The organism is Pantoea sp. AS-PWVM4 (assembly GCF_000468095.1).
Taxonomy (GTDB): Bacteria; Pseudomonadota; Gammaproteobacteria; order Enterobacterales; family Enterobacteriaceae; genus Pantoea; species Pantoea phytobeneficialis.
In genome coordinates this window covers 56516-99391 of sequence record NZ_ASZC01000008.1, presented here as the reverse complement: position 1 = coordinate 99391, position 42876 = coordinate 56516, and the positions used below count along the sequence as shown (strand labels likewise).

Here is a 42876-nt window from a genome sequence, read left to right as displayed (position 1 = left end):
AACGTTTGATTAGGTAAGGCATCATAGCCTTGTTGAGAGATATAATAGGCGGGAAATTGATCAACAAAAAGCGGAGAGATTTGCGGATATCATTCAAATAAACTGAATGTAAAAAGCACGATATGATTAGCTTTTATGCAGAGTGTTAATAATCTGCCTTTTGGTTAAAAGGCAGGATTTATCGCTGTGATTGGTGAAGGTTAACGTGCGCGATACATCGTGCCGCTACAGACAGGTGCAGTTTGTAGCGACGCGATGTATCGCGTGGTTTTCATTACCTAACCGTGATGGCGCACGCGGGTGAAAATGGTGATCGCCGCCAGCAGCATCAGTACACCGCTGGAGAGGAACACGCCGCCAGCTCCCTGTAAATCAAACATCCAGCCACCGGCGGCAGCACCGACGGTAATCGCCAGTTGGATGGTGGCGACCAGTAATCCGCCCCCGGATTCGGCATCATCCGGCACAGCGCGTGAAATCCAGGTGGACCAGCCGGTCGGCATCGAGCCAAACGCCAGGCCCCAGAGCGCGACACCCGCCCCCACCAGCCAGGACACGCCGCCAAAACTCACCAGCACCAACGCGGTGACACTCATCACCAGCGCCATGCCACTCAACGTCAACGACACGCTGCGCGTCACCAGATAACCCGCCAGCGATGTGCCAAAAAAGTTTGCTACGCCAAACGCCAGCAACACCAGCGACAGTTGGTTGACGTTGAGCTGGGCCGCGCTTTCGAGGAACGGACGCAGATAGGTAAAGAAGGCGAAGTGACCGGTAAACATCATGATCACCGCCAACATGCCCCAGCGCATCACGCTACGACGCAGCAGGTCGAGCACGCCACCGCTACGCGCCTTGTTCTCCGGCGGCATAGCAGGCAGGGTAAAGAACTGCCAGAATAGCGCCAGTACCCCCAACGCTCCGGTCAGCAGGAAGATATTACGCCAGCCAATCAGCCCACCCAGGTAGCTACCCAACGGGGCCGCGATAATGGTCGCCAGTGAAATTCCGCTAAACACAATCGACAATGCACGCGGCACCTGCTCACCTGGCACCAGACGCATGGTGATGGCGGTTGATAACGTCCAGAAGCCGCCAATCGCCATCCCCAACAGCACGCGTGCCAGCAGGATCATGGTAAGGTCCTGAGCAAACGCCACCAGCAACGCCGAGGCAATCAGCAGCAGGGTAAACGCCAGCATCACCATCCGGCGATCGAGACGGCGGGTGATATTGCCGATCACCAGGCTGGTCAGCAGCGCCACCAGCGCAGTGACCGTCACCGTCTGTCCGGCCTGCCCTTCGCTGACCTGCAATGCATCGGCAATCGGCGTGAGCAGGCTTACCGGCAAAAATTCGGCGGTAATCAGGCCGAATACGCCGAAAGCCATGGCAAATACCGCCCCCCAGGCCGGTTTCTCTACCGGCAAACTCTGTTCGACGACATCACTATTCAGGCTCATCTGCGATCCCCATCACAAAAAATTAAAATGTGAGCATAGTGAGCAACAGCAAGACGATCTATGATACAAAAACTTTGTTTTTTGATAATTCGTCTGGAATCGTATGAGCCGCTATGAAGATCTGACCAGCGAACTGCTGATGGGCATGCGCCTGTATGGCGTCAAATACCAACGTATCGCCCTTAACGCCCCGTTTGGTCTGCGTTATGACGACGCGCCGGGTCGGGCGCAACTGCATTTTGTCGGGCGTGGATCGCTGTTGATCCGTTCTGCCTCCGGGACGATCTATCCCCTTCAGGCGGGTGACGCTTTGCTGATCCCACATGGCCGACCGCATGCGCTGATCTCCAGCGAAGAGGTAGAGTGCGAACCGATCAGTACCTTTAACAGTAAACCGATCTGCGCCAGCGTGTGTGCCATTGACGGCGCTGAAGGGGAGTGCGTGGACAACACCGATGTCGTGCTGTTCAGTGCCTGCATGGCGTTTGAGTTGGGCGGCATGCAGCCACTGGTCCACACCATGCCGGATGTGATGCTGGTCAGCACGCTGTTGGCGCAATACCCGGAAATCCAGCCCATTCTCGACGCGATGGAGCGGGAAACGCGCCAGCGCCAGGCGGGTTTTGCCGGGATTTTGTCCCGGCTGGCGGATGTGGTGGCGGCGCAGATTGTGCGTGGTTGGGTGGAGAATGGCTGTGGTAAGGGCAGCGGCCTGGTGCAGGCGTTGCGCGATCCACGTCTCAGCCTGGCGATGGCCGCCATGCATCGTGCGCCGGGGGAAAACTGGACTGTCGAACGACTGGCGCGTGAATCCGGCAGTTCACGCTCGGTGTTTGCTGCACGCTTTCAGTCGGCGACCGGAATGACGCCCCTGCGCTACCTCACCGAACTGCGTATGCGGCTGGCGGTGCAGCGCATCGTCAACGAGGGCGAGGCGATGGAAAGCGTCGCCTTTCATCTGGGTTACGGTTCGCTGGCGGCCTTCAGCCGGGCATTTAAACGGATTGTCGGACAACCGCCAGGCGCTTTGCGCGCCCGACGGGAGATGCTGCCCGATGTCTAACGGAACACGCTAATCGCTTCCACCAGGCGGTTCGCCTGACGTGCCATACGGCCCGAGGCTTCCGCCCCCTCCTGCACCCGCGCTGCGTTCTGATGGGTAATATCGTCAAGATCTTCTACCGCCCCGCTCACTTCACTCAGCGCGGTGGATTGCTCTGCGGTGGCGGCACTGATTTGCGCGATAAGCGTGGTAACGTGCTGCACCTGTTCGACGATGTCCTGCATGGTGCGCCCGGCAGCATCAGCGTGCGCACTTCCCGACTGCACGCGGCTGGCGCTGGTTTCCACCAGATTTTTAATCTCACTGGCTGCGGTGGCACTACGCTGTGCCAGATTACGCACCTCACCGGCTACCACGGCAAACCCTTTCCCCTGTTCACCGGCACGGGCCGCTTCCACTGCGGCGTTCAGGGCGAGGATGTTGGTCTGGAAGGCAATGCTATCAATCACGCTGGTGATATTGGCGATACGCTTCGAACTGTCCGCTATTTCAGCCATCATCCCCACCATCTCCTGAACCACCTGGCCGCCCTTCACCGCCGACTGGCTGGTGTTGACGGAGAGGTTATTCACCTCGCTGGCAGTCTCGGTATTACTTTTTACCGTCGCAGTCATCTCGTTCATGGTGGCGGCAGTTTGCTGCACGTTAGCCGCAGCCTGTTCGGTGCGACGGCTCAATTCATCGTTACTGCGCGCAATGGCGTCGCTGGCGCTCAGTACATTAATCGCCTGACCGCTGACATCATCCACTAACCAGCGGAACATCAACCCCAATTGGCCGATGGCACGCAACGTGACGCCGATTTCATCTACCCGATCCATCTGCTCCACTTTATGACTGGCACCGGTCGCCACGCTCAATGCCTGACGGCACATGCGTTCTATCGGGCGGGAAATCTGTTGTTCCAGCCACAAACAAGCCAGCAGCAGCAACACTGCCATGCCGCCGGTAAAACAACCGATGGCCAGCGGGGCCATCCCGAGTAGCCAGACACTCAACGCCGATAGCGGCAACAACGCCGCGAGGGTGGAACGAATCCGCCAACGCAGTGGCAGGGTTTTCAGCACCGTACTGAACCGGCTCACAATCAAACCCTTATGGAAGCGCCGCCCTTTGGCACGCCCTTCGCGGAAATCACGATACAGCGCTTCTGTCTGGCGGATCTCCTCGGATGTCGGTTTGGTACGTACCGACATATAACCCTGAACCTGCCCCTCACGCACCACCGGAATGGCATTGGCACGCACCCAATAATGATCGCCATTTTTGCGGCGGTTTTTCACCAGCGCAGTCCAGGGTTCTCCCTGCTTTAACGTTGCCCACATATCCGCAAAGGCTTCCGGCGGCATATCCGGGTGGCGCACCATATTATGTGGCTGACCATTGACCTCTTCCGGGCTAAACCCGCTGACTTCAATAAAAGCGTCGTTGGCGTAGGTGATATAGCTGTTGAGATCGGTGGTGGACATCAATGTGGCATGATCGTCGAAGACGTATTCGCGCTGAGTGATGGGCTGGTTGTTACGCATGAGTCAGTCCTTGCAAGGCCCGCAGAGGGTGAAGTATTGATAACGCTTTTTTATATTTTCGGCAGGCAATGGTCCTTACTTTAGCGTGGCTTTATAATTTTAAAGCCAGACCCCACGGGGGAGAAACGCTGCGGTGCGCTTTAGCAGAGGGATAAATCAATAAAATTTCATTTAGAGTAAATAAAATCAATGTTTTACCATAAAAATCAGCTTCCCCTTCTGGCCACGCGCTGATATCGACAGCCACCCTCGCCAGAAAGACGGACGATAAATCGCGTAGTTCCAGTGCCACTCCCCTTTATGTTTTTCTGCTCCCGGCAAAAAACATTATTTTCCGGTCCAGTCAGGAATAGCGAATAACCCTGAACCCGATAAACAGACTCAGTCGTCAGGTTAATCATTCAGGTTCAGATCACTGGTTATAGCTGGTCATGTTACCTGGCCTCTGCCACCCCTGGCTTTAAGTTCCTGTTAAAACACGGCCTAACACCTCTGCATCACAATTTCTATAAGATAATTACTGAACTCCCAACAAACGAAACCGCCGTGCGGAGTGCAATACTGCCGTGGGAAAGTGCTTTTAATGCCTTCCGACCAAATGGCTAAAATCCTAAGACCACGCACGCAGGAAAAAAATCATCTCAATAAAAACGGCAGCTTATTAATTTAACTATATCGCCTGGTAATATTTTTATTCTTTAGCAGAAATAATATGCCAATCTAAAATGAATAGCCAAAATCTTAGATGAGATTGTCATTCAATCTAAGCCACGCGCATTTTAGGAAATTAGCTATATTCCTTTGCCCCCAATTGGAAGATATTACTAAGCATGACAAAGATGTTTTCTTGTAAGAAACTCACCCGGGCAGCAGCTGTTTTTTAACTGCTTAAAGACCAAATTAAGATTTACATTCATCAAAAAAATAATAACGACGCATCACATTTTTACGTTAAGTTAGCGATTTATGGCTACAGACACACACCATAGGCCATTTTTATGTAACATGATGGATATTAAGGGATTATTATTAAATAATATTCTGTTCGCTTAGCGTCATTCAGGGCCATTAATAAATAGAGAAAAAGCGAGCAATTAAAATTTATTTATTTAACCACTGCAACAACAGCATGGTTCTCCAACAGGGACGTACCACTGGCAGATAAGACGAAATTGAAAATATCCATACCGTACTGGCAGTAATGATGTACTGCTATCGCGGAGCTTTTGATGCTGTTTATCAATTTATTGCTCAGGCCGGTAATTGTTGGGCTGCAAGGCCCACTGGTGGATTTCACGGGAATCATGGCATGACAACCACTATCAAACATAAAATCGTCACCGCCAAATCAGAAGAGATCGATTTGGGGCGCATTTACGGTGGGCTGCTGGATCATCGTAAATTGATTATCGCGGTGACCAGTGCCGTTACCCTGTTTGCGATTGTTTATGCACTGTTCGTCACGCCGGTTTATCAGGCGAATGCGATGATTCAGATTGAGCAAAAGCAGGGGAATGCGTTGCTGAATAACATCAGCCCAATGCTGCCGGATACCGAGCCCGTCTCCGCGCCCGAGATCGCATTGCTGCAATCGCGCATGATCCTCGGCAAGACCGTTAATGATTTGAACTTACAGGCTGTCATTAGCCAGCAATATTTTCCGCTGTTTGGCCGTGGATGGGCAAGGTTGACGGGAGAGGTGCCGGGAAAACTCAGCATCAGTCAGTTGTATCTGCCACGTACAGATGAAACCCCGCCGCGCATTACCTTAACCGTTGTGGATAACGAGCGTTTCCTTGTCGAGAACGGCAATGTCCAGTTCTATGGCAACGTCGGTAGCCCGATCACCCGCGATGGCATGTTACTGAATGTCGATAGCATGCATGCCCAACCGGGGACGAAATTCACCGTGAAATATATTTCACGCCAGGCGGCTATTGCCAGTCTGCTGGATAACTTTGATGTCGAGGATCAGGGCAAGAAAACCGGGATCCTGCTGCTGACATTGAGCAGTGATGACAAAGTCAGAGCCGCATCGATCCTGAATGTAATCAGTGAGAACTATTTAGAACAGAACGTTGCCCGGCAACGGGCTGAGGATACTAACAGTCTCGATTTTCTGCATCAGCAATTACCACAGGTACGCAGTGATCTCGATGCAGCAGAAGACAAAATGAATCTTTACCGTCGCCAGGTAGACTCGGTGGATTTGTCTCTGGAGGCGAAAGCCGTGCTTGATCAAGTGGTGAATGTGGATAGTCAGCTGAATGAACTGACGTTTCGTGAATCTGAAATTTCACAGTTATATACCAAAGATCACCCGACCTATAAAACGTTGCTGGACAAGCGCCAGACGTTATTACAGGAGCGCGACGATCTGAACAAGCGTATTTCCACGATGCCGGCCACCCAGCAGCAAGTTGAACGTCTGAGCCGCGATGTGGACTCCGGACGTGCTATTTACATGCAGCTACTTAACCGTAAGCAAGAGCTGGGCGTGGCGAGATCCAGCATCATCGGCAATGTGCATATTATTGACACCGCGGTGACGCAGCCGTCTCCTGTTCTGCCGCAAAGAACAAATATGGTGGTGACGGCCCTGGTCGCCGGATTTATTTTCTCGCTGATACTGGTTGCCGGGAAGATGTTATTGCGTCGGACAATTGCATCAGCTGAGCAACTGGAGCACATCGGGGTGAGTGTGTATGCCAATGTGCCGGTGTCCGAATGGTTGAATAAGCAGAATCAAGGCGTGAAACGCTTCGGTAGCAAAAAGTCGGTTGTGGGGAGCAAATTCCTGGCAATTGAAAACCCTGCTGACCTGGCGATTGAGGCATTGCGCAGTCTGCGCACCAGCCTTTACTTTGCGATGCTGCAAGCCAGAAACAACGTGTTAATGATCTCTGGCGCCACGCAAAACGTCGGTAAGACATTTATTGCCAGCAACTTAGCGGCGGTGGTCGCTCAGTCAGGTCAGAGGGTGTTATTTATTGACGCCGATATGCGTAAAGGCTATGCCCATAAGCTGTTTAATCATCGTGGGAATAAAGGGTTGTCAGACATTATCTCTGGTCAGGTCAACGTGGTTGACTTAGATAAGAAAGTCCCTGGAATTGGCTTCGATTTTATATCACACGGAAGCATTCCACCGAACCCGGCAGAATTGCTCTCGCATAAGAGATTTGAAGCTTTATTAACCTGGGCATCGAATAATTATGATCTGGTGATTGTTGATACTGCGCCGATTCTGGCAGTCACCGATGCCGCAATCATTGGACGCTATGCAGGCACGTCCATGCTGGTTGCGCGATTTGAGGTCAACACCATCAAAGAAGTGCAGGTCAGTATCAAACGCTTCGAACATGTGGGGGTGGAAATCAAAGGATGCATTCTTAATAGCGTGCTCAATAAGGCAAGCAATTATTATGTCTATGGATATAGTCAATATAATTACGCCTATGCAGATGAAAAAAAGGATAACAAGACTGAGTCAATGAAAATGCCCACTGTGTAATCAGGGTGTTTTTAAACGCTAAACTCAATGGTTAAAGGTTTTCCTATGCGTAAAACAATCTTCGTTGTAATTTTAAGCGGTAAAAATTATAAAGACTCACGCGTTCTTAATGGCATGATGAATAAATCTTGTGCCGATACCGATCTCCTGATCATCAATCGGGGACCGAATCCGCTGCGATTTGATAAAGACTTCATTCATACCCTGGGCTTTTGTGTCAATAATATCGACATTAAAGAGTCAATTGGTGATCTGCCATTGGGCGAAGTCTGCAACAATGTTATCAGCAAAAATGCAAGCTATGACCGCTTTATCTTTTGCGATGATGACAGTGTTCTGAACAAAGAATATATAAAACGTCTGGATCGCTACCATAAGCAAGGGGTGGACTTACAAATCCCGAGTATTCGTGGGCGTGTCGATGGCCGGGTTTATTATCCAATTATTAATGAAGCGGTGTGTAAAGCCGCCGACGGTTTCAACATCAACACCGAGAGCACGGTTAAATCATTGGGGTTAGGTCTGGTGATCTATCGCTCATTAATCGAGAAATTTTCAGCAAGAAATATGGGCGTATTCGACAGCCAGTTTGCATTAAACGGTTGTGATACGGGATTTTTTAGTCGACTCGACTTGTTGAAAACGGAGAAAATCAATATTGCCATACAGGTTGTTAACTCACTTAATTATGCCCTGGTGCAGTCGCAAGGGATAACCAGTAAATGGCGCGCGCTGGACAAACTGCGCGATAGTTTCTTATCGGTAAAAATGAGTCGTTTTCGCTATTGATATGGATGAAAGAAAACAATAACACTTACGACAGAAAATTTTCCGGGACATTTTTAATTTTTAAAATCCTTGTATCAAGAACGTAAAACCAATAGCCCATTTTTTATTTTTTTGGATTTATTTTATATGACTACTTTACAGCAGCGCATACACATTCAATCTGAGTGTCGTCTCTCTCCGTCGATCATCTGGCGCGGGCTATGCCTGTAACTTCTGTACAAAGATAACAGGATAAAAACCATGGCCATGAAACCGGTTGTAAACATGCTAATGGATGACGAAGAGGGGGTCGATACCAGTCGACTCTTCGCGGAACTGCTCGACTCCCGCTATTTGATACTGGTTATCACCGTCAGTTTTATGCTGATGGCGTGGGTCTATACGTTGTTGACGCCCGTCATCTATCAGGCCAATGCACTGATTCAGTTAGAGCCGCAACGCGCCAACGCTATTCTGGCTAATCAGAACAGTACGCCGCTGCCTGATGGCAAACCGGTGTCAGCTATCGATGTGAAATTACTGCAATCACGCCATATCCTCGGTGCAACGGTGGACGACCTTAATTTGCAGGTGGTGGTTGAGCCGAAGCACATGCCGATTATTGGTTCAGCGTTGGCAACGTTGACAGGAAAATCTTCGGGTGAAATTGACGTCAGCCAACTTTTTTTACCCGGCACCACTGACGACAACAGCGAGCAGGTGACATTAACGGTGCTGGATAGCCGCCATTATCAGATTAACTGGGGCAATGCCTCCTTTGTGGCTGAAACCGGCAAAGTTTTTGCGCACGCAGGCATGCAAATCCTGGTTGCCAGCATCAACGCGCTGCCGGGGACGCAATTCACTGCGACTTATCTCTCCAGACTGAACGCAATCAACAAGCTTCAACATCAGCTGAGCGCGCAGGACCCGGATATCAATAGCAGCATGATCAGACTGACATTGACCGGAGAAGATCAACACGAAACCATGCGGGTGCTGGATAATATCGCCTCACATTATCTTCACCAGAATATTAGCGAGCAGGTTGCGCAGGATAGTCGCAGCCTGGTGTATTTGAACCAGCAGCTCCCCGAAGTGCGCAGTGAGTTAGACCGTAATGAAGATAAGCTGAATGCTGCCAGAGAAAAAAACGGCACCGTCGATCTGCCGCTGGAAGCGCAATCGGTGCTTGACCAGTCGGTAGATATTGATAATCAACTCAATGAGTTGACCATCAACGAAGCTGACATCTCACAGCTCTATACCAAAGATCATCCGATGTATAAAACGCTGCTGGATAAACGCCAGACGCTGCTGGCAGCAAGAGATGGGTTGAAAGAGAAGATAGCGGCGATGCCCGCCGTGCAGCAGGAAATATTACGCCTGACCCGTGATGTTGATTCCGGACAAGCACTTTATATGCACTTGCTGAGCAGACAACAGGAACTGAACATCGCCGTATCCAGTGCGATAGGTAATGCGCGCGTGCTTGACCATCCGCTTGATGATCCTGAACCGGTTTCACCGAATAAATACCTCATCATTATTCAAGGCTTGTTGCTTGGCCTTTTAGTGTCGATAAATGTGATTTTTATCCGATTTGTACTGGATAAAGCGGTGGAAACATCAGAGGAATTAGAAGAACAGGGAATGACCGTTTATTCCAGCATTCCGTTTTCACCCTGGCTGGAAAAAAGTAATAAGAAGAACATCTACAAAATGGCAAAAGCCTTTCTTCTGCGGGAAAACCCCACGGATCTGGCGATTGAAGCGTTGCGTAGTTTGAGAACCAATATACATTTTTCCATGCTGGAAGCACGTAACAACATTCTGATGATTTCAGGCGCCAGCGCCAGTGTGGGGAAAACCTTCATCAGCACCAATTTCAGTGCGGTGATGGCGCAAACAGGGAAGAAAGTGCTGCTGATTGATGCCGATTTAAGAAGAGGTACCGCGCATCATATTTTCAATGTTAAGGCAAAAGCAGGATTATCAAATATTCTGGCGGCGAAGTACCCCATTGAATCAATCCAGCCAATAACCATCAGCGATGATCTGCACTTTATTGGTCGTGGCACCCTTGACCAGGGTTTTACCGAACTCCTGATGAGCCGACGGTTTGGTGATCTGATGCGCTGGGCTGAGAAAAATTACGATTTAGTGGTGGTAGACACGCCCCCGGTGCTGGCCGTTACGGACGCGGAGATTATTGGTGCCTACGCCGGAACGACCATGCTGGTAGTACGCTGCGAAAAAAATACCCTCAAGGAAGTTGAAATCAGTCAGCGTCGTTTTGAACGCAACGGTATTCATATTAATGGATGTATTCTGAATGGGACCAAACTTCGTTCCTATGGATATTACCGTTACAGCAATATCCAATATACTTATGAGTCCGCCAGGCAAGGATAAAATAATTATTCACGCGTAGCTACGCACTTAATTAACTTTAACATTTCACACGAAGTGGAATGTCCATTATATTCCCCAGGAGATCAGCATTATGAATGCTAAGTACGCAGCACAACCTTTAGTGACGATTTATATTCCAACCCACAATCGCTCGTCACTGGTTAAACGTGCCATAGCATCGGTTCAAAACCAGACCTATACGAACCTGGAAATTATTATTTGTGATGATGGTTCGTCTGATAATACCCAAATGGTGATTGCGGAGATGAAAAAACGGGATGGCCGCATTATCTATCTTAGAAATGATGTCCCGATGGGAGCCTGTTATGCGCGTAATCGTTGCATTGCCATCGCCAAAGGTGAATTTATTACTGGCCTGGATGATGACGACTATTTTCTGCATAGCAGAATCGCGAATTTTGTCACTGCCAGCCAGAGACTGAATAAATCATTTCTTTGCGCCAACATGATCTTCAAAAATCGTCACATTGAGAAAAAATGGAAGAGTTATGTCGGTGACATCACACTAAATATGATGGGATTTAAAAATTGGGTGGGTAACCAGGTATTCATCGAAACCCGCATGATGAAAAACATTGGTGGCTTTGATATCAACTTTCCTGCCTGGCAAGATTATGACCTCTGGTATCGCATGATCATGCAGTATGGTTCATGTTACAGAATTGATGACGCCAGCTATGTCGTTAATATTGAAGATGATCGCCCACGTATTACCACTGGCAGCAAGGCATGGCAGGGTTATCAAAAATTTATTACGACACATAAACCTTCTCTGAGCCGTCAGCACCTGAACTCGCTCTATTTTCAGGACAAGCTGAACAGAAAGGATGAAATTAATCTCAGAGAATTCTTCTACCACCCCAGCATTGATAATTTTCTGATCCTTGCCAGACATAAAATCAGAAAGCTTATTAGCATTCAGAAACAATCACTAAAGGTCCGCTTATGATGATGAGAATGAATAAGCTAATGCCGCTGAGCTTAGCAATGAGCATGACCATTCCAATAGGTGGGTTGATACTTTCCTTTTTATCTCTGGATAAAAAAGGGATGAACCGACTGCCCTTTCTGGTGATGTCGATGTTCTATTTCTTTCTGCTGATCAAGATACCGCCATTAGGGGATCTCTACAGGCGCTATCTGGAAATCCATGCTTATGGTCCAGGTACGCATTTTTCTGATATTGCCAGTGCCCATACCGATATCCTGCTTTATGTTAATGGCTGGATTTTCCAGCTGCTGAATATTCCGTTCTTTTTTATCCCGGCATTTTACGGTGGCGTGATGTGTTACTTGTTACTCGCTGCATTCCGTAATGTGACATTGATAGACAGTTCGGGAAGAGAAAACAGAGAGGTTTCATCAACCAGATTGGCCCTCACCTATTTTACGGTTTTTTCGGCGCTGAATATTTTGAACCTCGTGCTGGGTATCCGCTACGGTACGGCACTGGTGTTTATGATTTATGCCGTTACCTGTTACTTCAGCAGAAGCAAACTGCGCTGCGGTGTATTTGTGCTGCTTGCATTGCTGATGCACTTTTCGATGGTGTTTGTCTCTCTTGTCTTCGTGGCAAGCCTGTTCTTTAAAGTTGAAAAGAAATTTGTCTTACCGTTAAGCATCTTCTTCTGGCTGCTGAGTTCTGTGGCACTGCGTTCAATTCTGCCCAGCATCGGGTTTATGGGCATTGGTGACTATGCTATGGGGGGTTATGTTGATGGTAGCTTTAGCGCAACGCCCAATGACAGCAACACCATTATGGTCGCCATTATTACCCGTTCACTCGGATTGGCTTCTTTCGTTTTCTATCTTTTCAGCAAAGGAGAGGTGAAAGGTTTTGATCGGTTTTTAAACCTCTTCATTCCCTGCTGTTTCATCATGTCTGTCTCATATACCGCAATGGGGCGTTATCTCAACATTGCACAATACTTGCTGGCGATCCGCATTTGTTATGTTTATTTGTTCTCAACCGGAGTTGACTCGGCAAAATTTCGCCTGCTACTCAGAAACTATCTTGTCGTATTTGCGTTACTTAGCTTGCTGATTATCAATATTTATACCCAACGCAGAACGTTAACGATGGGAGGACTCTGGTCATATGCCTGGACCAGCCCGGTTTTCCTTCTTAATTACAGTGAACAGGACTTTGAGAAATATCTCAATGATATTGATTATGACGGCTACTGGATAAAACACAGATAACCTTACTACCCTATTAAAAGACCCAAAAAATGAAAAATAAAATCCTTTTTATTGTCCCAAGTTTGAAAAATGCGGGACCGGTTAACGTATGCCTTAACATCATCAAAAACCTGCCTGCGTTTTATGATATTGAAGTTCTGGCGCTGAATGGCGGTGAAAGGGAAGAGGAATTCGCCACGCGGGCTAAAATCACCGTCTTCAAACGTACCGCCATAGTACAGATACTGAGATTTATCCGTAAAGGTGGCTTTTCGGTTATTCATAGCCACTGTACCGTCTCGGATATATTTAACTATTTATCGTTCCCCTCTGTACCACAAGTCACCACGATACATAACTATTTCGAAGTGGATTTTGTCCAGACCAAGGGATTCGTTAAAGGCATGCTCGAAGGCCTGGTCGGGCGTTATATGATTCGCCACTTTCATAAAGTCGCCTGTTCTTATGCGGTGATGAAACATTGCGTCAATTACCATGCGATGCATAACGTCACCGCCATTCCCAATGGGGTTGAGCAGCCGCGCCCACCACAACATCAGAATCATGACAATGAGGTCCACTATTTTTATCTAGGTGTACTAAACAAAAGAAAGAATGTTCAGCAAATTCTTGAAGCCTTCAGTGGCTGGTGCCAGGGAAAAATGGCAAAGCTGCATATTATTGGAGAAGGTAGCGATGAAACGTTTCTGCGCCAAAAATTCAACAATGAGAAAATCATTTTTCATGGCAGTACCGACCAGCCGCATGCGGTGTATAAAGATTTTGATTGTTTTATCTCAGCGTCTCATGCCGAAGGGCTGCCATTAGCACTGATTGAGGCGATGGCTTCAGGAAAGACCTTTATCTGTTCAGATATCGAACCTCATCAAGAGGTACATAACGCCTTTGAACAAAAAAGCGGATATTTATTTAACAAAACCACGCATGGTTTGATCTGCTGCCTCAACGAGTACTACCTGTCCGATGAAAAAGCCAGTCTGGCGGATAACGCCAAAAATAATTATTTAAAAAATTACTCAGCCAAAAAAATGGCACTTAGCTACAGCGAACTTTACCAAAAAATCTAAATTATTCTACACACAGCAAAAGGTGACTTATGTTACAACAACATTTTTCCGTGTTGATGTCCCTATATTACAAAGAAAGTGCTGAAAACCTGGATAGTTGTTTTCGTAGTCTGGAACAGCAAACTCTTCAGCCAACCGAAATAATTCTGGTTATGGATGGACCTGTTGGACCCTTACTGGAAAAGGTGGTTTCACGTTGGGAAGATAAACTCCCCATCCACCGGGTGCAACTGGAAACAAATATTGGCCTGGGATTAGCACTGGCTGAAGGGATGAAACATTGCTCATATGAATATATTGCCCGAATGGATACCGACGATATATGCCTGCCGCACCGTTTCCAGCGCCAAATGACGTTTATGTCCGAAAACAATGATGTGGCCTTGTTGGGTTCCGCAGTGATTGAATTTGATGAAGAAGGTCAACATCGACTTAAACGCTTACCTGAACTGCATGCTGACATTAAACATTTCTCACGGTTCAAAAATCCGTTTAATCATATGAGTGTCGTGTTTAGAAAATCCGTAGTAGATCACGTTGGAGGTTATCAACATCATCTATTTATGGAGGATTACAATCTGTGGTTAAGAATAATCGCAGAAAATTACACAACACATAATTTAACAGATATTCTGTTGAACGTGCGGGCAGGCTCTGGCATGTTAAAGAAACGCAGGGGTTTGAACTACATCAAAAGTGAAGTCTCTCTTTTTAATTTGAAACGCAAATTGAAAACGGCTTCGGTAGTTAACAACCTTGCGGCTTTTCTTGTTAGGGTATCTACCCGCGTCGCACCAGAAAAATTTCTTGAGCTTCTGTATCGTGTAGACAGAGCCAAAATTTAATTTTTTACTTTTCATCCCATCATACTTATTTTTAAATAATAAAATTTTGTTCTTACAGGATATCGCTGTGAACAGGATTAATGACTATCCGGCGTAAGGTGAATCATGACGAACATCATTCGTAGCCTCAAACTGACATTATCTGAAATTAAAATGAATCCTGGCATCAAATCCAAGCTGGTTGTACTGCTGTACCGCCTGGCTTCTTTACATGCTAAACGGGTGCGGGTGTTTTATCCCATCACGCTGGCTTTTGTTATTCTGCATAAGTTCTTTAACGAGTTTATGTTTGGCGTGGAGATCTCCTATCGGACCAGGATCGGTCATGGATTTGTTATCTGGCATGCTTACTCCGTCATCATTAACAGCGGTTGCGTGATTGGAAAAAACTTCAATATTCGACAATGCTGCACCGTCGGAGGGAATAGGTTGCCGTACCCTAAACATTTTATCATTGGTGATAATGTTTCTATGGGCGTTAACTCCTGCATCCTCGGTGATGATATTGAAATTGGCCACAATGTCATGATCGGCGCAGGGGCCATTGTCATGACCAATATTGCTGATGACCACTACGTGGTCGCACAGAAACCTTTTATTAAAACTCGTAAGTTTCAATCAGACGCGGTGCGTGTAGCCTGAAAGGTATCCCAGAATGAAGTTTATCTATGTTGATCCTTCAGCGACGGTTCCGGGTAACGGGAGCCTGGAAAAACCTTATCGCACGATGGATGAGGTAATTTCATCCGGAGTTAGCCATCCTGTCACCGTATCAATTAAACGTGGCACACATTTCTACTGGTCCTATATCAGCCAGAATGTAATGGCTTTTTTCTTAAATCGTTCTGGCACGCAGAGTGTTCTGACATCCTATGGTGAGGGTGCTTACCCGATTTGGTATCCTAAAGACGCTGCCACACGTCACACTGATACCCTTTTCCAGAACTTTAATATCAACTCGTTACAGCTTTCCTCTCCCCCTGGTGAACAACATACCGGTGGCTATTTGTATGGTACGCTCAGAGGGGATGCCAATGGGATTTGCAATCTGGAAATTCACCATATTAACTTTATTGGTGATCCGGCCGCGATAGCAGGTTCCGCTCCCGCCAAAGAAGTGGCATGTATCCACCTGACCGTTAAAGACAAAACAAACATCGCCCACAAAGTTTTTATTCATGATATCTATGGCGATAACATTAATTGCGGCATATTCATTCGTGGCAACCCCCATCTTTCAGAGCCTGATACCTATTATGGTGATCAAAGAAAAAGCTATGGGGTACGTATTCTTGATGTTTCTTTCACCAACATTGTTAATTACGGTGTCTTATTGTCTGGTGCGGCCAGTAAAAATAAAAACCGTGATGTTCGTGGAGATGAATGGGAATCTGGCTGGGATAATATTTATTACTCGTCCTACCGTACCAATGTGTATAACCCGATAAAAGATCCCCATGCATGGACCACCGCCCGTGCGGATGTCCCGCTGTGGATGACCATGTGCGCTTACGCCACCGGGCAGAATTTTGAGGTGCATGGGTCCGGACCAGCCGCGCCCGATCGCTATGCGTTAGATTTGGATTATCACTGCAATCATTGCCTGTTACGTTGGGGTTATCTGACCAATAATGCCAAACCGTTTATGTTCGTTCAGGGTCCCTTCTCCAACAGTTGGTATCATGCTAACGGTTATAAGCCGCTCAATGATGACATCTATACGCTCTACCATACCCTGGGCCTGGGTTGTGTGAATAACGTGATTGAATACATTGTTTCCTATAACGATGGCGTCGCGCGAACACAACGCAGCGAGGATATTTACTGGAAGAAAGCCTGTTGTTTTTGGTATTGCTATAACAATGTCGTGCGAAATTGCCTGTTTATTGACACCGTTTCTCAGGCCAATGACCATGTTCTTTTCTGCAACCCACGCAAAGAGGACAATCCAGCCGCCCTTGCCATGACGCTGGAGAATTGTATTTTTTACTGGAAACACCGTGACAATTCCAATCTGATCAGCCCTGCGGAAGTGTCCGAATTTGGCACGTTGCTGACCAAATACGCCTTCAAAAACTGCATCTTTTACTCTGAAGCCTGGTCATCCGCCGCTCCCGCCGCCCTGGCGGGTGTTTCCACCAGCGAGCTGCGATATGTCGATCCTAAATTCCGCTTTACCCTCCCCCTCGTGCCGCCGGCGGGTATGAAAGAAGCAAAAAATATCCTGCAACTCGCCAGCGATTCACCCGCCCTTAAAACCGGGACAACCAATACCGGCCTGGATATATGGGGAAACGCTGGCAACAACATTGGCTGGCAGCAGCACCCGACGGCGTTGTAATAATAAACAGACGGTGAGACATCATGACTCTATCAAGAAGACGTCTTTTGAACTGGATTGTGCCTTCGACATTACTGGCGTTGTTCTCAAACCGCAGTTCTGCATCCAACTCCAGTGATGTCAGGATAAATCCCCCTCCCTTACCCGCGACGGCAGCGCCAGACACATTACGTACTGAGATTGGCAAAGAGAATGGATTCGAACTGGTTGGCGGTTTCTTTACCGGCGAAGGCAAGCAAGTGGCGGGCAGTGGAACAACGTCGGTGTTTGACCGGGTCAGGCAACGCGGGCAGTTTGATATCGTACAAGGCGTGTCGGACCCTAAAGGGATCGCTGGCTTAACGTTTGGCGGGCCAGATAACCGGGGGGCGTTAATTATTGATGAACGTGGGCGTCTCCAGACGTATGCCACGAAAGAGGGAAAACCCACGGCGGCCAGAGTGGCCATCCCGTTCAGTGAACCCTATGGACAAGGTATCGCTGGCTGGAATGGCAGCATATTGCGCTTACCCTTCTCCGGTGCCGAAGATGACACGCTGCATTCCTCGTTAATCTTTCTGCCCAAAGCCGACGGTTCAGCTGACATGTATATTGCCGGACCGGGGCAATATACCGACTACGGCACTCCCTATGCGGGATCGGGCGTGGTTGCTCCGCGTGCCTTAACGGATAAGGATTTAATCGCGCCGTTGAGGAAGGGAAATGTGCAGTCCACAACCTGGCTCAGCCAACCCAGTTGGGTAACGTTATTCACCCTGAAAACCGGTGTAAGAAATTCAGGCCCGAACTTCACCGGATTTTTTATCTCCGGGGGAACCCTGGCAGAGTCAATCTATACCTATCTGATTCAATGCAATGATATTTTTGTCTCATCGCTCAATGCCGCGACGGTGAAGCATGTCTTGCGTATCACTAACTTACGCGATCCCTCGGACTACCGACACGACACCGCAAACCTGACGCAATTTGGCTACGTCTACAACAAGTCGGACAATACGTTAACGGTCTACGCCAAAATTGCCGCCCGTAACGAAGGTGCGACCTTCATTCCACTTCGCTATGCCGAGGCAGGAAATTCAGGGGAAGAGAAAGTCGTTCTTCATCAAGCGGGCGATGGACCGCTGAACAGAGAGCCTGAAGGTATTGTGTATGTTGAGGAAGAAAATTCTTTAACCTCAAATACCTACATCCCCCTTAATGATGGCCGTGTGGTGAAAACATCCGGGGCAGTGATCCGCATCTCTGACTCCATAGCCGCCGCGACCCGATCACCGGTGCAGGATGCGTTTAAACAGAACGATGACTTTAGCGCGGTTAATCGAGGTTACGCGCAGTCCGGCAAGTTGACCGCGACAAAAGAAGCGACGGGAAAATATAAGATCATCGGCACATCAATCGTCACGAAAAAATCTTTATGGAAAATCAGTAATCCGGTGATTGCAGGCGGAGCAGGCATCCAGAACCTGGCGGCGACTATCGAGTCTGATTCTTACAACACGATTGTGATTGGTGTCAGGGCGCTGAAATACACCCTGAACGGTTCTGAGGACACCATAACCGCCGCCCTCGGTGACTACACCGACATTCCGGCTGACAGCTGGGTCGATATCCACACCACGTTGCAATGATCGGGTGCCAGCATAGTAACGCTGGCCCCCTTCCATTAACGCAACGGCACCTCGCGCAATGCCTGGCGAATAAAGCCATTGTTGTGGCTGAGCAGCGCTTGTGCTTCTGCCGCCGGCAACCCGGCGAGTACCATCACAATCGCAGTTTTGCAGTGTCCCTGACAGGCCGCCAGCGCCTGCTGCGCAGTTGCGTCATCGCATTCGGTTGCCTGTTTAACGATATTAATCTGCCGCTGTACCAGCTTCTGGTTAGTCGCTTCGACATCCACCATCAGGTTGCCGTACACCTTGCCGCTACGGATCATCGCGCCGGTGGTCAACATATTCAGTACCAGCTTTTGCGCTGTGCCCGCTTTCATACGCGAAGAACCGGTGACCACTTCCGGCCCCACCACTGGGGTCAGCGCCACATCGGCCACCTGCGCCATCGCGCTGTTCGGGTTGCAGGTTAAGGCGGCGCTAAAGGCTCCCACCTGTTTGGCGTAATCGAGGGCACCCAGCACGTAAGGCGTGCGACCGCTGGCGGCGATGCCTACCAACACATCTTTGCTGCTGAACTGGATATCACGCAGATCCTGCGCACCTTGCTCATAATTATCCTCGGCATTTTCCACCGCCTGCAAAATTGCGGTGTGACCTCCGGCGATCAGCCCTACCACCTGGCTGCGCGGGGTGCCAAAGGTAGGTGGGCATTCACTGGCATCGAGGATCCCGAGACGACCTGAGGTACCCGCTCCGCAATAGATGAGACGACCACCCTGACTGAAGGCGGCGGTGATGGCATCCACCACCTCGGCAATCTGCGGCACAATCGCTTCTACCGCCAGCGCCACTTTCTTATCTTCGTCATTGATAACGCGCAGCATCGCTTCCGTCGACAGCTCATCAATCTGTTGGCTGGCCGGGTTACGCCCCTCAGTAATCATCTGGCTGAGATCGATTTTCATACAGGTTCCGCTAAGAGAATAATTTATTCTTGAAACTATATATCAAACTGAATTGTTAATTCACCTGGTGGAAAGGGAAATTTTTCCGTTTTGCCCGGCGCAGGAATAAAAAAACCCGCCAGATGGCGGGTTTATGAGAGGCAGGTTACGCAGCGTTTTGCGTACGTAACTTAAGCTCGTAAGCGGCGGCTTGTTCGGTGTCGAACTGGTTTTCCCAACGGGCGATCACCAGTACCGCCAGCGCGTTACCGATCACGTTCAACGCGGTACGCGCCATATCCATAATACGGTCAACACCGGCAATAAACGCCAGACCTTCCAACGGAATCCCGACACTCCCCAGCGTTGCCAGCAGCACCACGAAAGAGACACCCGGGACGCCTGCAATCCCTTTCGAGGTCACCATCAACGTCAGCACCAGGATGATTTCATCGGTCAGCGACAGGTCAATGCCATACAACTGAGCAATGAAGATCGCCGCAATGCTCTGGTACAGCGTTGAGCCGTCAAGGTTGAACGAATAACCGGTTGGCACCACAAAGCTGGTGATAGCCTTCGGCGCGCCATAGGCTTCCATCTTCTGCATGATGCGTGGCAACACGGTTTCTGAGCTGGAGGTGGAGTAAGCCAGAATCAGTTCATCTTTCAGAATGCGCATCAGGGTGGTGATACGCAGTTTGCAGAAGCGCGCCACCGCCCCCAGCACCACAAAGGCGAAAAACAAAATCGCCACATACACCAGCAACACCAGCTTAGCGAGCGGCCACAGTGAGGCGAAGCCGAAGTTAGCAATGGTGACGGCAATCAACGCAAATACGCCGACCGGTGCGTAACGCATGATCATATGCGTCACTTTAAACATGGTTTCAGACACCGAACGGAACAGCCCCACCAGCGGATCGCGATGTTCCGCAGGCAGAGACGACAGCCCCAGACCAAACAGCACCGAGAAGAAGATAATCGGCAGCATGTCACCCTTCACCAGCGAGGCAAAAATGTTCTGCGGGATCAGTGACAAAATGGTGGTGACCAGGCTGTGCGGTGCACCCTGCACCGCCTGCGTTGTGGCTTCGTATTTAGAGATGTCCACCGTTGCCAGCGTTGACATATCAATGCCGCTGCCGGGTTGGAATACGTTGGCCAGCGTGATGCCGACCACAATGGCAATGGTGGTGATCACTTCAAAATAGACAATGGTTTTGACGCCAATACGTCCGAGTTTTTTCGCATCGCCCACGCCAGCAATGCCGACAATCAATGACGAAACCACAATCGGCACCACAATCATCTTAATCAGATGAATGAAGATGTCGCCCGCCGGGCTGAGAATATTGGTGATTAACCATTCACGATCGTCCGGTTGATTATGCAACACCGTACCGACCACGACGCCCAGAATCAGCGCAATCAATATCTGCCAGGCGAGGCTGAGTTTAAAACCTTTCATAACGCGTTACTTTCCTCAGTTAAAACCCCTTTGCTCTGCTGCGAAGGAGCAGAAGACGAAACACACAGGGAAGTGAGCAAAAGCCCGATAAAATAGAGGGTTATTATGGACTGCATCCGATACTACCTTGCGCACATTTTGCACGCGTCCTGTGATGCAGCCTGAGTGGATACTGGCTTGCCAGGGGCGAGATAAGTACCATTTTCACTACGGTAAATGCAACCCCTGGCGGGTTCGCTTAATTCTTATCCTGCGCTGTAGCATAAAATGCTGATCCGGGGAGAAAACCATAACCCGCTGTTATGAAAAGTTTTAATTCGATAATTTTCCGCATAGCTATGCAAAATCGCGTAAAAAGCAGTCGGGCGCGTTTGCTGATATTTTGTTCAGAAATTTCTCAGAGTTAGCACCTGCTGCGCCTGATGATTCCATGATATTTGCCAAACGAATACCCACAGGCTTAGGCCGTGATCCAGTCTGCAAAACCGAAACAAAGCCGCAGGGCCGGGCTTCAATTAACCATTGATTGACATATGATTAACATCTTCAAGGAGGTCAGCCATGAGCCAAATTCACAAGCATCCCGTTCCAGCTGCGATTGCCGAGAACGCCCTGATTAATGCAGAGCAATATGCAGCGATGTACCAACAGTCGGTTGACGATCCCGAAACCTTTTGGGGCGAGCAAGGCAAAATTCTCGACTGGATTACTCCCTATAGCAAAGTGAAGAACACCTCCTTTGCGCCGGGTAATATCGCCATTCGCTGGTATGAAGATGGCACGCTCAACCTCGCGGCCAACTGCCTTGATCGTCACCTGCAAACCCGTGGCGACCATCCTGCCATCATCTGGGAAGGTGATGACGCCAACGAAAGCAAGACCCTGACTTTCCGTCAGTTGCACGCTGAGGTGTGTCGTTTTGCCAACGTGCTCAGCAGCCTGGGTGTGAAGAAAGGCGATGTGGTCGCCATCTATATGCCAATGGTGCCGGAAGCCGCGATTGCCATGCTGGCCTGCGCGCGCATCGGAGCGGTGCATTCGGTGATTTTTGGCGGTTTCTCACCAGAGGCCGTCGCCGGACGCATCATCGATTCAAACGCCAAATTGGTGATTACCTCCGATGAAGGCATTCGCGCCGGACGCAGCATTGCGCTGAAGAAAAACGTGGATGATGCCCTGAATAACCCGAATGTCACCAGCGTGAAGAACGTGGTGGTATTCCAACGCACCGGTAAAGATACCGGCTGGCGTGAAGGCCGTGACCTGTGGTGGCATGACCTGATGGCAGGTGCCAGCGACCAGCATCAAGCGGTAGCGATGAATGCCGAAGATCCGCTGTTTATTCTCTATACCTCCGGCTCTACCGGTAAGCCAAAAGGTGTGCTGCATACCACCGGGGGCTACCTGGTGTATGCCGCTACCACCTTTAAGTATGTTTTTGATTATCATCCGGAAGACGTTTACTGGTGCACCGCCGATGTCGGCTGGGTTACCGGACACAGCTATCTGATTTATGGTCCACTGGCGTGTGGTGCTACCACGCTGATGTTTGAAGGTGTGCCGAACTGGCCGAAGCCGAGCCGCATGGCGGAAGTGGTCGATAAACACAAAGTGACCCTGCTCTACACCGCCCCCACCGCGATTCGCGCGCTGATGGCCGAAGGCGACAAGGCGATTGAAGGGACTAACCGCAGCAGCCTGCGCATTATGGGTTCGGTGGGTGAGCCGATTAACCCGGAAGCCTGGGAGTGGTACTACAACAAGATTGGTGATGGCCGCTGCCCGATTGTCGATACCTGGTGGCAGACCGAAACCGGTGGTTTCATGATCACCCCACTGCCGGGCGCTATCGAGTTGAAAGCAGGTTCCGCCACTAAACCGTTCTTCGGTGTGCAACCGGCGCTGGTCGATAACGAAGGTAATACCCTGGAAGGCGCGACGGAAGGCAACCTGGTAATTGTTGATTCATGGCCGGGCCAGGCACGTACCTTGTTTGGCGATCATGAACGTTTCGAGCAGACCTACTTCTCCACCTTCAAGCACCGTTACTTCAGCGGTGACGGCGCACGCCGGGATGAAGATGGTTACTACTGGATCACCGGGCGTGTTGATGACGTGCTGAACGTCTCCGGTCACCGCCTCGGCACCGCAGAAATTGAATCAGCGCTGGTGTCACATCCGAAGATTGCTGAAGCGGCGGTGGTGGGGATTCCACACAGCATTAAAGGTCAGGCGATCTATGCTTACATTACGCTGAATCACGGCGAGGAGCCGTCGCCAGAGCTCTACACCGAAGTACGTAACTGGGTGCGTAAAGAGATTGGCCCGATTGCCACCCCGGACGTGCTGCACTGGACCGACTCGCTGCCGAAAACCCGCTCCGGCAAAATCATGCGCCGTATCCTGCGTAAGATTGCCACCGGTGATACCAGTAATCTGGGCGATACTTCGACGCTGGCCGATCCAGGCGTGGTAGAAAAATTACTGGAAGAGAAACAGTCGATAAAAATGCCGTAAATAGTCATCTGATAAATACGTAGCGGCGCAATTTATCGCGCACTGTACTGATTAAAAGCGCGATAAATCGCGCCGCTACGAATATAACCCGGCAATGCGGTTCAGCCTGTCCCCACAGGCTCCGCATCGTCAACCCTGCCCTCCGTCGTACTCGTCAACATCGCATTTACTAAATAATTATAACATTCAGTCAGTTAACATCACTTTTCGGTGAGGTTACTGCCTGCCTTGCCTCTGGAGAAACTGTGATGAACGAAGCCGTAAACCAACAGGAAGCTGTGTGGCAACAAATCGAGAGCAATCCGCGCTTTCAGGAGCTGGTGCATAAACGCCAGTCCTTTGCGCTGGTGCTCAGCCTGATCATGCTGGTGTTATATGTCGGTTTTATCCTGCTGATCGCCTTCGCCCCCGCCTGGCTCGGTACGCCGCTCCATCCCGGCACTAACGTCACGCGAGGTATCCCCATCGGCGTCGGCCTGATTGTGATCTCTTTTGTGCTGACGGGAATTTATGTCTGGCGTGCCAACGGTGAATTTGATCGTCTGACCCAACAGATTCTGCGCGAGGTGAAATCATGAAGCGTCTGCTCCCACTGTTCCTCGCCGCCGCCCCCATCAGCGCCTTTGCCGCCGATGCCATTACCGGTGCGGTGCAGAAACAACCCATCAATTACGGCGCCATTATTATGTTTGTGGTGTTCGTCGCCGCGACCCTCGGGATTACGTATTGGGCTTCCAAACGTACCCGTTCTCGCAGCGATTACTACACCGCAGGCGGCAATATCACCGGTTTTCAGAACGGGCTGGCGATGGCAGGCGATTATATGTCCGCAGCCTCGTTTCTCGGCATCTCCGCCCTGGTTTACACCTCCGGCTATGACGGACTGATCTATTCGCTCGGCTTTCTGGTGGGCTGGCCGATGATCCTGTTTCTGATTGCCGAGCGTTTACGCAACCTTGGTCGCTATACCTTTGCTGACGTGGCCTCCTATCGTCTGGAGCAAAAACCCATTCGCACCCTCTCCGCCTGTGGTTCACTGGTGGTGGTGGCGCTGTATCTGATTGCGCAGATGGTTGGTGCCGGTAAGCTGATTCAGCTCCTGTTCGGCCTCAATTACCATGTCGCGGTCATTCTGGTGGGCATCCTGATGGTGATGTATGTGCTGTTCGGCGGCATGCTGGCGACCACCTGGGTGCAGATTATCAAAGCGGTGCTGCTGCTGTTCGGTGCCACCTTTATGGCTGTCATGGTGATGAAAACCGCAGGTTTCAGCTTCAACACGCTGTTTACTGAAGCGATGGCAGTACACCCGAAAGGCTCAGCCATTATGCAGCCTGGTGGGTTGGTGAAAGATCCGATTTCAGCGCTGTCGCTCGGACTGGCCCTGATGTTTGGTACTGCCGGATTGCCACATATCCTGATGCGCTTCTTTACGGTGGCCGATGCTCGTGAGGCGCGTAAAAGCGTGTTTTGGGCCACCGGCTTTATGGGCTATTTCTACTTCCTGACCTTTATTATCGGCTTCGGCGCGATCTTGCTGGTAGGGGCCAATCCCGCCTTTAAAGATGCCAGCGGCGCGCTGATTGGCGGCACCAATATGGCGGCAGTCCATCTGGCGGATGCAGTGGGTGGCAGCCTGTTCCTTGGCTTTATCTCTGCTGTGGCATTCGCCACCATTCTGGCGGTGGTGGCCGGGTTAACGCTGGCGGGGGCTTCTGCGGTTTCTCATGACCTGTATGCCAGCGTGATCCGCAAAGGCAAGGCCACCGAACGCGAGGAACTGCATGTCTCGAAAGTCACGGTGCTGGTGCTTGGCATCGTAGCGATTGCGTTGGGGATTTTGTTTGAGAAGCAGAATATCGCCTTTATGGTCGGCCTGGCGTTCTCTATCGCGGCCAGCTGTAACTTCCCGATTATTTTGCTGTCGATGTACTGGTCGAAGCTGACCACACGCGGCGCAATGATTGGAGGCTGGCTGGGCTTGCTGACGGCGGTGGTGCTGATGATTCTTGGACCCACCATCTGGGTGCAGGTATTAGGGCATGCCGCGCCGATCTATCCGTATGAGTATCCGGCGTTGTTCTCAATACTGGCCGCGTTTATCGGCACCTGGCTGTTTTCCATTACCGATCATTCGGAACAGGGGGCCATTGAACGTCAACGCTTCCGTGGACAGTTTATTCGTTCTCAAACCGGCGTGGGTATTTCGCAGGGGAAAGCGCACTGAGACGCCCTCACCCTAACCCTCTCCCACAAGTGGGAGAGGGAATATATGGTACCCCTCCCTCTCCCACTTGTGGGAGAGGGAATGGTCCTTGCAAAACTGGCATATCGCACACCTCCCTCTCCCTCATGGGAGAGGGCCGGGGTGAGGGTCACAGCGCGCAGAGGACTCTAACCGCAGAGGGCCGGGGTGAGGGTCACAGCGCGCAGATGACTCTAACCGCAGATGACCCTATTAAAAACGCAGTGACGCCCCAACATACGGGCCATCGGCCAGCACGTTGTCTTTACGGCTGCCTTTGTTGTTCAGCTCGATATACTGATAACCCACACGTACGTTCAACAGCGAGATCGGGGTGAAGCTCAGGCCGCCAGACACTTCCTGGTAGCTGTCGAGATGATCAGAGAAGGATTCCGGTGCATAGTAGTAGCCACCATACAGGCCCCACATGCTATTGAAGTTGTACTGCGCACCCGCACCCACTGCCACGGCAAATCCGTCTTTACCATCTTCCGGGTGGGTAAACAGCGCTTTCGCCGTCGGAGCCAGACGCAGGTTACCAAAATCAACGTTGTAACCCAGACCCAAACCGTAAGTGCTGCCGTCATGATCGCTGCGCAGCCAGTTGCCATTAAGGAACAGACCCGGTGAGTTGGTACCGAGGCCAAGGTTGAGGTTGGTGGTGTGTTCACCCACGTCAACACTGCCCTCAATCGCCTGCGCGCCGCTGCTCAGCAGAGCCAGACCCAGTACGCTTCCTGTAACAAGTTGCTTTAACATGTAATTCCACTCCATGAAGGACAATCAATTCGGCGGAAAGGGTAAACAGCCAGGCGGCAGGAAACAACTTTATTTGGCAAGCTTTACGTAAACAGGAATGACAGCAACAGGCAAAACGGCCCTTGCGGGCCGTTAATTTGGCAGATTACGCCTGCCACATCAGATGCCCCAGCAAGGGGGCAAGGATCACCGTCACCACACCAGAAAGCATCATCACCAGGCTGGAAACCACCCCTTCCTGCTGACCTATCTGGTAAGCGCGCGCCGTACCGGCACCGTGCGAGGCCGCGCCGAAACCGGCCCCCTTCGCCACACCCTGTTTGATCGCGATACGCAGGAACAGAAAATCCCCTACCGCCATGCCAAACACCCCGGTGATCACCACAAACAGCGCCACCAGATCCGGCTGACCGCCAATCGGTTTCGCCGCCGCCAGTGCAAACGGCGTGGTGATGGAGCGCACGGCCAGGCTGCGCTGAATAGATTCCGGCAGAGTAAGCAAACGCGCCAGCCACACCGAGCTGCACACCGACACCAGAGTCGCGGTCGCCACCCCCAAACTGAGCGATAACCAGTGGCGTTTGATAATCTCCTGGTTTTCATACACTGGCACCGCAAAGGCCAGCGTTGCCGGGCCAAGCAGCCACAGCAGCCAGTGGCTTTCGGCGATATAATCTTTCCAGCTCACATGGGTAATCAGCAGCAGTACCACCAACACCAGCGGCGTCATCACCAACGGCATCAGCAGCAAAGTGCGCCAGCGTTGGTACAAACGTTTGTTGAGGTAATAAACCAGCAGCGTCAGCGCCAGACAAAGCAGGCTAATGATCAGATCATTCATGATGCGCCTGCTTACGCGCTGCACGCGCCATTTCAAAACGGTAAACGCGATCAACCACCAGCGAGGTCGCCGCCAACACCAACAGGGTGCTGATGCCAATCACCAGACAGATGCGCCAACCCTCGCTGCGCAACAAATCGCTGTAGTTCACCACCGCCACCACCGCCGGGACAAAGAACAACAACATCTCGGCCAGCAGCCAGTTAGCACCCGCCTTCACCCAACGCAGCGGTATCACGCGCGTCATAATCAACACCAACAACAGCAACATGCCGACGACATTGGCAGGCAGCGGCAAATGCAGCCAACCCACCAGTTTATCGCTGGCGATAAACAATCCCACGTACAGCACCAGCTGTAGCGGGACGAAAATACGTTGCAGGATGTCCGTTCTGCGCGGACTCAATGCGAACGCCATTTTCCTCACTCCCCCGTAAATAAATCAGGTGTTCAGTATAAAACGCAGGCAGAGTGTGAAAAAAATGAATTAATATTATTCAAACTATGCCAATCAGGAATACTTCTATGGACGTCCGCGCCCTGCGCTACTTTACCGAAGTGGTGCGCCAACAAAGCTTCACCCGTGCCGCGCAGAAGCTTTACGTCACACAGCCCACCATCAGTAAAATGCTGCGCCAACTGGAAGAGGAGCTGGGCTGCACGCTGCTGCTGCGCGACGGTCGCAAGCTGCATCTTACCGATAGCGGCCAGGCGGTTTATCAGCGCGGGCTGGCGATTTTGCAGGAGTTTCACCAACTGGAAGCTGAGATCGGTGACATCACCCAACTGAAGACCGGCGAGCTGCGGCTGGGCATTCCGCCAATGGTGGGGATGCAAATTGCCGGTTCCATCTCTGCCTTCCGCCGCCGTTATCCCGGTGTGGAACTGAAAATCGCCGAGTTCGGCGGCCTGACGGTGCAGCAGGCGGTGCTGGATGGCAGCCTCGATATCGCGCTGACGGCGCTGCCGGTCGACGCCGATTTGCCACTGAATACGCTGGAGTTGATGCACCATCCGTTATGCGTTTTGCTGCCGCGCACCGCGCCCTGGCTCAATCGTACCCATCTGGGGCTGGGTGAGCTGGCGGAACATCCGTTGCTGATTTTCAACGAAGAATTTTCGCTCAATCGCCAGTTAATGAAGGCCTTTCATCGTCTTGGGTTGACGGCAAATATCGCGGTGCGCAGCGGTCAATGGGACTTCCTCGCCGCGATGGTGCAGGCGGAAATGGGGTTGGCGATCCTGCCGGAACCGATTTGCCAACGGCTCGATAAGCAATCACTGCTGTGGCTGCCGCTGGAATCAGAGCTGAAGTGGAGCCTGGGATTGATCTGGCGCGAAGGCAGTTATTTGTCACGTAGCGCTCAGGCGTGGATTGCCTGCTGTCGTGAGCACTGGCCGGATAATGCGCCGCGAATCTCAGTCTGATTCGCGGCGCAGCGGTTACTCTTCTTTCTCGATCAGCAAGGCTTCCAGCAGGTCGAGATCGCGCAACAATTTCTGCATGGTTTCGTTGGAGATTTGCTGGGTGGCGCGCAGGTGATACACCTCGGCGCGCTCGGCGCGGATCGCCGTCAGACGGAAGCGGCGTTCAAGGTTCTCCGCAAACAGCGCCTGCTCCAGCTCCTCTTTCCCAACCACGCGACGGCGCAGATTGCCAATCACCCGCAGGCTGACCTCTTTCAACAGCTCCGGATCGATGTTTTCTTCGGTGTCTTTTTCCAGCCGGGCTTCCATCTTTTGCAGGCTTTCGATCGCCACGCTGGCCATCGCGGCACGCGCGCTTTGAATTTCGCGTCGATGGCCTGCTTTATCGGTGCTCTCCATGCCGCGCAACAGGATCGGTAACAGCACCACACCAACCAGCAGCGAAAACAGGATCACGCCGGTAGAGAGGAATACCAACTCGTAGCGCGCCGGGAACGGGTCACCGTTGCTGAGGAACAGCGGAATTGACAGCACACCGGCAAGGGTAATCGCCCCGCGCACCCCGGCAAACGAGGCAATCAGCAGTTCGCGCAGCGAGTAGCTGGCAAATTCCAGCGGCTTTTTCTTGAGGAAACGCAGGCTGGCGCGTTTCATCATCCACAGCCAGCCAAAACGCACCACCATCAGCGCGGCATACACCAACACGATGTCGGTGAACAGCATCCACAGCTCGACATTGGGATCGGCGTTGGCCTGTGCCACCGAGGTTTCAATAATGTCCGGCAGTTGCAGGCCAAGCATCAGGAACACCATGCCGTTAAAGACAAATTCCAGCATCTGCCACACGCTGTTGGCGCGTAAACGCATCGCCAGCGGAGCCTGGCGGATGATACCGGAACGGGTGATGGTCATACCGGCCGCCACTGCCGCGAGGATCCCGGAGACACCCAGGTGTTCCGCAATCAGATAGGAGGCAAACGGCAGCAGCAGCAATAACACCGTCTGCGTTGCCGGATCGTCACCGCTCCAGCGGCTCAGCAGACGCAGCGAGCGGCCATACAGCCAGCAAACCGCGACCCCGGCTACCAGGCCGCCGACCGCCACTTTGAGGAACTCGACGCTGGCACCGCCCCAGGTGAAGACCATAGTGCCCATCGCCACGGCGACAGCAAACTTGAGAGACACCAGGCCGGATGCGTCGTTCATCAGGGCTTCGCCCTGCACAATCGACATAATTTTTTTCGGGATGCGCCCTTCCCCAACGATACCGGAGAGCGCCACCGCATCGGTCGGTGACAGTACCGCCGCCAGCGCAAAGGCCGGAATCAGCGGGATACCCGGCACCAGCCAGTAAATCAGATAGCCGATACCCACCACGGTGATCAGCACCAGTACCAGCGCCAGTCCGATGATCTCACGACCGTGATGCAGAAATTCGTTAATCGGTGTTTTCCAGCCGTCGGCGAACAGCAAGGGCGGAATAAACAGCACCAGAAACAGTTCGGGATCAAAATCGACATGCAGACCAAAGGTCGGCCAGGCAAGCATTGCACCGGCCGCGATCTGCACCAACGGCAGCGGGATTTGAAACGGCAAGATACGTGCCGCAACACCAGAGAGTGACACAACCAGTGTCATGATGAGAATGGTAAAGAAGATTTCCATGCTTTCCTTAGGCGAATCATTTTCGTTAAAGCGATGTTTGTTGCGCAGGAAAGTGTAAAACAAAACGCCGCACGACGGGAAAACCCGACGTGCGGCAGTACAAGGAAAGCGAATAATTCGGATTTCAGGAAAATTTCAGGTCAGATGGCCCAGCCACCGGCGTAGAAAGCCACCAACGCCACAGCAATCACCACCGTACCGATATTCAGCTTGCGCCACTCACCGGCAAACAGGCGACCAATCACCAACGCCGCAAAGCCGAGCATAATGCCGGTGACGATGTTGCAGGTCAGCACGATAAACACCGCCGTCAGCAGGCCGGACATGGCATCAACGAAATCATTGAAATCGATTTTCGCCACGTTGCTGAGCATCAGCAGACCGACATACATCAGCGCCGGAGCAGTAGCATACGCCGGCACCAGATACGCCAGCGGCGACATAAACAGAATCACCATGAACAACAGACCCACTACCACCGCCGTCAGACCGGTTTTACCGCCCGCCGCCGTACCGGCCGCCGATTCGATATAGACCGCCGCCGGGGAAGCGCCCACCAGACCGGCAAACAGGCTGCTGACAGAGTCGGTGGTCAGGGCGCGGCCACCATTGATGATCTGGCCGTCTTTATCCAGCAGATTAGCCTGGCCGGCCACCGCCCGGATGGTGCCGGTAGCATCAAACACCGCCGTCATCACCAGCGCCAGCACCGTCGGCAGCACCGCGGGTTTGAGCGCGCCCATGATATCGAGGCTGAACACCAGCGACTGACCGCTGGCATCTTTCAGGCTCGGCATGGCAAACAGCCCCTGATATTTCACTGCCGGATCAAAAATCAGTCCGACAATCGAGATCGCCACAATGGTCAGCAAAATGCCGCCAGGGACACGGCGTTTCTCCAGTCCGAAGATCGCCGCCAGACCCACCAGCGCCATAATCACCGGGAAGGAGGCGAAGTGGCCCAGTTCAACCGGCAAACCCGCCGCCGGGTTTTTCACCACCAGGCCAACGCTGTCAGCCGCGATCAGCAACAGAAACAGGCCAATACCGATGCCGGTACCATGCGCTACGCCCATTGGCAGGTTGCGCAGAATCCATGCTCGGATGCCGGTCACCGAAATCAGGGTGAACAGCAGCCCCATCAGGAACACCGCACCAAGCGCTACCGGCACGCTGATGTGCTGACCCAGCACCAGGCTAAAGGCGGTAAACGCCGTCAGCGAGATAGCGCAGCCAATCGCCATCGGCAGGTTGGCCCACAACCCCATGATGATCGAACCGAAACTCGCCACCAGGCAGGTAGCGACGAATACCGCGGTCGGTGAGAAGCCCGCTTTGCCGAGCATACCCGGTACCACGATGACGGAGTAGACCATCGCCAGGAAGGTGGTTAAGCCCGCCAGCACTTCCTGACGCACGCTACTGCCGCGTGCTGAAATATTGAACCAGCCGTCCAGTTTTCCACTGGCCGGGCGAGATTCGCCAGACATAATTAATCCTCTGAATTTTTGCTGTTGTGAGTGGCCACACGACTGATGTTTGCCTGCCATCCTGGTGCACGTTTCTCCAACGGAGAAACAACGCAAACGTTTACGTAGTCGCGTATTTCTGGTCGTAAAAGGGGGAACTCAGAAAAAAGGCAAACGATTATCCGGTGATTGGCCTGAGATTTTCAACTGCTAATCTGCATCGATACAGGATAATCCTCATTGCATAACAGAAATGCAACGGTGTTCCGCTGCCCCGACGTGCGCGAGTTTCAGTGGAACAGACTGGAAATTATAGGAATTTTTATGCGCACTTTTGTTGCGCAACCAAATGATAGCCGGGTTGCGCAACATGATTATTGGCTGAAATTGATCGGGCCACCCTGCTCAATCGCCCGCTGCCAGGCGGCGCGTTGTTCCAGCCCTTCCAGCCAGTGCTGACTGGCAGGCATATCACGCAGGCCGGTACGCGCACGCATCGCCAGCAGCGGAAAACTCATCTGAATATCAGCGATGCTAAAACGATTGCCGGCGAAGTAAGGGTGCTGACTCAGGTGCTGTTCAATCACATCCCCATGTAATTTCAACTGCTTGTTCAGCCAGGCTTTCTGGATCCCGGCGCTCAGAGCCTTACCGGCCGGGCGCAACAGCCAGGGCACCGGTTTTTTACTCAACTGCCCGAACACCAGTTTCATCACCAGCAGGGGCATCAACGACCCCTCGGCGTAATGCAGCCAGTAACGCGCCGCAATTTGCGCATCTTCATCGGACAGCTTTAATCGATATTCGGCGTCATATTTGTCGGCCAGATACTCAAGGATTGCGCCGGATTCCGCGATCACGCGATTGCCATCGGTGATCACCGGAGATTTCCCCAACGGATGGACTTTCTTCAACGACTCGGGCGCCAGCAGGGTGCCTTCACGTTGGTAACGTTTGATCTGATAAGGCACTGACAGCTCTTCCAGCAGCCACAGCACCCGATGTGAACGCGAATTTTCAAGATGGTGAACGGTGATCATCATGGCTTCCTGACCAATGGTTGGACCAGCAAGTATAGATGATGTCGCCTCAGCGTTTCTGCTCGTCCTGTTGCGGATCGAGCAAAACCGCCCCCGAACCTTGCTCGCCCAAACGGTCGCCAGGGTTACGCAATGGACAGTCACGCATTGACAGACAACCACAGCCGATACAGCCATCAAGATCGTTACGCAGCCGCGTCAGGGTTTCGATGCGTTTATCCAGTTCCTCACGCCAGTGCTGCGTCAGCGCATCCCATTCCTGGGTCGACATGCGCTTGTTAGCCGGCACATGCATCAGACTGTCGCTGACCGTGGCGAGGGGAATACCGATGCGCTGCGCAATTTTAATGATCGCCACGCGGCGTAGCACATCACGGCTGTAACGCCGTTGGTTGCCGTTGTTACGCGTACTGGAGATCAATCCTTTGGTTTCGTAAAAGTGCAAAGCCGACACCGCCACACCGCTGCGCTTCGCCACTTCACCCGGCGTCAGCACCGGTTTCGGGTAGTTGCGTTCTTTTTTCATTTCACTCTTTACCTCAAGTTAACTTGAGGAATTATACTCGCTCCCCATTGAAACTTCGAATCTCTACTCAGAAGGATGTGGTTATGATGCAAGAGGAAATCATTCATTCACTGACTCACTGGATCGATCAGAATCTGGATAAAACCCTGTCGATTGATGAAGTAGCGGCGAAATCAGGTTATTCCAAATGGCACCTGCAACGTATGTTCCGCACCGTGACGAAACAAACGCTGGGCGGTTATATCCGCGAACGCCGCTTAACGCTGGCCGCTGAGGCTCTGCGTCAGACACAACGTCCGGTATTTGATATCGCTATGCAGTACGGCTACGACTCACAGCAAACCTTTTCCCGCGTGTTTCGCCGTCAGTTCTCGCAAACGCCCACCGCGTATCGCCATACCATGCGTCGCCAGGCGATGATTCAGCGCCCACGTCTGGTGAGCTTTGATTGCAACGAGAATATGGCCAGCTTTACCCAGCGTACTACCGGCGAGTGCTGCCCGGTTCGCTAACCTTGCCTGCGCGCCCCGCGCGGGCGCTCCCTGCCCTGTCTATACGTGCGCGATAAATCGCGCCCGCTACAAATCCGTGGCAACGTTATAAATCATCGCACGCTGTCGATACGTGCGCGATAAATCGCGCCGCTACAAATCCGTGGCAACGTTATAAATCATCGCACGCTGCCGATACGTGCGCGATAAATCCGTGGCTACGCCATAAATAGCCGCATGCTGTCGTTGCGGCGCGATTTATCGCGCGAATCCTCTGCCTGCATCGATAAATTTTTTTCTACCATACCAGGTATAAATTTTGTTCAAACTTTCAAATCGGATGATATAATGTGACCCAAGTCACAGTTTAATGCGTAGTTCGACGGCCTGAAGGGCCTCCCTGACCTTCCTTCTCTGCCGCCAGTGATGTCCGATGAATGTCAGGGATGTTACTGATTCATAGAGGTTCGTTGCAGATGGCTACTTTAACCACCAGTCTTATCGTTATGCGCTGGGAATTGCTGAGCGCAGTAATGATGTTTTTCGCCAGCACCCTGAAAATTCGTTTTCGTCAGAACAGCCACCATGTGATGGCGCTGATGTGCGGCGGAATCGGCCTGGGTATGTCCTGCTGGTTTGTCACTGGCCTGATGGGGATCACCCTCAGTATGGAGAATCTGCATAACTTTATGGAAATCTCCAAAAATGCCTTTGTTGAGGTGATGAGCCAGACGCCTGCTGACTGGCCAATGCCTTAATCGCTACCCATAAAAAACCCCGCGTTGCGGGGTTTTTTATTTTGCTGTGTGATTTCAAATTTTCTTCAATACGGCCGGGATGTTGACATCCTCCACCGTTCCGTCGGGTGTCTGTGCACCAAGACGGTCCTGAATCCACATATCACCCATCATCTGATTAAGTCCACGATCCAGCCCGGTGACCATCCCCGCGCCAGGCGTAAAGGTCAGCTCACCAAAGAAAACCTGCTGCTCGTGGATATACCAGTCAACGCGCACATAATCGAAATCACTTGCCAGCTTCTTGCTCAAGACTAACGCGTGCTGTAACGCGGCCATTTGCGGCGAGATATCCAGGCCGGTATCGCGAATCTTGTGATACGCCTCGTCTAAATTGTTAACGTAAAAGTTCATGGATAACAACGGTCTACATCGGTTGTAAATCACCTGAAGCACATATTCAAAGTTGCCATCACGTTTATTAAACATATGGAACTTGTAATCAATGGGCGCGTTTTTCCCATCACCAATGTATTTTTCTACCAGAATGCGCGGTTTGATATAGCGGTAGTGAATCTCGCGCGCTTCATCCGCATAGTCTTTTTTCAACCAGGTTTGGCATTTACTGATGATCTGCTGTTTCTTCAGCGCATCTGGCTCTTCCAACAGGATTTCGACCATATTCGAACCGTGGTTCGGTTTGATGACCGTATTTTTCCAGCTCGACAGGGTATGCAGTGAATGAGGATCGCTGGTTTCATACACCAGCGGGATCAGATATTCGCTGCCCACCTTCTCGGCAACGTAATCTCGCACCGAGTATTTATCCGACAGGCGACCATAGTTCTGGTAATCGCCATAGACAAACTTGCGATACAGCACCTTCTCATTGAACACCTTGGGCTGACGCAAATTGGGTAACCGACGAAACCTACGGAAGTAGTACAGACGGTCCTGGTAAGCCCAGGGCATTTTTTTGATGAAATACCGCACACTTCGTCTGAGTTCATCTTTCAACTTGAGCATATCTAACCTCATTTGTAGGTTTTGTAGTTGAGCGAGGAAACTTGAATCTTAAAAATGGCGCCATTTCTGAAGAAGTAATTCATCACCGTAAGGGACAGAAGTTCAGTAATGAAGACGCTCCAGGCGGCCCCCATGATGCCGTAGCCCTGAATAAGCCACCACGAGAGCGGCAGGCTGATCGCCATCAAGCAGATAATTTTTCTGAGCAGATAGTTAAACCCTCCTTCCTTGACCATGTAGCGGTACGCCACGGTTCCCATTGCGGAGAAGCTGGACGCTATCGACAACACGGTAATCAGACTTCCTGACTGCGTGTATTCGTGACCATACAAAGCGATGATGATTTTTTCGCCGTATAAGGCGATGACAAGTAACAAGAGCAATGAAACACCCAAAACATAACCGTTCAGGCGCGCCGTCAGCTTGATAGCAACGCTGCCGCGCTCCCTGAAAATCTCTGAAAAGCTGGAGGTGATAATGGCCAATGGAATGAAGGTCCATGAGGCCGATATGGTGTTGGCGGCGGCGAACAAGCCAAGCTCACGCGCCGAGGCGATACCCACCAGAAACATCTGCGCAGTTTTCACCTGTACCGAAATAAAAATGCTGGAGATCGCCAACGGCAAACCGGCATACAGCAGATAACGCAGATAAGCGCCGCGTTTGCTGCGTGCAGGTGCCTGCTCCTGGTTTTCACGGTAGAAGTTGTAGCGTTTGATGGCGTAGGGAACCAACGTCACCACCACAATTGATAAGGTCAGCCAGATGGGGTTGAGCCGGAACCAGGCAATGGCGAAACTGAGTGAAAAACCCAGCAGCAGACCGATTGAGTTGGCAATGGTATTGAGCCGTGAAGCCAGACGCGCGTTGTTATACACACTGAACGTGTCCTGGGTAACAAATACCGAAGCGATGAACGAAGCCAGCGCAAACGCAAGAAAGTTTTCCTGCATGTTGTACCAGACCCAAATCAACACCGGCACCGAGGTCAATACCAGGAGCGCAAATCGCAGCGTGCGTGCCACGTTCATCAGGCGCACACCTTTTGGCTCACTTTTGCTGATGGTTTTGAACAGTATCGTTTCGGTGCCAAACATCGCTACGGTCTGCACCATAGAGAACAATGAGGTGGAAAACGCCATTTGGCCGAACACCGTCGGGCCGAAGGATTTTGCCACATAGGAAGTCACAAATATGACGCCGAAAACCGAGACGATCTTCTCAGACATCATCCAGGCGGCATTTGACATTACGCTTAATTTCATCAACTCGTCCTTAGTATTACTTACTGCAACTACTTTCGGTACAACGTCCTTGAAAGAATTAAACAAGCGCTAATTGGGCCTGACTTAAATTAATATCTTCAAACCATGCTGGTCCGAAAAAGAGGACTCGCGTCAGGATTCAGACAATGAATTCAGGATAATTCTGATTAAATCCGGCGCGAAACCCTGTGGATGTAACCGATTTCAGTCAAAGTATTGACCAAAAAGCTACTGGCATATCCTGGCGTTTTTGCAAGCAGGTTATGCCGTTTTTCCGATGAATGTATAATTTTTCCGCATTTGGGATGAAATGAATCTATATCAAAAACCCAACACCAGGAAGGCGTTCAATGGCAATCAGAATAAAATAAGACTTATCCCATGATGATATTTATTCTAAATATCTTAATTTAACCCTCGCAATTCTAATCGCGCACTTTAATACTGCATTAATAGTGTTTTTGCAGTACCAGATATTAATACAGTAATTCTCATCCACTAATTGATAAGAAAGGTAATAGCATTTATGAGAAAGTCACGATATAGCGAAGAGCAAATCACAAATGCCATTAAAGCTTCTGAAACAGGAGTGAAAGTCAGGGAGATTTGTGAGGAGCTTGGCATTTCCGAAGCCACTTTCTATAGCTGGAAGAAAAAATTCTCTGGACTCTCTTCTGAGGAGGGAAGAAAAATCAAAGAGTTAGAAGACAAACTTCAAACACTCACCCGCGAGTTGCAGACACTCAGCTCTGATAAGGAGATGCTGCAAAGCGTGCTGAAAAATTTCTTCACCACCAATGAAAAACGCCAGGCTGTTAACTTTCTGCAAACCACCTTCGACATAGGCACACGTCGCAGTTGCCGCTTGCTGGATATTAGCCGCAGCGTTTACCACTACCCGTCAGGTACAGAAAATCGCTAACAACATTAAGGCCGTTGTTATTTGACTTAATGCTGAGATTTGTTCTTACCAGAAGAGATGAAGATCATTTAATTCGGCGTTCGTGACATAACAATTCGCACCATTATTTCCTGATGAATAACATCACGAAATTACTTCTTTTTTTGCGGTAAAATTGATTCACATCAGCAAAAGTCTCGCGTTTCAAGCTATTTACGTCCCTCCCAATCTCATTCAGGTGAGATTGGGGCTTTCATTATTACTTTATCAACATTAATACTCTGCGCCAGAAACAGGTATTTTTGTTTAGCATTGATGAACAACAGACCAGAATCCCTCTCACACCAACTCTTCTTTTAAGTGGATCTATCGTTATCTGGGGGTGATCATATTATCCGCAGTTCCATGTGCCGATGGCGTATTCATGCCAGGAATCAGCCTGAAGAGAAACGTTATCATCGCTAAACAATAACGCAATTAGCCATACCGGATGAGTTAATATCACGTCACTATTCATCGCCGCACTTAACCAATCTCGGTCACATGCACGGCGGAAGAGTCTCAACCAGACAGCAACACCTTGAGGAAATGATGGTTCCGGCAGGGGGTTTTCAGTGCCAGAGCGCAATAAAAAGAGACCTGGCCCGGTTGTTTAATGCCTGTTTAGCGGCCATTCAGCCGCCAAAACGGCCCATTTTGCCCGTGAATCACCGCGTCTCCCCCCCAGAACAGGGAGAATTTTATCCACTCGTTCCTGCCAGCCTGGCGTCAGATATGACGTTTCGCGCTGAAAACCTGCCTGGTGGCCCAGGAAATGGTTATAACGCGGTATGGCTTAAGAACAGATAAGGCAAAAGTGGCAGGATTTCTGGCTGGTCATAATCTTAAAATCAGGGGCAAATCAGGATGCCAGCACCCGTGGCTGGCATCGTTTTACGCTTAAATTTCCAGTGAAGTTACCACCGGCTGCGGCTTGATACGCATTGCCGAGATGACGCCAATAATCAAACAGCAGATACCGATGGCGGTCAGCAACGGCGGCCAGCTTTGTCGCCACAGGAAAGTCCAGAACAAGCCAGACAGGGTTTCGAACACAATTAACGGCCCCATAATGACCGTGGGCAGGCGCTGGCTGGCCGCATTCCAGCACAGCGTTCCGAGCCATGAGCACAGCAACCCTATCGCCAGCATCAGCAGCAGGAAAACCTCGGGCTGCGGGCCAAAAGGTAACGCGAAATCAGGTTGTTGCCAGTGGATCTGTCCGCACACCAGCAGATAAAACACCACTGCCAGGGGTAACGTCACCAGGCCTTGCGCAGTCGCCCAACTGCCGGGTTTATGCTGCGGATGGTTACGCAGCCAACGCGCATTACGTAGCGGGTACCAGGTCCAACAGCCCACCGCCATCACCGCCAACAGCAGGCCGGAGAGATAGCGCGGCCAGTCCAGCGTTGCTCCCTGTGCCTGCAACTCCGCAGCATTGACGCATACCAACCCCAGGGCAATGATCAGCAAGGCAGGCATCAACCGTCGCCAGGGCAATCGCCCTTCCAGATGTCCGTAACACAGGTTAGCCGTGACCGACATCACCACCGGTAAGGTGCCAATAATCATGGTTGCTACCGGTGCGCCGGTACGCTGAATGGCGGTGGCGAGAAAGGCGTAATACATCAGATTGCCCACCAGCGACAGCTTTAACGCCTCAATCCAGTCCTGGCGCGCCAGTTGACGCAAGCGACGACGATCCAGCCAGGCAAGCGGCAAGGCGATCAAACCAAAAGCGACATAGCGCCCGGCGGATTGCAACGTGCCGGGATAATCCGGCACCAGCAGCGGCCCGACAAAGATCAGCCCCCACATCAATCCCGCCGCCAGCGCAAACAGAACTCCAGCCAACATAATCTTTTCCTGATTAAGATATTCCGGCGCAGTGTGGCGGAACGCAGCAGCAAAAGCTTGTAGCAGATTGCGGTTAGCGTGCGGGCCAGACCTGTTTTTGATAACGGCCAGGGGTGATGCCATAGCGATGCGCAAAGGCACGCGTCAGATGTGCCTGATCGGTTAAGCCAACGGCTGCCGCAACCGAGGCCGCACTTTCGCCCTGTGCCAGCCGCAACTTGGCGTCATAAAGCCGGAATGCCATCAGCATCTGATGCGGTGTGACATGAAACTGCTGGCGGAAACTGCGCAGGAAATGCCACGGCGACAATCCCGCCAGCGCGGCCAGTTCATCCAGCCTGACCGGTTCAGCGAGATTTTCTCGCAGATACGTTTTCACCAGATCAAAACGGTGCGCTCCTTCCACCGGTCGGGATTGCCCGCGATGCGCCAATGGACGCATCAACTCCAGCAACTCCACCAACAATCCCTCGCGTTCCAGCGCGGTTTCAGCCTGCCACAAAGCCGCCAGCCGCAGCGAAAACGGCTGCGCCAGACGAGCATCGGTGCGCAGCGCTTCACTGAACCACCAGTTGCGATCGCCGGTCAGCCTGTCCATCTCATCCGGATGGATGTAAATCATGCGGTAACGCCAGCCCTCTTCACAGGCGGATTCGCCGGTGTGAAGCTCATCCGGATTCATCATCACCAACGAATGCTCGGGAGCGGTGTAGTGGGTGCCACGATAGCGGAAGCGTTGTGCACCCGACTCGATGGTGCCAATGCCAAACGCTTCATGGGTGTGCGGCTCAAAGGCATAACGGGAGATATGCGCCTGATACAATTCAATGCCCGGCAGCTCGGAAAATTGCTGGAATTGCGCGCGGTCACGCTCGCACGGGAAGATTGCAGGAACCACTGACACGACACACCTCCATCGTAAAGAAGATCACCAGCATGCCCCGTAAGACGGGCAAAATGCAAAACAGATTTGTTTTGCCTGTGAGGAAGTTCAGCGCGACACTGACGCCCAGGCATATAACAGGAGGCGATCATGGGAAGCAAGGTAGTGATGGTGGTGGACATGCAAAACGGTGTGCTGGCAACGCCGCGTTTCGATCGGGCAGGACGTTGCGCGCGGATTAATCAGCTCATTGCCGCCGCTGACCAGGTCATTTTTATCCAGCACGTCGGTCCGGGTCTGGAGCTGAACAGCGAAGCCTGGCAGATTGTGCCTGAGCTACACCAACCGGCTCACGCCCTTTACGTCAATAAAACTGCCTGTGACGGCTTCTGGCAGACCGAGCTGGCGGCGCAGCTGGAACAGCAAGACATTTCGTCTTTTGTCATCTGTGGTTGTGCGACTGATTATTGCGTCGATACCACCCTCAAAGTGGGTGCCAGCCTGGGTTATCGCATCACCGTCGCCGCCGACGCGCACACCACAGCCGATCGTACCTGGGCAACCGCGCAGCAACTGATCAACCAACATAATGAAGTCTGGGCCGATCTGATCCTGCCGGGCAACCCGGTGCAGGTACGACCGACCGCAGAGCTGCTGGCTATCTGGCAGCCAGAGACGGTTAACCCGTAATCGGACCGCCCAGGTTGAGGCCCTGAAACTGATCGGGCAACGCCAGCTTATAAATGGCAAAATGCGCAGCCGCGCCTGGTTGCGCTGCCAGCGGCTGTTTAACCGGAATATAAAGCTGACGATCGGCGCTGATAAACGTGCCGTCTGGCCGTAACAACCGCACATCACTGGCAATGACGCGCGTTTCACCGGACGGTGCCAACACCCGAATGTTGTGGGTAACGGTTTCCGAGAAGTACACATTACCCGCCGAATCCATGCAGCAGCCCCCCGAGAAGTTGTTGTCATACACCTGCTCAACATGGGGCAGGATGTCTTCATCAGGCAGATCACTTTGCAGCCAACGGGTTTCCACGCGATAAAGCGGCCCGGTTGGTGCGGCCCAGTAAAGCCAGTTACCGTCGGCGGTGATTTCAATCATATCGCTATTGGGCGGATGGAAGGTTTTGCTGCCTTTGATGCCAGACAACATCGCCGGTGGCGCTTTATCCGACGCCTTCACCACCGGGGTAGCCGACAAACGACGCAGCGTTTTGCCACTGACCATGTCGTGTACAATGATGCCACCCAGACCGGAATCGGTAATGTACAACGCGTTGCCGTGAAAACGCAGGTCGTTCATCTGTGCGCCTGGCGGCAGGATGCGTTCGTCAAACCGCAGAATTTGCAGGATTTCGCCGCTATGTGCATCCAACTGCACCAACTTTTGCGCGCCGGGTTGTGGCACCGCATCTTTTGCTGAAAAAACGCCGGCACTGAGCGCCCCCTGATCAACACACCACACCGTATCATCAGCAAAAATATGTACCGAGTTGAGGTAAACAAACGCATTGCGCCCATCTTTACCCGGCTGCCACTCATTCCAGCCATTGCCAGGGAAAGGTCGCAAACTGCCATCCGCCTCGCGTCGCGCCAGGGAAGGTGTCGGTTTATCTTTGGCATAGCGTGGCAGGCCAAGAAACAGCAGATTACCGCGGGTTAACGCCACCTGATTCGCCATCCACGGCGAAACGACCACCCGCTCCAGTGGCAACGGATCTTCAGCCGTAAAAGCCTGAACATTGCGCGCTACGCCCAGCGCGCCCAGCGCCAGCAAAAATGTACGGCGATTGAGGTTCACTCACGCTCCTTCTGCGCCATTGTGTTAGGCCTGACAGGATGGCGAAGCCGCCGTGGAGATGAACGGCTTTTTGTGCCACGCCGGGAGGAATGTGGCAAAAGGTTAAAGCCAGCATTCAATC

General features: G+C 51.5%; 36 protein-coding genes. 19 read left to right on the top strand and 17 right to left on the bottom strand.

Annotation, left to right across the window (positions count from 1 at the left end):
* Nucleotides 1-278 precede the first annotated feature (278 nt).
* The gene (locus tag L579_RS09995; protein WP_021184131.1) at nucleotides 279-1466 is read right to left on the bottom strand and encodes an MFS transporter; all 1188 of its coding nucleotides are present in this window, start codon (nucleotides 1464-1466) and stop codon (nucleotides 279-281) included.
* Between the two features lie 103 nt (nucleotides 1467-1569).
* On the opposite strand from L579_RS09995, the gene L579_RS09990 reads away from it, so the two are divergent.
* Nucleotides 1570-2529, top strand: coding sequence for an AraC family transcriptional regulator (locus L579_RS09990; protein ID WP_021184130.1), 960 nt, complete (start codon nucleotides 1570-1572; stop codon nucleotides 2527-2529).
* Here L579_RS09990 and L579_RS09985 read toward each other — a convergent pair.
* Nucleotides 2526-4058: a methyl-accepting chemotaxis protein gene (locus L579_RS09985; protein WP_021184129.1), complete on the bottom strand. Its 1533-nt coding sequence runs from the start codon at nucleotides 4056-4058 to the stop codon at nucleotides 2526-2528. The genes L579_RS09990 and L579_RS09985 overlap by 4 nt on opposite strands.
* A 91-nt stretch (nucleotides 4059-4149) precedes the next feature.
* Nucleotides 4150-4350 carry a hypothetical protein gene (locus L579_RS23785; RefSeq protein ID WP_152521884.1) on the bottom strand — a complete coding sequence of 67 codons (201 nt, stop codon included), beginning with the start codon at nucleotides 4348-4350 and terminating at the stop codon, nucleotides 4150-4152.
* 1017 nt (nucleotides 4351-5367) lie between these two features.
* On the opposite strand from L579_RS23785, the gene L579_RS09980 reads away from it, so the two are divergent.
* The 10 genes from L579_RS09980 (at nucleotide 5368) to L579_RS09935 (ending at nucleotide 18859) form a co-directional block, all read left to right on the top strand.
* Entirely contained in the window at nucleotides 5368-7572 is a 2205-nt protein-coding gene (locus L579_RS09980; protein WP_021184127.1) for a polysaccharide biosynthesis tyrosine autokinase, read from the top strand.
* Nucleotides 7573-7617: 45 nt separating this feature from the next.
* Nucleotides 7618-8361 carry a hypothetical protein gene (locus tag L579_RS09975; RefSeq protein WP_021184126.1) on the top strand — a complete coding sequence of 248 codons (744 nt, stop codon included), beginning with the start codon at nucleotides 7618-7620 and terminating at the stop codon, nucleotides 8359-8361.
* A 240-nt stretch (nucleotides 8362-8601) separates the two neighbouring features.
* Nucleotides 8602-10755, top strand: a complete 2154-nt coding sequence (locus tag L579_RS09970) for a polysaccharide biosynthesis tyrosine autokinase (RefSeq protein WP_021184125.1) — start codon at nucleotides 8602-8604, stop codon at nucleotides 10753-10755.
* A gap of 91 nt (nucleotides 10756-10846) precedes the next feature.
* Nucleotides 10847-11725, top strand: a complete 879-nt coding sequence (locus L579_RS09965; RefSeq protein ID WP_021184124.1) for a glycosyltransferase — start codon at nucleotides 10847-10849, stop codon at nucleotides 11723-11725.
* Nucleotides 11722-12978 carry an EpsG family protein gene (locus tag L579_RS09960; RefSeq protein WP_152521883.1) on the top strand — a complete coding sequence of 419 codons (1257 nt, stop codon included), beginning with the start codon at nucleotides 11722-11724 and terminating at the stop codon, nucleotides 12976-12978. The genes L579_RS09965 and L579_RS09960 overlap by 4 nt, the downstream gene beginning before the upstream one ends.
* 29 nt (nucleotides 12979-13007) lie before the next feature.
* Complete coding sequence (locus tag L579_RS09955) at nucleotides 13008-14045, top strand: glycosyltransferase family 4 protein (protein WP_021184122.1); 1038 nt, start codon at nucleotides 13008-13010, stop codon at nucleotides 14043-14045.
* 29 nt (nucleotides 14046-14074) lie between these two features.
* The gene (locus tag L579_RS09950) at nucleotides 14075-14890 is read left to right on the top strand and encodes a glycosyltransferase (protein WP_036626299.1); all 816 of its coding nucleotides are present in this window, start codon (nucleotides 14075-14077) and stop codon (nucleotides 14888-14890) included.
* Nucleotides 14891-14995: 105 nt separating this feature from the next.
* Nucleotides 14996-15532, top strand: a complete 537-nt coding sequence (locus L579_RS09945) for a serine acetyltransferase (protein ID WP_021184121.1) — start codon at nucleotides 14996-14998, stop codon at nucleotides 15530-15532.
* Nucleotides 15533-15545: 13 nt separating this feature from the next.
* Nucleotides 15546-17231 carry a hypothetical protein gene (locus L579_RS09940; protein WP_021184120.1) on the top strand — a complete coding sequence of 562 codons (1686 nt, stop codon included), beginning with the start codon at nucleotides 15546-15548 and terminating at the stop codon, nucleotides 17229-17231.
* Between the two features lie 47 nt (nucleotides 17232-17278).
* A complete protein-coding gene (locus L579_RS09935; protein ID WP_021184119.1) occupies nucleotides 17279-18859 on the top strand; it encodes a hypothetical protein in 1581 nt (526 codons plus the stop codon).
* A 35-nt stretch (nucleotides 18860-18894) separates the two neighbouring features.
* Here L579_RS09935 and murQ read toward each other — a convergent pair whose 3' ends face one another.
* Nucleotides 18895-19806 carry an N-acetylmuramic acid 6-phosphate etherase gene (gene murQ / locus L579_RS09930; RefSeq protein ID WP_021184118.1) on the bottom strand — a complete coding sequence of 304 codons (912 nt, stop codon included), beginning with the start codon at nucleotides 19804-19806 and terminating at the stop codon, nucleotides 18895-18897.
* Between the two features lie 145 nt (nucleotides 19807-19951).
* On the bottom strand, nucleotides 19952-21253 hold the full coding sequence (gene gltP / locus L579_RS09925) for a glutamate/aspartate:proton symporter GltP (RefSeq protein ID WP_021184117.1): 1302 nt from the start codon (nucleotides 21251-21253) through the stop codon (nucleotides 19952-19954).
* A 561-nt stretch (nucleotides 21254-21814) separates the two neighbouring features.
* On the opposite strand from gltP, the gene acs reads away from it, so the two are divergent.
* From acs to actP, 3 genes are all read left to right on the top strand, one after another.
* Nucleotides 21815-23770 (top strand): acetate--CoA ligase, encoded by a 1956-nt coding sequence (gene acs / locus L579_RS09920; RefSeq protein WP_021184115.1) that lies wholly within the window; start codon nucleotides 21815-21817, stop codon nucleotides 23768-23770.
* A 248-nt stretch (nucleotides 23771-24018) separates the two neighbouring features.
* Nucleotides 24019-24348: a DUF485 domain-containing protein gene (locus L579_RS09915; protein ID WP_021184114.1), complete on the top strand. Its 330-nt coding sequence runs from the start codon at nucleotides 24019-24021 to the stop codon at nucleotides 24346-24348.
* The gene (gene actP, locus L579_RS09910) at nucleotides 24345-25997 is read left to right on the top strand and encodes a cation/acetate symporter ActP (RefSeq protein ID WP_021184113.1); all 1653 of its coding nucleotides are present in this window, start codon (nucleotides 24345-24347) and stop codon (nucleotides 25995-25997) included. Before L579_RS09915 ends, actP begins: the two co-directional genes overlap by 4 nt.
* Before the next feature lie 231 nt (nucleotides 25998-26228).
* On the opposite strand, the gene L579_RS09905 is transcribed toward actP, so the two are convergent.
* The 3 genes from L579_RS09905 to L579_RS09895 all read right to left on the bottom strand — a co-directional run bounded on the left by L579_RS09905 (nucleotide 26229) and on the right by L579_RS09895 (nucleotide 28033).
* Nucleotides 26229-26774, bottom strand: a complete 546-nt coding sequence (locus L579_RS09905; RefSeq protein ID WP_021184112.1) for a YfaZ family outer membrane protein — start codon at nucleotides 26772-26774, stop codon at nucleotides 26229-26231.
* Nucleotides 26775-26919: 145 nt separating this feature from the next.
* Nucleotides 26920-27615 (bottom strand): LrgB family protein, encoded by a 696-nt coding sequence (locus L579_RS09900; protein WP_021184111.1) that lies wholly within the window; start codon nucleotides 27613-27615, stop codon nucleotides 26920-26922.
* Nucleotides 27608-28033, bottom strand: a complete 426-nt coding sequence (locus L579_RS09895) for a CidA/LrgA family protein (RefSeq protein WP_021184110.1) — start codon at nucleotides 28031-28033, stop codon at nucleotides 27608-27610. The genes L579_RS09900 and L579_RS09895 overlap by 8 nt, the downstream gene beginning before the upstream one ends.
* 107 nt (nucleotides 28034-28140) lie before the next feature.
* Here L579_RS09895 and L579_RS09890 point away from each other — a divergent pair, with 107 nt between their 5' ends.
* Complete coding sequence (locus L579_RS09890; RefSeq protein ID WP_021184109.1) at nucleotides 28141-29043, top strand: LysR family transcriptional regulator; 903 nt, start codon at nucleotides 28141-28143, stop codon at nucleotides 29041-29043.
* Nucleotides 29044-29058: 15 nt separating this feature from the next.
* On the opposite strand, the gene L579_RS09885 is transcribed toward L579_RS09890, so the two are convergent.
* The 4 genes from L579_RS09885 to soxR form a co-directional block, all read right to left on the bottom strand.
* Entirely contained in the window at nucleotides 29059-30708 is a 1650-nt protein-coding gene (locus tag L579_RS09885) for a Na+/H+ antiporter (RefSeq protein WP_021184108.1), read from the bottom strand.
* 140 nt (nucleotides 30709-30848) lie between these two features.
* The gene (locus tag L579_RS09880) at nucleotides 30849-32198 is read right to left on the bottom strand and encodes an NCS2 family permease (RefSeq protein ID WP_021184107.1); all 1350 of its coding nucleotides are present in this window, start codon (nucleotides 32196-32198) and stop codon (nucleotides 30849-30851) included.
* A gap of 353 nt (nucleotides 32199-32551) precedes the next feature.
* Nucleotides 32552-33217: a glutathione S-transferase family protein gene (locus L579_RS09875; protein WP_021184106.1), complete on the bottom strand. Its 666-nt coding sequence runs from the start codon at nucleotides 33215-33217 to the stop codon at nucleotides 32552-32554.
* A gap of 49 nt (nucleotides 33218-33266) precedes the next feature.
* Entirely contained in the window at nucleotides 33267-33743 is a 477-nt protein-coding gene (gene soxR / locus L579_RS09870) for a redox-sensitive transcriptional activator SoxR (RefSeq protein ID WP_013507513.1), read from the bottom strand.
* A gap of 83 nt (nucleotides 33744-33826) precedes the next feature.
* Between soxR and soxS the strand changes: the two genes are divergently transcribed.
* Both soxS and L579_RS09860 read left to right on the top strand, forming a co-directional pair.
* Nucleotides 33827-34255: a superoxide response transcriptional regulator SoxS gene (soxS, locus tag L579_RS09865; RefSeq protein WP_021184105.1), complete on the top strand. Its 429-nt coding sequence runs from the start codon at nucleotides 33827-33829 to the stop codon at nucleotides 34253-34255.
* 455 nt (nucleotides 34256-34710) lie between these two features.
* Nucleotides 34711-34992: a YjcB family protein gene (locus L579_RS09860; protein WP_013507511.1), complete on the top strand. Its 282-nt coding sequence runs from the start codon at nucleotides 34711-34713 to the stop codon at nucleotides 34990-34992.
* Between the two features lie 54 nt (nucleotides 34993-35046).
* Here L579_RS09860 and L579_RS09855 read toward each other — a convergent pair whose 3' ends face one another.
* Both L579_RS09855 and L579_RS09850 read right to left on the bottom strand, forming a co-directional pair.
* The gene (locus L579_RS09855; protein WP_021184103.1) at nucleotides 35047-35997 is read right to left on the bottom strand and encodes an ATP-grasp fold amidoligase family protein; all 951 of its coding nucleotides are present in this window, start codon (nucleotides 35995-35997) and stop codon (nucleotides 35047-35049) included.
* Between the two features lie 8 nt (nucleotides 35998-36005).
* Nucleotides 36006-37262 carry a polysaccharide biosynthesis C-terminal domain-containing protein gene (locus L579_RS09850; protein WP_021184102.1) on the bottom strand — a complete coding sequence of 419 codons (1257 nt, stop codon included), beginning with the start codon at nucleotides 37260-37262 and terminating at the stop codon, nucleotides 36006-36008.
* 526 nt (nucleotides 37263-37788) lie between these two features.
* Here L579_RS09850 and L579_RS09845 point away from each other — a divergent pair.
* A complete protein-coding gene (locus L579_RS09845; RefSeq protein ID WP_021184101.1) occupies nucleotides 37789-38184 on the top strand; it encodes a transposase in 396 nt (131 codons plus the stop codon).
* Between the two features lie 918 nt (nucleotides 38185-39102).
* Here L579_RS09845 and L579_RS09840 read toward each other — a convergent pair.
* Entirely contained in the window at nucleotides 39103-40062 is a 960-nt protein-coding gene (locus tag L579_RS09840) for a DMT family transporter (RefSeq protein WP_021184099.1), read from the bottom strand.
* Nucleotides 40063-40135: 73 nt separating this feature from the next.
* Nucleotides 40136-40966, bottom strand: a complete 831-nt coding sequence (locus L579_RS09835) for an AraC family transcriptional regulator (protein WP_021184098.1) — start codon at nucleotides 40964-40966, stop codon at nucleotides 40136-40138.
* Between the two features lie 129 nt (nucleotides 40967-41095).
* Between L579_RS09835 and L579_RS09830 the strand changes: the two genes are divergently transcribed.
* The gene (locus L579_RS09830) at nucleotides 41096-41635 is read left to right on the top strand and encodes an isochorismatase family protein (RefSeq protein WP_021184097.1); all 540 of its coding nucleotides are present in this window, start codon (nucleotides 41096-41098) and stop codon (nucleotides 41633-41635) included.
* Here the strand turns inward: L579_RS09830 and L579_RS09825 are convergent.
* The gene (locus tag L579_RS09825) at nucleotides 41625-42755 is read right to left on the bottom strand and encodes a hypothetical protein (protein ID WP_021184096.1); all 1131 of its coding nucleotides are present in this window, start codon (nucleotides 42753-42755) and stop codon (nucleotides 41625-41627) included. The genes L579_RS09830 and L579_RS09825 overlap by 11 nt on opposite strands.
* Between the last annotated feature and the right edge of the window lie 121 nt (nucleotides 42756-42876).

Excerpts from the sequence above, each read along its gene's own strand:
- L579_RS09860 (WP_013507511.1), top strand. The coding sequence starts at position 34,711 with ATGGCTACTTTAACCACCAGTCTTATCGTTATGCGCTGGGAATTGCTG.
- L579_RS09855 (WP_021184103.1), bottom strand. The coding sequence starts at position 35,997 with ATGCTCAAGTTGAAAGATGAACTCAGACGAAGTGTGCGGTATTTCATC.
- L579_RS09960 (WP_152521883.1), top strand. The coding sequence starts at position 11,722 with ATGATGATGAGAATGAATAAGCTAATGCCGCTGAGCTTAGCAATGAGC.
- acs (WP_021184115.1), top strand. The coding sequence starts at position 21,815 with ATGAGCCAAATTCACAAGCATCCCGTTCCAGCTGCGATTGCCGAGAAC.
- L579_RS09945 (WP_021184121.1), top strand. The coding sequence starts at position 14,996 with ATGACGAACATCATTCGTAGCCTCAAACTGACATTATCTGAAATTAAA.
- soxS (WP_021184105.1), top strand. The coding sequence starts at position 33,827 with ATGATGCAAGAGGAAATCATTCATTCACTGACTCACTGGATCGATCAG.
- L579_RS09895 (WP_021184110.1), bottom strand. The coding sequence starts at position 28,033 with ATGGCGTTCGCATTGAGTCCGCGCAGAACGGACATCCTGCAACGTATT.
- L579_RS09875 (WP_021184106.1), bottom strand. The coding sequence starts at position 33,217 with ATGATCACCGTTCACCATCTTGAAAATTCGCGTTCACATCGGGTGCTG.
- L579_RS09850 (WP_021184102.1), bottom strand. The coding sequence starts at position 37,262 with ATGAAATTAAGCGTAATGTCAAATGCCGCCTGGATGATGTCTGAGAAG.
- L579_RS09840 (WP_021184099.1), bottom strand. The coding sequence starts at position 40,062 with ATGTTGGCTGGAGTTCTGTTTGCGCTGGCGGCGGGATTGATGTGGGGG.
- L579_RS09845 (WP_021184101.1), top strand. The coding sequence starts at position 37,789 with ATGAGAAAGTCACGATATAGCGAAGAGCAAATCACAAATGCCATTAAA.
- L579_RS09980 (WP_021184127.1), top strand. The coding sequence starts at position 5,368 with ATGACAACCACTATCAAACATAAAATCGTCACCGCCAAATCAGAAGAG.
- L579_RS09905 (WP_021184112.1), bottom strand. The coding sequence starts at position 26,774 with ATGTTAAAGCAACTTGTTACAGGAAGCGTACTGGGTCTGGCTCTGCTG.
- actP (WP_021184113.1), top strand. The coding sequence starts at position 24,345 with ATGAAGCGTCTGCTCCCACTGTTCCTCGCCGCCGCCCCCATCAGCGCC.
- L579_RS09985 (WP_021184129.1), bottom strand. The coding sequence starts at position 4,058 with ATGCGTAACAACCAGCCCATCACTCAGCGCGAATACGTCTTCGACGAT.
- L579_RS09885 (WP_021184108.1), bottom strand. The coding sequence starts at position 30,708 with ATGGAAATCTTCTTTACCATTCTCATCATGACACTGGTTGTGTCACTC.
- L579_RS09970 (WP_021184125.1), top strand. The coding sequence starts at position 8,602 with ATGGCCATGAAACCGGTTGTAAACATGCTAATGGATGACGAAGAGGGG.
- L579_RS09915 (WP_021184114.1), top strand. The coding sequence starts at position 24,019 with ATGAACGAAGCCGTAAACCAACAGGAAGCTGTGTGGCAACAAATCGAG.
- L579_RS09900 (WP_021184111.1), bottom strand. The coding sequence starts at position 27,615 with ATGAATGATCTGATCATTAGCCTGCTTTGTCTGGCGCTGACGCTGCTG.
- L579_RS09965 (WP_021184124.1), top strand. The coding sequence starts at position 10,847 with ATGAATGCTAAGTACGCAGCACAACCTTTAGTGACGATTTATATTCCA.
- L579_RS09995 (WP_021184131.1), bottom strand. The coding sequence starts at position 1,466 with ATGAGCCTGAATAGTGATGTCGTCGAACAGAGTTTGCCGGTAGAGAAA.
- L579_RS09950 (WP_036626299.1), top strand. The coding sequence starts at position 14,075 with ATGTTACAACAACATTTTTCCGTGTTGATGTCCCTATATTACAAAGAA.
- L579_RS09975 (WP_021184126.1), top strand. The coding sequence starts at position 7,618 with ATGCGTAAAACAATCTTCGTTGTAATTTTAAGCGGTAAAAATTATAAA.
- L579_RS09990 (WP_021184130.1), top strand. The coding sequence starts at position 1,570 with ATGAGCCGCTATGAAGATCTGACCAGCGAACTGCTGATGGGCATGCGC.
- L579_RS09940 (WP_021184120.1), top strand. The coding sequence starts at position 15,546 with ATGAAGTTTATCTATGTTGATCCTTCAGCGACGGTTCCGGGTAACGGG.
- murQ (WP_021184118.1), bottom strand. The coding sequence starts at position 19,806 with ATGAAAATCGATCTCAGCCAGATGATTACTGAGGGGCGTAACCCGGCC.
- L579_RS09955 (WP_021184122.1), top strand. The coding sequence starts at position 13,008 with ATGAAAAATAAAATCCTTTTTATTGTCCCAAGTTTGAAAAATGCGGGA.
- L579_RS09830 (WP_021184097.1), top strand. The coding sequence starts at position 41,096 with ATGGGAAGCAAGGTAGTGATGGTGGTGGACATGCAAAACGGTGTGCTG.
- soxR (WP_013507513.1), bottom strand. The coding sequence starts at position 33,743 with ATGAAAAAAGAACGCAACTACCCGAAACCGGTGCTGACGCCGGGTGAA.
- L579_RS09890 (WP_021184109.1), top strand. The coding sequence starts at position 28,141 with ATGGACGTCCGCGCCCTGCGCTACTTTACCGAAGTGGTGCGCCAACAA.
- gltP (WP_021184117.1), bottom strand. The coding sequence starts at position 21,253 with ATGAAAGGTTTTAAACTCAGCCTCGCCTGGCAGATATTGATTGCGCTG.
- L579_RS09880 (WP_021184107.1), bottom strand. The coding sequence starts at position 32,198 with ATGTCTGGCGAATCTCGCCCGGCCAGTGGAAAACTGGACGGCTGGTTC.